Origin of the sequence: Aeromonas bestiarum (assembly GCF_028751155.1) — a bacterium.
Lineage (GTDB): Bacteria > Pseudomonadota > Gammaproteobacteria > Enterobacterales > Aeromonadaceae > Aeromonas > Aeromonas bestiarum.
This window is the reverse complement of the sequence record NZ_CP064746.1, coordinates 329,405-387,075: the sequence shown is the minus strand read 5'-3', so window position 1 is coordinate 387,075 and position 57,671 is coordinate 329,405. Positions and strand designations below refer to the sequence as shown.

General features: G+C 62.0%; 50 protein-coding genes and 1 riboswitch (2 of these 51 running past the window's edge). Of the genes, 14 read left to right on the top strand and 36 right to left on the bottom strand.

What is annotated here, in order from left to right:
* The 6 genes from IU367_RS01845 to IU367_RS01820 form a co-directional block, all read right to left on the bottom strand.
* Positions 1-204: the start of a HesA/MoeB/ThiF family protein gene (locus IU367_RS01845; protein ID WP_274453283.1), read on the bottom strand. The gene continues 570 nt to the left of window position 1, outside the view; only the first 204 of its 774 coding nucleotides appear in the window; it begins with the start codon at positions 202-204; the stop codon falls past the left edge of the window.
* A complete protein-coding gene (thiE, locus tag IU367_RS01840) occupies positions 194-1,768 on the bottom strand; it encodes a thiamine phosphate synthase (RefSeq protein ID WP_274453282.1) in 1,575 nt (524 codons plus the stop codon). Before thiE ends, IU367_RS01845 begins: the two co-directional genes overlap by 11 nt.
* Positions 1,765-3,798 (bottom strand): phosphomethylpyrimidine synthase ThiC, encoded by a 2,034-nt coding sequence (thiC, locus tag IU367_RS01835; protein WP_274453281.1) that lies wholly within the window; start codon positions 3,796-3,798, stop codon positions 1,765-1,767. Before thiC ends, thiE begins: the two co-directional genes overlap by 4 nt.
* Before the next feature lie 279 nt (positions 3,799-4,077).
* Positions 4,078-4,191, bottom strand: a riboswitch (TPP riboswitch).
* Between the two features lie 105 nt (positions 4,192-4,296).
* Positions 4,297-5,778, bottom strand: a complete 1,482-nt coding sequence (gene aerA / locus IU367_RS01830; RefSeq protein ID WP_274453280.1) for a beta-barrel pore-forming toxin aerolysin — start codon at positions 5,776-5,778, stop codon at positions 4,297-4,299.
* Between the two features lie 294 nt (positions 5,779-6,072).
* The gene (locus tag IU367_RS01825; RefSeq protein ID WP_241280162.1) at positions 6,073-6,552 is read right to left on the bottom strand and encodes a hypothetical protein; all 480 of its coding nucleotides are present in this window, start codon (positions 6,550-6,552) and stop codon (positions 6,073-6,075) included.
* 87 nt (positions 6,553-6,639) lie between these two features.
* Entirely contained in the window at positions 6,640-7,056 is a 417-nt protein-coding gene (locus tag IU367_RS01820; protein WP_043134934.1) for a hypothetical protein, read from the bottom strand.
* A 90-nt stretch (positions 7,057-7,146) separates the two neighbouring features.
* On the opposite strand from IU367_RS01820, the gene IU367_RS01815 reads away from it, so the two are divergent.
* Positions 7,147-7,815, top strand: a complete 669-nt coding sequence (locus IU367_RS01815) for a response regulator transcription factor (RefSeq protein WP_274453278.1) — start codon at positions 7,147-7,149, stop codon at positions 7,813-7,815.
* 41 nt (positions 7,816-7,856) lie between these two features.
* Positions 7,857-9,116 (top strand): sensor histidine kinase, encoded by a 1,260-nt coding sequence (locus tag IU367_RS01810; RefSeq protein ID WP_274454333.1) that lies wholly within the window; start codon positions 7,857-7,859, stop codon positions 9,114-9,116.
* A 74-nt stretch (positions 9,117-9,190) separates the two neighbouring features.
* On the opposite strand, the gene brnQ is transcribed toward IU367_RS01810, so the two are convergent.
* The 3 genes from brnQ to metH form a co-directional block, all read right to left on the bottom strand.
* The gene (brnQ, locus tag IU367_RS01805; RefSeq protein ID WP_274453277.1) at positions 9,191-10,525 is read right to left on the bottom strand and encodes a branched-chain amino acid transport system II carrier protein; all 1,335 of its coding nucleotides are present in this window, start codon (positions 10,523-10,525) and stop codon (positions 9,191-9,193) included.
* A 514-nt stretch (positions 10,526-11,039) separates the two neighbouring features.
* Positions 11,040-11,936, bottom strand: a complete 897-nt coding sequence (gene rimK / locus IU367_RS01800; protein WP_043134929.1) for a 30S ribosomal protein S6--L-glutamate ligase — start codon at positions 11,934-11,936, stop codon at positions 11,040-11,042.
* 238 nt (positions 11,937-12,174) lie between these two features.
* Entirely contained in the window at positions 12,175-15,870 is a 3,696-nt protein-coding gene (gene metH / locus IU367_RS01795; protein WP_274453276.1) for a methionine synthase, read from the bottom strand.
* Positions 15,871-16,073: 203 nt separating this feature from the next.
* On the opposite strand from metH, the gene IU367_RS01790 reads away from it, so the two are divergent.
* Positions 16,074-17,351, top strand: a complete 1,278-nt coding sequence (locus IU367_RS01790) for a cation:proton antiporter (protein ID WP_103471759.1) — start codon at positions 16,074-16,076, stop codon at positions 17,349-17,351.
* A 465-nt stretch (positions 17,352-17,816) separates the two neighbouring features.
* Entirely contained in the window at positions 17,817-17,993 is a 177-nt protein-coding gene (locus IU367_RS01785) for a hypothetical protein (RefSeq protein WP_098980954.1), read from the top strand.
* A 152-nt stretch (positions 17,994-18,145) separates the two neighbouring features.
* On the opposite strand, the gene IU367_RS01780 is transcribed toward IU367_RS01785, so the two are convergent.
* Together IU367_RS01780 and IU367_RS01775 are read right to left on the bottom strand one after the other, a co-directional pair.
* The gene (locus tag IU367_RS01780; protein ID WP_274453275.1) at positions 18,146-18,667 is read right to left on the bottom strand and encodes a GNAT family N-acetyltransferase; all 522 of its coding nucleotides are present in this window, start codon (positions 18,665-18,667) and stop codon (positions 18,146-18,148) included.
* A gap of 118 nt (positions 18,668-18,785) precedes the next feature.
* Complete coding sequence (locus IU367_RS01775) at positions 18,786-19,607, bottom strand: HDOD domain-containing protein (RefSeq protein WP_043134925.1); 822 nt, start codon at positions 19,605-19,607, stop codon at positions 18,786-18,788.
* A gap of 174 nt (positions 19,608-19,781) precedes the next feature.
* Between IU367_RS01775 and IU367_RS01770 the strand changes: the two genes are divergently transcribed.
* Together IU367_RS01770 and ypfJ are read left to right on the top strand one after the other, a co-directional pair.
* On the top strand, positions 19,782-20,045 hold the full coding sequence (locus IU367_RS01770) for a hypothetical protein (protein WP_043134924.1): 264 nt from the start codon (positions 19,782-19,784) through the stop codon (positions 20,043-20,045).
* A gap of 107 nt (positions 20,046-20,152) precedes the next feature.
* On the top strand, positions 20,153-20,998 hold the full coding sequence (gene ypfJ, locus IU367_RS01765) for a KPN_02809 family neutral zinc metallopeptidase (protein ID WP_274453274.1): 846 nt from the start codon (positions 20,153-20,155) through the stop codon (positions 20,996-20,998).
* 64 nt (positions 20,999-21,062) lie between these two features.
* Here the strand turns inward: ypfJ and aphA are convergent, their stop codons facing one another.
* Positions 21,063-21,773 (bottom strand): acid phosphatase AphA, encoded by a 711-nt coding sequence (gene aphA, locus IU367_RS01760; protein ID WP_098980961.1) that lies wholly within the window; start codon positions 21,771-21,773, stop codon positions 21,063-21,065.
* 293 nt (positions 21,774-22,066) lie between these two features.
* On the opposite strand from aphA, the gene IU367_RS01755 reads away from it, so the two are divergent.
* The 5 genes from IU367_RS01755 to IU367_RS01735 are packed head-to-tail and all read left to right on the top strand — an operon-like array spanning position 22,067 to position 28,555.
* The gene (locus IU367_RS01755) at positions 22,067-23,290 is read left to right on the top strand and encodes a PAS domain-containing protein (RefSeq protein WP_274453273.1); all 1,224 of its coding nucleotides are present in this window, start codon (positions 22,067-22,069) and stop codon (positions 23,288-23,290) included.
* 15 nt (positions 23,291-23,305) lie between these two features.
* Positions 23,306-23,677 (top strand): STAS domain-containing protein, encoded by a 372-nt coding sequence (locus IU367_RS01750; RefSeq protein ID WP_337999342.1) that lies wholly within the window; start codon positions 23,306-23,308, stop codon positions 23,675-23,677.
* A gap of 5 nt (positions 23,678-23,682) precedes the next feature.
* Entirely contained in the window at positions 23,683-24,747 is a 1,065-nt protein-coding gene (locus tag IU367_RS01745; RefSeq protein ID WP_274453271.1) for an ATP-binding SpoIIE family protein phosphatase, read from the top strand.
* Entirely contained in the window at positions 24,748-27,414 is a 2,667-nt protein-coding gene (locus IU367_RS01740; RefSeq protein WP_274453270.1) for a response regulator, read from the top strand. It begins immediately after the preceding gene.
* 10 nt (positions 27,415-27,424) lie between these two features.
* Positions 27,425-28,555, top strand: coding sequence for an HD-GYP domain-containing protein (locus IU367_RS01735; protein WP_043134915.1), 1,131 nt, complete (start codon positions 27,425-27,427; stop codon positions 28,553-28,555).
* On the opposite strand, the gene IU367_RS01730 is transcribed toward IU367_RS01735, so the two are convergent.
* Positions 28,552-29,232 carry an adenine nucleotide alpha hydrolase gene (locus tag IU367_RS01730; protein WP_274453268.1) on the bottom strand — a complete coding sequence of 227 codons (681 nt, stop codon included), beginning with the start codon at positions 29,230-29,232 and terminating at the stop codon, positions 28,552-28,554. The genes IU367_RS01735 and IU367_RS01730 overlap by 4 nt on opposite strands.
* A gap of 246 nt (positions 29,233-29,478) precedes the next feature.
* Here IU367_RS01730 and IU367_RS01725 point away from each other — a divergent pair, with 246 nt between their 5' ends.
* The 3 genes from IU367_RS01725 to IU367_RS01715 all read left to right on the top strand — a co-directional run bounded on the left by IU367_RS01725 (position 29,479) and on the right by IU367_RS01715 (position 32,012).
* Complete coding sequence (locus tag IU367_RS01725) at positions 29,479-30,795, top strand: MFS transporter (protein WP_274453267.1); 1,317 nt, start codon at positions 29,479-29,481, stop codon at positions 30,793-30,795.
* Positions 30,796-30,930: 135 nt separating this feature from the next.
* Entirely contained in the window at positions 30,931-31,647 is a 717-nt protein-coding gene (locus tag IU367_RS01720; protein WP_274453265.1) for a MarC family NAAT transporter, read from the top strand.
* A 161-nt stretch (positions 31,648-31,808) separates the two neighbouring features.
* Complete coding sequence (locus IU367_RS01715) at positions 31,809-32,012, top strand: hypothetical protein (protein WP_274453264.1); 204 nt, start codon at positions 31,809-31,811, stop codon at positions 32,010-32,012.
* A 145-nt stretch (positions 32,013-32,157) separates the two neighbouring features.
* Here IU367_RS01715 and tldD read toward each other — a convergent pair whose 3' ends face one another.
* From tldD to mshL, 23 genes are all read right to left on the bottom strand, one after another.
* Positions 32,158-33,606, bottom strand: a complete 1,449-nt coding sequence (gene tldD, locus IU367_RS01710; RefSeq protein ID WP_181003619.1) for a metalloprotease TldD — start codon at positions 33,604-33,606, stop codon at positions 32,158-32,160.
* Positions 33,607-33,877: 271 nt separating this feature from the next.
* Positions 33,878-34,684 (bottom strand): carbon-nitrogen hydrolase family protein, encoded by an 807-nt coding sequence (locus tag IU367_RS01705; RefSeq protein WP_274453262.1) that lies wholly within the window; start codon positions 34,682-34,684, stop codon positions 33,878-33,880.
* A 19-nt stretch (positions 34,685-34,703) separates the two neighbouring features.
* Positions 34,704-35,291: a nucleotidyltransferase domain-containing protein gene (locus tag IU367_RS01700; protein ID WP_139749525.1), complete on the bottom strand. Its 588-nt coding sequence runs from the start codon at positions 35,289-35,291 to the stop codon at positions 34,704-34,706.
* Positions 35,288-35,620 (bottom strand): Dabb family protein, encoded by a 333-nt coding sequence (locus IU367_RS01695; RefSeq protein WP_274453261.1) that lies wholly within the window; start codon positions 35,618-35,620, stop codon positions 35,288-35,290. Before IU367_RS01695 ends, IU367_RS01700 begins: the two co-directional genes overlap by 4 nt.
* A 37-nt stretch (positions 35,621-35,657) precedes the next feature.
* Positions 35,658-39,557 carry a YhdP family protein gene (locus IU367_RS01690; protein WP_274453260.1) on the bottom strand — a complete coding sequence of 1,300 codons (3,900 nt, stop codon included), beginning with the start codon at positions 39,555-39,557 and terminating at the stop codon, positions 35,658-35,660.
* Complete coding sequence (gene rng, locus IU367_RS01685) at positions 39,558-41,027, bottom strand: ribonuclease G (RefSeq protein WP_042868629.1); 1,470 nt, start codon at positions 41,025-41,027, stop codon at positions 39,558-39,560.
* A 194-nt stretch (positions 41,028-41,221) separates the two neighbouring features.
* Entirely contained in the window at positions 41,222-41,809 is a 588-nt protein-coding gene (locus IU367_RS01680; RefSeq protein ID WP_042868627.1) for a Maf family protein, read from the bottom strand.
* A 51-nt stretch (positions 41,810-41,860) separates the two neighbouring features.
* The gene (gene mreD / locus IU367_RS01675; RefSeq protein WP_042037959.1) at positions 41,861-42,346 is read right to left on the bottom strand and encodes a rod shape-determining protein MreD; all 486 of its coding nucleotides are present in this window, start codon (positions 42,344-42,346) and stop codon (positions 41,861-41,863) included.
* On the bottom strand, positions 42,346-43,251 hold the full coding sequence (mreC, locus tag IU367_RS01670; protein ID WP_042868624.1) for a rod shape-determining protein MreC: 906 nt from the start codon (positions 43,249-43,251) through the stop codon (positions 42,346-42,348). The genes mreD and mreC overlap by 1 nt, the downstream gene beginning before the upstream one ends.
* A gap of 42 nt (positions 43,252-43,293) precedes the next feature.
* Positions 43,294-44,334: a rod shape-determining protein gene (locus tag IU367_RS01665; RefSeq protein WP_005308111.1), complete on the bottom strand. Its 1,041-nt coding sequence runs from the start codon at positions 44,332-44,334 to the stop codon at positions 43,294-43,296.
* Between the two features lie 204 nt (positions 44,335-44,538).
* Positions 44,539-47,382, bottom strand: a complete 2,844-nt coding sequence (locus tag IU367_RS01660; protein WP_274453259.1) for a DUF6701 domain-containing protein — start codon at positions 47,380-47,382, stop codon at positions 44,539-44,541.
* The gene (locus IU367_RS01655; RefSeq protein ID WP_274453258.1) at positions 47,382-47,855 is read right to left on the bottom strand and encodes an MSHA biogenesis protein MshP; all 474 of its coding nucleotides are present in this window, start codon (positions 47,853-47,855) and stop codon (positions 47,382-47,384) included. The genes IU367_RS01660 and IU367_RS01655 overlap by 1 nt, the downstream gene beginning before the upstream one ends.
* Entirely contained in the window at positions 47,845-48,774 is a 930-nt protein-coding gene (locus IU367_RS01650; RefSeq protein WP_274453257.1) for a PilW family protein, read from the bottom strand. The genes IU367_RS01655 and IU367_RS01650 overlap by 11 nt, the downstream gene beginning before the upstream one ends.
* Positions 48,774-49,337, bottom strand: coding sequence for a type IV pilus modification PilV family protein (locus IU367_RS01645; RefSeq protein ID WP_274453256.1), 564 nt, complete (start codon positions 49,335-49,337; stop codon positions 48,774-48,776). Before IU367_RS01645 ends, IU367_RS01650 begins: the two co-directional genes overlap by 1 nt.
* Positions 49,324-49,812 carry a prepilin-type N-terminal cleavage/methylation domain-containing protein gene (locus IU367_RS01640; protein ID WP_274453255.1) on the bottom strand — a complete coding sequence of 163 codons (489 nt, stop codon included), beginning with the start codon at positions 49,810-49,812 and terminating at the stop codon, positions 49,324-49,326. The genes IU367_RS01645 and IU367_RS01640 overlap by 14 nt, the downstream gene beginning before the upstream one ends.
* Before the next feature lie 54 nt (positions 49,813-49,866).
* Entirely contained in the window at positions 49,867-50,310 is a 444-nt protein-coding gene (locus IU367_RS01635) for a prepilin-type N-terminal cleavage/methylation domain-containing protein (RefSeq protein WP_082969978.1), read from the bottom strand.
* Between the two features lie 14 nt (positions 50,311-50,324).
* On the bottom strand, positions 50,325-50,996 hold the full coding sequence (locus IU367_RS01630) for a type II secretion system protein (protein ID WP_274453253.1): 672 nt from the start codon (positions 50,994-50,996) through the stop codon (positions 50,325-50,327).
* Between the two features lie 77 nt (positions 50,997-51,073).
* The gene (locus tag IU367_RS01625) at positions 51,074-51,535 is read right to left on the bottom strand and encodes a hypothetical protein (RefSeq protein ID WP_274453252.1); all 462 of its coding nucleotides are present in this window, start codon (positions 51,533-51,535) and stop codon (positions 51,074-51,076) included.
* 63 nt (positions 51,536-51,598) lie between these two features.
* Positions 51,599-52,819, bottom strand: a complete 1,221-nt coding sequence (mshG, locus tag IU367_RS01620) for an MSHA fimbrial biogenesis protein MshG (protein WP_274453251.1) — start codon at positions 52,817-52,819, stop codon at positions 51,599-51,601.
* Between the two features lie 68 nt (positions 52,820-52,887).
* Entirely contained in the window at positions 52,888-54,597 is a 1,710-nt protein-coding gene (mshE, locus tag IU367_RS01615) for an MSHA fimbrial ATPase MshE (RefSeq protein ID WP_043139715.1), read from the bottom strand.
* A gap of 32 nt (positions 54,598-54,629) precedes the next feature.
* Positions 54,630-55,715, bottom strand: a complete 1,086-nt coding sequence (locus IU367_RS01610) for a tetratricopeptide repeat protein (RefSeq protein ID WP_274453250.1) — start codon at positions 55,713-55,715, stop codon at positions 54,630-54,632.
* 100 nt (positions 55,716-55,815) lie between these two features.
* On the bottom strand, positions 55,816-56,709 hold the full coding sequence (locus IU367_RS01605) for an ExeA family protein (protein ID WP_098980981.1): 894 nt from the start codon (positions 56,707-56,709) through the stop codon (positions 55,816-55,818).
* A gap of 83 nt (positions 56,710-56,792) precedes the next feature.
* Positions 56,793-57,671, bottom strand: partial view of a pilus (MSHA type) biogenesis protein MshL gene (gene mshL / locus IU367_RS01600; protein ID WP_274453249.1) — the 3' portion only. The gene runs 798 nt beyond the window's last position; the window shows 879 of its 1,677 coding nt (coding positions 799-1,677); its start codon lies off the right edge, out of view; the stop codon is at positions 56,793-56,795.

The window sequence follows — 57,671 nt, the reverse complement described above, 5'->3', positions numbered from 1 at the left end:
GTTGCTGGAATCCACCACGTCGCCGTCGGCGAGCCACAAGGTGCCCACCCCGGCTCCGGCCAGATAGAGCGCCAACGGCGAGCCGAGCCCACCGAGGCCGACGATCAGCACGGATGCCTCTTTCAGCCTCGCCTGCCCCGCCTCGCCGATTTCGCTCAGCATCAGCTGCCTGCCGTAGCGCAGGTATTCAGCATCAGAGAGCATGATCGGCCTCCTGCTGCGTGATGGCCTGATGGGTAAGCGCAGAGCAGGGCTCATCCCCCGCTCCCACGGCCGCCAGCAGCCGCTCGGTCGCCCCCTGCCAGTCGTCGCTGGCCGTGATGGCAGAGACCAGGGCAATGCTGCCCACCCCGCTTGCCTGCACCGCAGCCACCCTATCCTCGCCGATGCCGCCGATGGCGACCGTCGGCCAGTCGCACATGAGTGCCCGGTAGCGTTGCAGCCGCACCAGCCCCTGCGGGCGGGACGGCATCTGCTTGGTATTGGTGGGGAAGATATGACCCAGCGCTATATAGGAAGGGGCCAGCTCCCGGGCCCGCATCAGCTCGAAGTAGCCGTGGGTGGAGAGACCGAGGCGCAGGCCGGCGGCCTGGATGGCGGCGAGATCCGCCGTCTCCATGTCCTCCTGCCCCAGATGCACGCCCCAGGCACCGGCGGCTATGGCCTGCTGCCAATGGTCGTTGATAAAGAGCCTCGCACCAAAGCGGCGACCGAGCGCCACCGCCTCGGCTATCGCTGGCGCAACCTGGGCGGCGGGCAGGTTCTTGATGCGCAGCTGGATGGTCTTGACCCCGGCCCCCAGCAGGCGCCTGAGCCACTTGACCGAATCCACCACAGGATAGAGGCCGAGCCGATGTTCGGTTTGGGCGAAGGGGCCATCCGGCAGGCGAGCCTCGCTGGCGGGATAGAGACCAAAACGGCGATCCAGGCTCGACCCCGCCAATACGGCGCGGGGAAAGTGCGCGAGACTGGTCGGCCAGCCGAGATGGGCTATGGGGCCCGGGCCGGCCCCCACCCCTTGCGCCCCTGCCAAGCCTTGCTGCAGGTAGGCGCGCGCCAGCGTGATGGCGTCATCGACCGGGTGATCCTGCGCCACCACGGCGGCAATGGCGCTGGCATAACAACAACCGGTGCCGTGGCCGTGGCGGGTGTCGAGGCGTGGCGCCCCTAGCCAGAACTCGCGGTGCTCGTCCTGGTAGTAATCGAGGCAGAGCTCGTCGCTCCAGCCCAGATGGCCGCCCTTGACCAGCACGGCGCGGGCGCCGAGTTCCCGCAGTCGCGCCGCCCCCGCCCGCACCAGCTCAGGGCTGCTGGCGGGAATGCCGGTCAGCGCCTCCAGCTCGGGGCCATTGGGGGTGATGAGGGAGAGGCGCGGCAGCAGCTGCTCACGCACCGCCGCCAGCATATTGGCTTCGGCCATGGGGGTGCCCGTGCTGGCAATCGCCACCGGGTCGTAGACCACAAAAGGCGCTGCCAGAGTATCGAGCCGCCGGGCCAACACCTCCACATGGAGCCGGGTCGGCAGCAGGCCTATCTTGATGGCCGCCGCCGGCAGATCGACGCCGAGGGCGTCGATCTGGGCGCAGAAGGTCTGCATCAGCACTGGGTCGACCATCTTCACCGCCACCGAATTCTGGGCCGTGATGGCGGAGATGACGGAGCAGCCGTGTACACCCAGGCTGTGCAATGTGTGCAGATCGGCCTGAATACCGGCGCCGCCCCCCGAGTCGGAACCGGCTATGGTCCAGACTATGGGTCGGCTGTTCATGCCTCCTCCCGCGCCGGTTTGAGGGCCGCCGCCTGATGGTAGAGTTCGCTCCCCTTCTCCTTGAAGGTCTCAGCCATGCGACTCATGCCGCTTTCCACCTCGGCCACCACCCGCTCCTGCTGGCCATCCATGCCCACCAGCTTCACCTCGACCGCTTCCAGGCTGGCCGCATAGTCGCGCACGTCCTGGGTGATCTTCATGGAGCAGAACTTGGGGCCGCACATGGAGCAGAAGTGCGCCACCTTGCCGGACTCCTGGGGCAGAGTCTCGTCGTGGTAGGCGCGGGCGGTTTCGGGATCCAGCGCCAGATTGAACTGATCCTCCCAGCGGAACTCGAAGCGCGCCTTGGACATGGCGTTGTCGCGGATCTGGGCGCCCGGGTGACCCTTGGCGAGATCCGCGGCGTGGGCGGCGATCTTGTAGGTGATGAGGCCTTGCTTCACGTCCTCCTTGTTCGGCAGCCCCAGGTGCTCCTTGGGGGTAACGTAGCAGAGCATGGCGCAGCCGTACCAGCCGATCATGGCGGCGCCTATGCCGGAGGTGAAGTGATCGTAGCCGGGGGCTATGTCTGTGGTGAGCGGGCCCAACGTATAGAAGGGCGCCTCGTGGCAGTGTTCCAGCTGCTCCGTCATGTTGCGCTCTATCATGTGCATGGGCACATGGCCCGGCCCCTCGATCATCACCTGGACGTCGTACTCCCAGGCGATCTTGGTCAGCTCGCCCAGGGTGTACAGCTCGGCGAACTGGGCTTCGTCGTTGGCATCATAGACTGAGCCGGGACGCAGGCCGTCGCCGAGCGACAAGGCCACGTCATAGGCGGCGCACAGCTCGCAGATCTCGCGAAAATGCTGGTAGAGGAAGTTCTCCTTGTGGTGCGATAGGCACCACTTGGCCATGATGCTGCCGCCGCGTGAGACGATGCCGGTGAGGCGCTTGGCGGTCATGGGCACGTAGCGCAGCAAGACGCCGGCATGGATGGTGAAGTAATCCACCCCCTGCTCGGCCTGTTCGAGCAGGGTGTCGCGGAACAGCTCCCAGGTGAGGTCTTCGGCGATGCCGTTGGTCTTCTCCAAGGCCTGATAGATGGGCACGGTACCGATGGGGACCGGGCTGTTGCGCAGGATCCACTCGCGGGTCTCGTGGATGTTGCGACCGGTGGAGAGATCCATGACGGTGTCGGCGCCCCAGCGGGTCGACCACACCAGCTTCTCCACCTCCTCTTCGATGCTGGAGCTGACCGCCGAGTTGCCTATGTTGGCGTTGATCTTCACCAGGAAGTTGCGGCCTATGATCATGGGCTCGGTTTCCGGGTGGTTGACGTTGTTGGGGATGATGGCGCGGCCGGCAGCCACCTCATCGCGCACGAACTCGGGGGTGATGTTCTCGGGCAGGCGGGCGCCGAAACCCTGACCCGGATGCTGGCGCAGCAGCAGCTCGGATCGCACCCGCTCGCGGCCCATGTTCTCGCGGATGGCGATAAATTCCATCTCCGGGGTGACCAGCCCCTGGCGGGCATAGTGTAGCTGGGTCACCCGGCGGCCCGGCTTGGCGCGGCGGGGCTTGGGCAAGTTATCGAAACGCAGGTGATCCAGCCCCTCGTCGGCGAGGCGCTCCTGAGTGAAGGCGGAGCTGAGACCAGAGAGCTCTTCGGTATCTCCCCGCTCCAGCACCCAGCCTTGCCGCAGACGCGGCAGACCGAGACGCACGTCGATGACCGCATGCTCATCGCCATAGGCACCCGAGGTGTCATAGACGGGGACGGGCTCGTTGGCTTCGAACTGCGGGCTCTCCTTGCTGCCGCCGACCAGGGTGTCGGCCAGGGTGATTTCACGCAGCCCCACCCGGATATCGGGGCGAGAACCTTCGATGAAGATGCGGCTGGAGTTGGGGTGGGCCATCCCCTTGAGGTTGTCGATAAAGCGCTGGGCGCTGGCGCGCTGCTCGCGACGGCTGGGGGCTGGCTTGCGCTGTTCGGAAACAGCCTGCTCGGATACGGCCTGTTCAGTGGCGGATGATACGGAAGTAGACATAGCAAAACTCTCATTAACTGGTTGAAGTTATGGGTGTTTGCTTGTCTGGAGTTCGAGGAGAAGTGATGAACCTGTGGGTGAGTTGTGCCGCAAGAGGGAGCGAGCCCGGGATCTGTTCCTCCCTGCTCTGCTGTCCGGATCCCCCCTTGTCAGGTGGGTCGTACGGCGCCCTCCTGGGCAGACCGGACCGGACAGACTCCCTCTTGTGCGCTCTGACTCATCGAGGAATGGCTCCTCTTGATGAGCGGGAGAGGCTTGTCCCTCCCCCGGCGCGGCAACCCGCAAGTTACCCTTGTTTCCCTTCGCAGGTGCTAGCCTGATCAGGTTCCACGGATCCCGAATTAACGGTCTCAGCCTCGCGTCGTTCGACGGTTGGCACTCCGACAAGATGGCGCCAGTATAAGTGGGGAAATGGAAAGCACAAGCCTTTAACAAGCCCGACCAGTGCAAACAAAAACCGGGCCAGAGGCCCGGTTCCATCACTACAACGCGCTGCCGTTATTGATTGGCAGCAGGGGTCACGCTGAGGCTGACGTTGTTGAAGCCAAGCCCGGAGAGCTCTTGCGCATCGAGCGGGATCTCCAGCCTCAGGCCCTGACCAGCGCCGTCCACACTGCGAGCACGACGCACCTTGCTGTCAGCCGCGAGCGGCACGGGAGCACCGATCTCGATGTTGCCGGCAAACTGGCTCTCGGCACTGAAATCACCGGTGATCCCCGCCCGCACCGGGCGCAGCACTCTGGCCAGGTTGTTCTGCATGGTAGACAGACCGTTCTGCTGTATGGTCCAGTTCCAGTCCCACCACTTCACTTCACCCGGGATGTAACGCTTGTCCCACTGGTAGCGAATGCTGCTCGCCTTGTCCTTGTACGGGCCTATGACGAAGGTGTGGTTCCAGTTCGGACGGTTGTCCGGATGGGTATACCAGGCGTTGCCGCCCCAGCGCAGGAAGCCGCTCAGGGTCAGGTCATAGCTGACATCGGCCTTGAACTCATAGGGGTAGGAGATGTCGGCCTTGTAGAGCTCGATCTTCACCGGGATCTTGGAGCGGGCCGGCACAGTCGGTCGCACGGACTGAGACAGGGAGGTGGTGGTCGAGCCCCCGTTCTGGGACGCCCAGGACTGGTTGGCAGCAATCTCGATGGAGAGTTCGGTTTCCCCCACCAGTGGCCACTTGAACTTGTTCTTGGTGGTCACCTTCTCGCTCAGGCCATAGGTGTTGGTCTTGGACCAGTTGGTGGCTGTGTCGTAACGCAGGGTGACATCATAACCGGATTGGGGGGTGTCGCTGTCGTTGACTGCCCAGCCCACCACTGTCTTGACCAGCTGGCGGTCGGACTGGGTGACATCGCCATGCTTGAAGCTGTCGGGATCCAGGTTATAGGCGAAGTTGCTGACCTTGATGGCGGTCTTGTCACCACAGCGATAGCCGTCACAGCCGCCGTCATTGTTGCCACGGATCACCCAGCCATCGCCATCACGGGTCACATCCATGTCTTCACCGACATATTGGCTGTGATTGCCGCCCACCCAGGCATAACCGAGGTAATGGGCCAGATAGCTGGTTGGTTTGATGAAATTCGCACTGTCATGTACCAGTCGCCACTGCACATCGACTTCGTCACCATCTGGAATATCCAGGGCAGACAGCGTTGGTATTTCACCGGTAACAGGATTGGTCGGATAACACCAGGTATTGGACGCTGCCCCTGGTTTTATTTCACCGTTATAACCCGGCCCCATAATGACCCAACCGTTGGCCAGCCCGCTTATTTGCCATTGTCCCATCATGCCGACAATATTGCTTTTAACACTCTGGGCTTCTTCTCGATTGACGGGGCGATACTTGTCGCCACAGACCCCTTGGCCCAATGAAAACAAGCGAAGCTGGTCTGGATAGACGGGCTCAGCCGCTTGCGCCTGTGCCATCAGCAGGCCGGATATGATTAATGACAAGCCAGTTATTTTTAATTTTTGCATAGCAACCCCAATATATTGAACATTGACATGCATTCACCAACCTTATATATCAGCGGGTGGCATGTGAGTACGACAATATCAGTCATATTAATCTCAATATGCGATCCAACCCACATTTTAATATGCACAATATATTAACAAAATCATAAATTGAACTTCATTCGATATTGATTGATATAATATCAGAGTACTCACTCTATTATTTTATTCGTCACTTAATCATCTTTTGGAATATAGATAAAAAGATATTTCTAATTTAGCAAAATAAATATTAAGCGTTTGGCTGCATGATCCTTATTCCGGTTCATCCTCGGGGTTGGGGATCAGGATCTCGGTTACCCGACCCGTTTCATCGCGGCTCAGCACCAATTGGCGACCCGGTTGCAGATCGGCGGGACCGCCGTTGAGCCAGCGGGTGCCGGCATCGAAGGTGATTGTGCCCAACCCCTGCAATTGCAGCGAGTGACCGGCCACCGCAAGCAAGGGGGCCTGTGCCCGTCGCCAGTGAACGGCCGCAGCTGACTCGGGCGCGAGATCTGTGCGGCGAATATGCTCGGCGACCCCGTCACGACTGAGGATGGCGAGCCGCATGCCGGGTCTGAGCTCGCCTGTGTGGCGAACCCCGCTCAGGCGTGCACTGCCCAGTTCCAGTTCAGCGCCCTGAAATTGCAGGCGAATGCCGTCGTTGTGTTCCAGTTCCACCAGCCAGAGCTCGCCATCGGCGGCCAGGGTGCAGAGCGGCAGTGCCAGCAACAGAAGGGAGGTGCGCGTCATAGCAATAAGCCCATGGTCAAACTCGTGTTGAGGTTTAACTATGGATCTGGGCAGGCCATTTTGCCGGTAGACAAATGAAGCTTATATTCAGTCGTCCTCGCGGCAGCGGCTCAACCGCATGCCGTCAAACTTGCACTCCAGCTCCAGCCAGCGGCCTTCGAACGGGGCCAGGCTGTCATCCGAGGTGACATATCCCCAGATACGCCCCTGTGCGACCGGCCCTTCCAGCTCCATCTCATCGTCCTCCTCCAGCGCCTCCACTTCGCGGATCACCCTCAGCTCGCCCTCCATCACCCCTTCCAGATCGACCCAGGTGCCACCGAGATCGTCCTCGCTCAGCCCGTCCTTGAAGCGGGTCCCTTCATCGAGCACGAAGGGAATGCCGTTGACCATCAGCTGGCCCAGCTGCCAGGTGGTGCGGCCGGTCAACTTGAACTCGGCCGACTGCGCGGTACCAAGTGGCAACAAGATAAACAGCAAGAGCGCGCAGAGAGACTTCTTCATCGGGGATCCTCGGGGTTACACTGCCACACAGAATGGCTTGTCCGGTGTGAGACGAGCGTGAAATGCCGGTCAAAACCAGGAGATCAAAACATGAAAATACTGGTGGTGGAAGACAATCCCCAGGTAGCGGAAACCATCATGGATTACCTGGAGCTGGCCGGGCACAGGATGGACTGTGCCTATCACGGTCAGGCAGCGCTGCAACTGCTGGCGCAGCAGCGCTTCGACGTCATCATAATGGACGTCATGATGCCACGCCTGGATGGTCTGAGCACGGTAGAGCGGCTGAGAGCCGATGGGGTATCGACTCCAGTGCTGTTTCTCACCGCCCGCGACAGCCTGGATGACAAGCTGGCGGGCTTTCGGGCCGGTGGCGATGACTATCTGGTCAAGCCCTTCGCCATGGAGGAGCTGGAAGTGCGGCTGCAGGCGCTGGCCCTGCGCGGCCCCCGCTGCGACATGGGGGCGCTGTGCGTGGGCGAGCTGACGCTGGATCCGGCCAGTGGCCGCGCCACCCGCGCCGGGGTCGAGCTCAAGCTCGGCAAGATCCCGTTCCAGATCCTCACCCTGCTGGTGCGTCGCGCCCCCCATCTGGTGAGCCGTCAGGAGGTGCTCGACACCGTCTGGGGCGATGAAGAGCCCGACTCCGACGCCCTGCGCAGCCACATCTATGCCCTGCGCAACGCCCTCGACAAACCCTTTGCCACCCCCATGCTGGAAACCCTGCACGGTCAGGGCTATCGGCTGGTGACCCCATGACCAAACCCGGAGGCCATGAGCCATCCCCATCGGGTGACTCAATGGGCCAGCCTGCCGAAGGCCTTGACCAGACACGGCCAGATGCCCAGGACAGCCTGCCCAGCCTGCGCCGTCGCCTGATCCTGACCCTGAGCGGGGCTGGCATGCTGCTGCTGATCATCATCAGCCTGCTGATGGTGGTGGCCGAAGACAAGATGGAGGAGCTGAGCCTGCGTCACTGGCTGGAAGCCGAGGTGACCCGCTACAACGATGACTGGCTGCGGCTCGGCGTGGCGGCCCCCGCCCCCAGCCCGCGTCAGTTCTCCAGCTACTGGACCCAGGCTGGCCGGCTGCCCGCCTGGCTCAAGCCCTATCAGAGCCCGGGCTTCTACGAACATGTGCTGGGGGATGAAGACAAGCACTTCCTGGTGCGGCTCCATCCGTCCGGCGAGGGGCTGCTCTACCTGGTATTCAACGATGATGCCGACGACTACCTTGATCCCTATGAAGACCAGCTGCATCTGGCGACCCGGCTGATCGGGCTGGCCCTGCTGCTCGCCTGCATCGGCTTCGGCATCTGGCTGGTGCGCCACATCACGCGCCCCCTTGAGCGATTGCGTCAACGGGTGGCTCATCTCACGCCGGATCAGGCGGATTTCGTACCCGACGCCCCCTGGCAGGAGCTGCGAGACATAGAGCTGGCGCTGCTGACCGGCAAGCACGAGGTGGCCGCCGTGTTCGCCCGCGAACAGGAGTTCAGCCGCTTCGCCAGCCACGAGCTGCGCACCCCCAACATGGTGATCCAGGGGTCCGCCGCCCTGCTTGGCAAGGTGACTGACCTGCCGGCTCCAGCCGCCCGCGCCACCCTGCGCATTCGCGCCGCCGCCGACGAGATGGCACTGCTCACCGAGACCTTCCTGCTGCTGGGCCGCAAGGAGGCGGTGGAGCGTCCCCCACAACGGGTAGCCCCACTGATCCAGCAGGAGCTGGCGCGCCTGGCCCCTCTGTTGCAGCGGGAGACGCTGGACATCCGGCTGCATCTGGACGAGGAGAGCGAGGTGAACGCCCCCCTCTCATTGCTCGCCATCGCGCTCGGCAACCTGCTCAAGAACGCCCTCAGCTATGCCGAGGGACACATAGAGATCGAGCTGTGCGGGCCCCTGCTCACCATCAGCAACCCGACGGCGGCCGCGCCGGATCAGATCCTGGGCTATGGCTGCGGCCTCACCATCATCCAGCGCATCTGCGAGAAGCTGGGCTGGCAGATAGAGACCCGGCTGGAGGACGGCATCTTCAGCGCCAGACTGGCGATGATGGTGTGAAAACAACAAGGCGCCCGAGGGCGCCTTGTTCATTGTTTCCGCCACCAAAACCGGCCAAGAGGCCGGTTTTGCATTCAGGCCAGGCCCTTACTGACAGGCGCCACCTGTGGGCGACCCTGCAGGCGATCCCAGAGGGCCGCCAGCAGCAGGGCACACAGCGAGGGCGGCAGCCAGGCCAGCCCCTGCTCGTTCAGGGGCAGGGCCAGGCTCCAGGCCGGCAGCAGGTCGGCCAGGGCCGAGGCCTTGAGCCCGTCGATCAGGCCGAACAGCATGCTGATCAGCATGACAGGCCCCACCACCCGGGTGCCGTTGCCCCACCAGCGCAGGGTGAAACTCAGCACCACCAGCACTATGCAGGGGGGATAGATGGCGGTCAGTACCGGCACCGAGAGCTGGATCAGGTGGCTCAGCCCCAGGTTCGAGACCAGCATGGAGAAGCCCCCCAGCAGCAACACCAGGGTGCGGTAGGAGAGCGGCAGGTACTGGGCGAAGAACTCGGCGCAGGCGCAGGTCAGGCCGACGGCCGTCACCAGACAGGCGATGAAGATGAGCAGCGCCAGGAAGCCGCTGCCCATGCTGCCAAAGGTGTGCTGGACGTAGGCGTGCAGGATCTCGGCGCCATTCTGGGCATGGGGCACAAGTTCACCGCTCACCGAGCCCAAGCGGAACAGGCTGAGGTAGACCAGGGTCAAGCCCATCCCGGCGATGAGGCCGGCCAGTATGGTGTAACGGGTGAGCAACTTGGCGCTGCTCACCCCGCGCGAGCGGGCCGCATTGACGATGACGATGCCAAACACCATGGCCCCCAGTGTGTCCATGGTGAGGTAGCCATTGACGAAGCCGTTGGAGAAAGGCTGATGCTGGTAGCTCTCGATGGCAGGGATGGCAGAACCGGCAGGCCACAACAGAACGGCGAGGCCCAGCGCCGCCAGCGCCAGGATCTTGATCGGCGCCAGCACGTGGCCCACTGTGTCGAGCAGCCGGCCCGGGTAGAGGGAGATGCCGATCACCAGGCTGAAGTAGACCAGGCTGTAGATCAGCAAGGCCGAGCCATCATCGCCAAACAGGGGCGCCAGCCCCACCTCGTAGGAGACGGTCGCCGTACGCGGGGTGGCAAACAGCGGCCCCACGGCCAGATAGCAGACGGTGGCGAGCAGCAGCCCGGCCTTGCGGCCGATGGGCGCACTCAGGGCATCCACGCCGCCCCCCACCTTGGCCAGCGCCACCACTGTGAGCACCGGCAGACCGACCGCCGTCAGCAGGAAGCCGGCGGCGGCGCTCCACACCAGCTCACCAGCCTGCAATCCGACCATGGGCGGGAATATGATGTTGCCTGCGCCGACGAAGAGCGCGAAGGTCATGAAGCCCAGAGCTACTATGTCTCTGGATGTTAATTTTTGGTTATTCATGCTGCGTAGTCTGCCTATGACAAGGTAAAATCATGACGGAAGTCGGCGCGAATGGCGTATTCGTGCAAGAAATCCGCAGATAGTTTTATTAAATTTTTATGTTCCGCGACGTGCGAAGGGCGCCAAGTAGAGCGTTTGTGCCACCTGGAGGCAAGTGCGGCACCGCAATCCAGTCACTTCATCCAGAAAATAATTAAGCATTGGTGTTTGATCGTGAGGTGGTGCAATTTTGCAACAGATGATAACGCAAGCATGAGCGTCATTTGCAACCCTACCTTGCCGCTCGTTCCGCCGGCCAGGGCCTCCTGGAACCCTCCTTCTCGCGCAGCGCCATGACCTTCTCCACCCCCTCTTGCTCGACCCCTCGGCAACCTGATTGAGGGGGGTGTTGAGCTGCACCGACGGCCAGATCGGGCTCACCCTGGCGGCCCGGCCCCTCACCCGAGCGGCGAGCCAAAAAACGACGAGGCGCCCGAAGGCGCCTCGTCTGTTCCAACCATTCCGGTTGCTGCACTCATTCGGCAGGCTTGTTCTTGCGGCTCGCCTTGAGTTCGAGGAACTCGATGATCTTGCCCGCCACATCCTTGCCGGAGGCCGCTTCCACCCCCTGCAGGCCGGGGGAGGAGTTTACCTCCAGCACCAATGGGCCACGGGCACTGCGCAGAATATCCACCCCGGCCACATCCAGCCCCATGATCTTGGCGGCCTGCACCGCAGTCGCGCGCTCTTCCGGGCTTATCTTGATCGCCTCGGCGGTACCGCCACGGTGCAGGTTGGAGCGAAACTCCCCCGGCTGGGCCTGACGACGCATGGCCGCCACCACCTTGCCATTGACCACCAGACAACGAATGTCGGCGCCGTTGGCCTCGCGGATATACTCCTGCACCAGAATGTTGTTGTTGGTCTGGATAAAGGCCTCGATCACGCTCTCGGCGGCCTTCTGGGTCTCGCACAGCACAACGCCTATCCCCTGGGTTCCCTCCAGCAGCTTCACCACCAGCGGCGCGCCCCCCACCATGGTGATGAGATCCGGCACATCGTGGGTGCTGTGGGCATAACCCGTGATGGGCAGACCTATGCCGTGGCGCGACAGCAACTGCATGGCCCGCAGCTTGTCACGGGAACGGGAGATGGCCACCGAACTGTTGAGGGCCATGGTGTTCATCATCTCGAACTGGCGCAGCACGGCGGTGCCGTAAAAGGTGATGCTGGCGCCGATGCGCGGGATGACGGCGTCGTAACTCTCCAGCTCGCGTCCTTCGTAGTGAATGGAGGGGCTGTGGGAGGCAATATTCATGTAGCAGCGCAGGGTGTCGAGCACCTCTACCTGATGACCGCGCGCCTGTGCCACCTCGACCAGACGGCGGGTGGAATAGTTTCTGGGCTCACGGGATAAAATGGCGATCTTCATGAAAATTCCGCTAGAAGGCAGTGCCTGGGCAGGATGGGGCGGGAGAGTATAAGGTGCCACAGCGCCAAGACAACGCCAATTGTTTCTCCTGACAACAAGACAAACCACACAGAACTGCACACTGCAATCCCGTTGTCACCGATATGTCAAACGGCGGCCCTAAGCTGGTCTGTCCACCAGCCCAAGGATGCCGCCGTTTCTCGTCAAAGATCAACCCGTGTCACGGAGAGATCACCCTTCAGTTCAGGTTTGGCCCCAGCCAGCGCTCGGCTTCCACCAACGTCATGCCCTTGCGCACGGCATAGTCTTCCACCTGATCCTGCTGGATCTGCGCCACCGCGAAGTATTTGCTGTCGGGGTGGGAGAAGTACCAGCCCGACACGGCCGCGCCCGGCCACATGGCGTAGGACTCGGTGAGCTTCATGCCGATGGCCTGCTCCACCCCCAGCAGCTCCCAGATGCTGCCCTTCTCGGTGTGCTCGGGGCAAGCCGGATAACCCGGCGCCGGACGTATGCCGCGGTAGTTCTCGCGAATAAGCTCCTCATTGGACAGCGCCTCATCCTGGGCATAGCCCCAGTGCACTTTACGCACCTGCTCGTGCAGGTACTCGGCGAAGGCCTCAGCGAGACGATCGCACACTGCCTGGATGAGGATGGCGTTGTAGTCATCGTGATCGGCCTTGTAGGCCTGCGCTATGACCTCCTCACCGATGCCGCCGGTCACCGCGAAGGCACCGATCCAGTCCGGTTTGCCGCTCTCTTTCGGTGCCACATAGTCCGCCAGGCAGTAGTTCGGGAAGCCCTGCTTCTCGCTCTGCTGGCGCAGGTGGTGCAGCACCTTGCGCACCTGGGTGCGCGACTCGTCGGTGTAGACCTCTATGCTGTCCCCCACCCCGTTGGCGGGGAACAGGCCTATGATGCCGGCGCAGCGCACGCTTCCATCGCGCTCGAGCTTGTCCAGCATGGCGTTGGCATCGGCAAACAGCTTGGTCGCCTCCTCGCCTATGATCTCGTCTTCCAGGATGCGCGGATACTTGCCCGCCAGCTCCCAGCTGAGGAAAAACGGCGTCCAGTCGATGTAGGGGCGCAGCACCGAAACCGGCACGTCCTCGAAGGTCTGCACGCCGGGCTCCCGGGGCTTGGGCGGCTCATAGCCAACCCAGTCCAGCTGATGGCGGTTGGCGCGGGCGTGGGCCAGGCTGACCGGCTTGGATCTCGGCTGCTTGCGGGCATGCTGATCCCGGGCGACCTCGTACTCCTTGTCGATGCGGGCGACAAACGCAGGCTTGAGCTCAGGGTTCAACAGGCTCTGGGCCACCCCGACGGCGCGCGACGCGTTCGACACATAGACCACGGGCTCAGAGTAGTTCTGCTCTATCTTGACCGCTGTGTGTGCCTTGGAGGTGGTGGCCCCGCCGATCAGCAGCGGCAGCTTGAAGCCCTGGCGCTCCATCTCTTTCGCCACGTGCACCATCTCGTCCAAGGACGGAGTGATCAGGCCCGACAAGCCTATGATATCGGCATTCACCTCGCGGGCGGTCTTGAGAATGGTCTCGCAGGAGACCATGACCCCGAGATCCACTATCTCGTAGTTGTTGCACTGCAACACCACCCCGACGATGTTCTTGCCGATGTCGTGCACGTCGCCCTTGACGGTGGCGAGCACTATCTTGCCGTTGCTGTAACCGCCCTGTTTCTCGGCTTCGATGTAGGGTTGCAGATAGGCGACCGCCCGCTTCATCACTCGTGCCGACTTCACCACCTGGGGCAGGAACATCTTGCCCGCGCCAAACAGATCGCCGACCACATTCATGCCGTCCATCAAGGGCCCTTCGATGACGTGCAGCGGCTTCTCGGCGCCGGCCCGCGCCTCTTCGGTATCCTCCTCTATGAAGTCGGTGAGCCCCTTGACCAGGGCGTGTTCGAGCCGCTTGCCCACGGGCCAGCTGCGCCACTCCTGATCCCGTGGATCCTCCGCCTGGGCACCGGCGCCGCGATACTTCTCGGCGATGGCCAGCAGATCCTCGGTGGCGTTGTTGTTCAGGTTCAGCACCACGGCCTCGACCTTCGCCTTCAGCTCCGCCGGAATGTCTTCGTAGATGGCGAGCTGACCGGCGTTGACTATCCCCATGTCCATGCCGTTCTGGATGGCGTGATAGAGGAAGACGGCGTGGATCGCCTCGCGCACCGGCTCGTTGCCACGAAACGAGAAGGAGACGTTGGAAACGCCGCCGGAGATCATGGCGTAGGGCAGGTGCTGCTTGATGTCCTTCACCGCCTCGATGAAGTCCACCGCGTAGTTGTTGTGCTCGTCGATGCCGGTCGCCACCGCGAAGATGTTCGGGTCGAAGATGATGTCTTCCGGCGGGAAGCCCACCTGATCCACCAGGATCCGGTAGGCGCGCTGGCAGATCTCGAACTTGCGGGCGCGGGTGTCCGCCTGACCTACCTCGTCGAACGCCATGACAATGACGGCGGCGCCATAGCGACGCAGCAGCTTGGCCTGGGCGATGAATTTCTCCTCCCCCTCCTTCATGGAGATGGAGTTGACCACCGGCTTGCCCTGCACGCACTTGAGGCCGGCTTCCAGCACCTCCCACTTGGAGGAGTCGATCATCACGGGCACCCGGGCAATGTCCGGCTCGCCGGCGATCAGGTTCAGGAAGCGCACCATGGCCGCCTCGGCGTCCAGCATCCCCTCGTCCATGTTGATGTCGATGATCTGGGCGCCGCTCTCCACCTGTTGCTTGGCGACATCCAGGGCCTCGTCGTAGAGCCCCTCCTTGATCAGCCGCTTGAACTTGGCCGAACCGGTGACGTTGGTACGCTCCCCCACGTTCACGAACATGGACTCCGCCGTGATGATGAGCGGCTCCAGGCCCGACAGCCGGCAGGCGACCGGCAGCGTTGGCAAGACGCGAGGACGGATACCCGCCACCGCATCGCTCATGGCGCGGATGTGGGTCGGGGTGGTGCCGCAGCAGCCCCCCACCAGGTTGAGGAAGCCGCTCTGGGCCCACTCGCGGATGTGCTCCGCCATCTCGCCTGCGTCCAGATCGTACTCGCCGAACGCGTTGGGCAGGCCGGCGTTGGGGTGGGCGCTGACATGGGTTTCACTGATGCGCGACAGCTCTTCCACATACTGCCGCAGCTCGTCCGGGCCGAGCGCACAGTTGAGACCGAAGGAGATGGGTTTGACGTGGCGAAGCGAATGGTAGAAGGCTTCCGTGGTCTGACCGGAGAGGGTGCGGCCCGAGGCGTCGGTGATGGTGCCGGAGATCATCACCGGCAGGGCATAGCCCAGCTCCTCGAACACCAGATCCACCGCGAAGGCGGCGGCCTTGGCATTGAGGGTATCGAAGATGGTCTCGATCAGAATGATGTCGGCACCCCCTTCGATCAGGGCGTGGGTCGATTCGGTGTAGGCGGCCACCAGCTGGTCATAGGTGACGTTGCGCTTGCCGGGATCGTTCACATCCGGCGAGATGGAGCAGGTGCGGTTGGTGGGGCCCAAAACCCCTGCCACGAAGCGCGGCCTGGTGGGGTCCTTGGCCGTCCACTCGTCCGCCACGGCGCGGGCCAGACGGGCGGCCTCGCGGTTGATCTCGGCGGAGAAGGCTTCCATCTCGTAATCGGCCATGGCGATACGGGTAGCATTGAAGGTGTTGGTCTCGAGGATGTCGGCGCCGGCGGCGCAGTACTGATCGTGGATCTCGCGGATCACCCCGGGCCGGGTCAGCACCAGCAGATCGTTGTTGCCCTTGATGTCGGTGTGCCAGTCGGCAAAGCGCTCGCCCCGATAGTCCGCCTCACCCAGCTTGTAGCCCTGGATCATGGTGCCCATGGCACCGTCGATGATCAGGATCCGTTCCTTGAGACAGGATTCCAGCTTCTTCTTTATGTCCGACTTTTTATTCGACTCTATGCTCGACACCGCTCGTTCCTCTTACATCCATGCAACTGCGTGAACTTCATCCTAGCAGCAAACAAATCAAATGGAAATCTAGCCGTCTATCTGTCCGTAATTGCGATCTATATACTCATAAATGGGTAATGAGTAACATGTGACCCCAGAGTACCCTATGCCCGTCCTCAATAGGGATACGTGCTTGCTGTTTACTAAAGAGAAAAATAACTATGAGCGTCTACTACACACTCTGCTTCCTGGCAGCCTTGGCGATCTTCATCGCCTTTGCCAATCAGTATGTTGTGAAGATCCAGACCACCATCGCCATCACAGCCGGATCCATGCTGATCTCCGCGCTGCTGGTGTTGTTCGGTAAGCTGGGCTGGTTCAATCTCGAACCCCTGGCCGTCAAAACCATGGAGAGCATAGACTTCCAGAACTTCCTGCTGAAGGGGATCCTGGGCTTCCTGCTGTTCGCCGGTGGTCTCGGCATCAACCTGAAGGCATTGCGTAGCCAGAAGTGGGAGATCACCATTCTCTCCATAGTGGCGACCCTGCTCTCCACCTTCCTCATCGGCTACGGCTTCTGGTTCATCGCCAAGCTGCTGGGCTGGGAACTGCCGCTGGTCTACTGCATGTTGTTCGGGGCCCTGATCTCCCCCACCGATCCCATAGCCGTGCTGGCCATCGTCAAGAAGATGAAGGCGCCACCCCAGATCGCCATCCAGATCGAAGGGGAATCCCTGTTCAACGACGGTGTCGGTCTGGTGATCTTCGCCACCGTGTTCGCCGTCGCCTTTGGCGGAGTTGAACCCACCTTCGGCAGCGTGGCCGGCCTGTTCCTGCATGAAGCCCTCGGCGGCATCTTGTTCGGCGCCGTGCTGGGCCTCATCGCCCACGTGATGATCAGCGCCACCGACGACGGCTCCCTGGAGCTGCTGCTGACCCTCTGCATTCCCACCGCCGGCTTCGCCTTCGCCAACATGATCGGCGTCTCCGGCGCCCTGGCCATGGTGGTCACCGGCATCATGATCGGCAACTGGACCCGCCAGTCCGGCTTCTCCGAGCAGAGCAAGCACCACCTGGATCACTTCTGGGAGTTGATGGATCAGTTCCTCAACGCCCTGCTGTTCCTGTTGATCGGTCTGGCGCTGGTGTTGCTGGAGCTCGCCTGGCAAGACTGGATCCTGCTGGTCATCGCGGTTCCCCTCTGTCTGGCCGCCCGCTTCATCAGCGTGTCACTGCCCTACATGGCCTTCCGCCGCTATCGCAGCTACAACAAGTTCTCGGTGCGGATCCTCACCTGGGGCGGTCTGCGCGGCGGTCTGGCCATGGCCATGGCGCTGGCGTTGCCCTCCGGCGTCATGATGCTGCCGGAACACGGCGTCGATCTGCGGGAAGTGATCCTGGTGATGACCTACTCTGTGGTGATGTTCTCCATCGTGGTGCAGGGCATGACCATCACCCCCATGATCACCGCCGCCAAGAAGGCCACCGGCGACTATTGAGTCACCCGCTGACCCCGGTTGGCATCATGCAAAAGGGCTCCCGACGGGAGCCCTTTTTGTGGCTGGCGATACTGAAAAAACGGATTTGAGACAAAATCACCAAATAATTGTTTGCTTTTTATTCATATCGAGGAGAGAATGCGCACCGGCTAGTTAATCAGCCCTGTTTATGTTCGCAATGCTTCAACGTTAGATGAATCCTGCCAGTACCTACATAACCTTCCTCTGATTTACTCGCCTCGAGAACCGTCAGGCTGTCTGCCTGCGTTGCCCGGCTCTCACGGCGCAGACCCGTTCTGCCCACCCAATTTGATTTATGCACCAGCATATTCCTTGACAGTGCAGACGCCCGTGACTCGGGCTGGGTATTCCTGCGCGCTTGTCGACCCTGGCGGTTGACCGCGCCCATTAACCTGAAATTTGCAAAAACAAGGAGCAAACACTTAATTTATATAGAGAAATACCATGATGAAAGCCATACATACACACAAGCCCCTGCGTCGCAGCAAACCCATCAACCTGCCTCCACAAGAGCAGGATTCCGATGCGTTCCTGATCCAGTTCAGCACCCGCTTCAGCGGCGGTTTCGCCATCTCCTGTGATGGTATCGCTGGCGAGTTCTCCATCGAAGACCTCAACTGATCCTGCCTGCCAACCGGCAGCGCCCGATGCAGACAGGCCGCAACTCACGGCGGCCTCTTTGTTTCACCTCTTGAACTTAATTTCTCCTGCACCAGCGTTACTCACAGCGCCTTCCATCACAGACTGTCAGCCACGCCTCGCCGTTGCACGCTTCAGACCGGGCAGGTTTGAGTTCCGACCGCCTCCAGCAGCAGACACTCATCAGCATCCTCGCTCAGCTTGACCAGGCGACTGCGCACCAGCCCCAGCTTGGCCAGCAGTGCGACCGAGCGCTCGTTGCCCGGGGTGACGATGGCGATCACTCGCTCTATCCCCAGCCTCTCCCGACCATCTTGCAGCGCAGCCTGCGCCGCTTCTATACCGTAACCCTGACCCCGATAGGCGGGCAGGAAGGCGTAGCCTATGTCTTCGCACGGCAAGGTATCGCGCTTGATAAGGCCGCAGATGCCGAGCCTGGCCTCATCGCTCCTGCGCGCGACCAGATAGAGGCCGTGGCCATGGCGGGCATAGCTGACCGCAGGCCCCTGCTGGATGTAGTTTTCGGCGTCGAGCAGGGTGCGTATGCCGCGATCACCGATATAACGGTGAAAGTCGCTGTCGTTGAGCAGTTCGAGAATGAAGGGGGCATCGGCTGTGGTCAGTTCGCGCAGCAGCAGGCGCTCGGAGAGGATCATGGCAAGGACTCTTTTCAACAAAAACAGGCCCTCAAGACTGCCCCTGCTCCGCCTCATTGGCAAGGCAAAGCCCATGAAAAAGGGCCGCAGTGCGACCCTGATAACAGGATGAGCAGGCTCAGGCCGCCAGCAGACCCGCATAGCCATTGCCCTGCTCGCGCAAGGCCATGAACACGGCGGCACAATCCGGCCAGGCCAGGCCGAGTCGCTCGGCCACCTGGACGGGCCACTCGGGTGGTGCCTCCTCCCCCACATCCGACTGCGCCGCCAGCACTATGCCCAGGTGGATCAGCGCAGCCTCGGCAGAGAACTCCTTGGCCAGCAAGGGGTTGTAGTGATACTCCACCGCATGGCAGATGCTGAGGGGAAATTGCCAGCGCCTGGCCATCTCGGCCCCTGTCTGGGCATAGTTGAAGCCGACCACCAGCTCCTCGGCCTTGGCGCGTCCCTTGCTTGGCTCCAGATCCTTGATGTGGTTCACCATGTTCTCCGGCAGTCCCACATGCATGATGAGCCGCCCCATGTCATAGAGCAGGGCGCAGGTGAACACCTCCTCCCCCTTCATGCCCTTGAGCTTGGCGAGCCGCCTGGCCAGCTCGGCCACGTCGAACACCTTGCCCCAGAAGTGTTTGAGGTCGATGCCGGGCACCGCATTGATGGAGCCTGTCAAACCGCAGGCCAGCACCATGTTGCGCACCACATCGACCCCGAGTCGCACCACAGCCTCGTTGACGGTGGCGACCTGGCGACTGCCGCCAAACTTGGCGGAATTGGCCAGCCGCAGCAGCTTGGCCGAAATGACGGGATCCTTGTTGATCTTCTTGGCGATCAACAGGATATCCGGTTCCTTCTCACTGAAGGTCTGCACCAGATCGCGCATGACTTCGGGCACATTGGGCAGATTTTGGGGCTTGGATAACAGCGAGTCTATGGTGGGCATCTTGATATCCGTCCATGCAATTTTATGATGTCTTTCGTTTGCCGACAGCAAACCCTCAGTAAGTATGGGTAACAAAAAGCGGCCTCACAGGAATGTTTTTATCGACATATTTCAATGTGTTAATAGCATTGTGGCTATACTGGCACCCTTTATGATATGACGAGGAAGTTGAACATGAGCGAACCCACCGAGTTCTTTGACGAACAGACCCTGCTGGAGATGGTCGACAACCAGCTGATCGATGGTCACCCGTTGCAGGTCAAGGCGACCCTGATGCGGCTGGTGATGAAGGGCACCCCACGGGAAGAGGCGCTGCAATACATAGCCTGTGCCCTGGGCGCCGAACTGATGGCGATGGAGGCGGAACAGGGTCCCTTCAACCTCGAGCGTTACGCCCAGTTTCTGGACTCCCTGCCCGAGATGCCCTGGGCCGAATAAACGCGCTTGCCAGCCGATTGCGGCCCTGCCGCAGGCCTGGCCCCGTTAGGCAAGCCGCACCGCCAGCCATTATCATTACTGCCATTGCACATGAGGGGAGCAAGGCTATGCGCTGGCAGAATCGCCGTGAGAGCAACAATGTTGAAGACAGGCGCCAACAGGGCGGCGGTGGCGGGCTTCCCATCGGCGGCAAGGGTCGCCTGATCCTGCTGGTGGTAGTCATGGTGGCCGGCTACTACGGGGTGGACCTCTCCCCCCTGCTCAACGAGCCGACGACCCAGAGCCAGCCCCAGCGTCAGGAGGTGTCTCAGCCGGCCAAGGATCCCCTGGCCAAGTTTACCTCGGTGATGCTGGCCTCCACCGAAGATGCCTGGGGCGAGATCTTCCAGCAGAGCGGCAACCCCTATCAGGCCCCCAAACTGGTGCTCTATCGCGGCGCAACCCGTACCGGCTGCGGTCAGGGCCAGTCGGTGATGGGCCCCTTCTACTGCCCGGCGGATCGCACCGTCTACATAGACCTCTCCTTCTATCAGGAGATGCGTGACAAGCTGGGAGCCGACGGCGACTTCGCCCAGGGCTATGTGGTGGCGCACGAGGTGGGTCACCACGTGCAGAACCTGCTCGGCATAGAGCGCAAGATGCGCCAGCAACAGCAGGGGCTGAGCCGCGCCGAGCAGAACAAGCTGTCGGTCAAACTCGAACTGCAGGCCGACTGCTTCGCCGGTGTCTGGGGCCACTACATGGAGCGGGAACAGGTGCTGGAGCATGGCGATCTGGAAGAGGCGCTCAACGCTGCCCAGGCCATAGGTGACGACCGCCTGCAACAGCAGAGCCAGGGCCGGGTGATCCCGGACAGCTTCACCCACGGCAGCTCGGCCCAGCGTTACGCCTGGTTCAAACGCGGCTTTGACAGCGGCAAACCCGCCAGCTGCAATACCTTCGCCGCCCGCTAGACGCCAGGAAAAAAGGGCCGGCTCCTGACAGGAGCCGGCCCTTTTGCCAACTGCAAGACGGCGATCAGAACTGGGAGTCGACTATCACCTCTTCCCCCAAAGCGCCCGCCAGCGGCAGCGGCCGGTAGGTGGAGTTGGCTGCCCGCAGCAGGCGTATGCCGCGCACACCCACGGCCTGCGCCGCCTTGATATCCCCATCCGCGTCGCCGTAGAAGATCTTCATCTGTTTATCCTTGAGCCACTGCACCTTGGTGTTCTGACCCGGTTGATCGCCGGCGAAGATCACCGGATTGAGCCGATCGGCCGGGATCCCCATGGTCTGCTGCAGCGTCTGGCTCACCGTTTCGGTCCTGGTCGCCGAGCGACCCGTGACGAAATAGATGTGATCGCCGCGCTTGAGGTGCATGGCGATCAGCGCCTTGCCCACCTCTTTCGGCACACTGAACGCATCCCAGCCGTTGTTCATCTTCTCCCAGAAGGCGGGATTCTTGAGGTAGCTCTCGTCGTTGGGCGAGAACTCCTGCTTGCCGCGATAGAAACCCGGGCTGGAGAAGAGCAGGGTGTCGTCGATGTCGAAGCCCACCGCCATCGGCGGCAGGCCATCCAGACTGGCGGCAATCTGCGCCACCGACACCCAGTGAATGGGCGCCTGCTGGGCCAGAGTCACAGTCGTGACACCGGTCGGGCTGGTCACGGCCTGATCGGCCAGGGCGGGCAGGCTGAGGGTTGCGGCGAACAGGGAGGCTAGCAGGGCAAGACGGGGGAAAGCGGGCATGGTACGACTCGTGACGTGAATAAAACAGGGTGCCAATCCTGCCCCATGCTGTCGACCGAAACCGTGAAACCGGCCACAAAACGGAACCAGGTGACTCGCGCCAACCGGCATTTTCCACGCGGGATGAACGCCAGGCGCCGCGTGAATGTGGCCTCATCCGAGCGATCGTCACATCTGATCGCCACCAGCCCCTTTTGACCCTTAATTCAGGCCTAAAGAGCCCGCGTGAGCTATAACTGCTTAACACCCTTTATTGATATCAACATCAACGACATTCTCTCACTGGAGATGCCATGGACGCACACACCTCTGCCCATTCCACCAAGACCGGCTCAGCATCATCCCCTCACCAGGCCCAGATGGACGCCATCGACAAGATGCTGGCGCGGCTCGAACTCTCCCCCGACGGACAGATCCTGGACGCCAACCCGTGCTTTCTCGCCCTCATGAGCTATTCGCTGGACGAACTCAAGGGTCAACACCACGAGGTGCTGCTCTCACGGGATGAGGCGCAATCCCCATCCTATACCGCCTTCTGGGAGGCACTGCGCAGAGGTCAGCCACAGGAGGGGGAGTTCCACCGACTGGACAAGCAGGGGCGGGATGTGTGGACCCTGGGCACCTGCAGCCCGATGCTGGATGCACAGGGCAAGCTGATCCGGATCATCGAATACGCCATGGATCTGACCGAACAAAAGCAGCTCAACGCCAACTTCGAGGGCCAGATCAATGCCCTGAGCCGGGTCATGGGCAAGGTGGAGTTCTCGTTGGATGGCACCATTCTGGATGCCAACTCGCGTTTTCTCGACATAGTGGGCTACCAGCTGGAGGAGCTGAAGGGCCAGCACCACAGGTTGCTGGTCGACCCGGATTACGCCCAGTCGTCTGATTATCGCGCCTTCTGGGAGACATTGCGCCGCGGCGAGTACCTGGCTGGCGAGTTCTGCCGGCTCGGCAAGCAGGGCGAGGAGGTCTGGATCCAGGGCTCCTACAATCCGGTGCTGGATCTGAACGGCAAGCCCAGCAAGATCGTCAAGTTTGCCACCAACATCACGGCCCAGGTGGAGCAGCACCGTCAGCTCAAGCGGGCCATGGAGGAGGCGGAAGAGGCCGCCAGGGTACGCGAGGAGCTGCACAAGTCGTTGCAGGAGATGTCGACACCGGTCACCCCCATCTGGGACGGCATCCTGCTGTTGCCGCTGGTGGGAATCATAGACTCCATGCGCACCGCCGACGTGATGAACAAGTCGCTCACCAAGATTGCCGAGACCCGGGCCCGGGTCTTCGTGCTGGACATAGCCGGCGTTGCCACCGTGGATACCGGGGTCGCCAACCAGCTGATCAAGATCACCAAGGCGACCCAGTTCATGGGGTGCGAGGCCATCATTTCAGGGGTCTCTCCCGCCATCGCCCGCACCATGGTTGAGCTGGGGGTCTCGGTCGGCGATATCCGCACCACGGCGACCCTGAGGGATGCCTTCGAAATTGCCCTCAAGCGGGTCGGCTCCACCCTTTAGGAGACGAGCATGACCATGCAGCTCAACAACGATCTGGGCATAGCCGACGTGGCTGACTGCATCGTGGTCAGCATGCGTCCCGATCTCGGTGACGACGGCATGCAACTGCTGATGCAGACCCTCTCCCAACGGCTGGTACAGGGCCGTCAGCGCGCCGTGCTGCTCGACTTCTCCGGCGTCATGCTGCTCGATCACCACGAATTCAGACAGGTGTGCAAGCTGGCCGACGTGTGCCGCCTGCTCGGCGCCATCTGCCTGCTGGTCGGGTTGAATGCAGGGATCGCCGCCTTTCTGGCGCTGGCCGAGGCGCAGCCGGGACAGCTGCGCTGCTTCATCGACATGGACGATGCCTTCGCCCATGTCAATCGCCTCAAGGCCGAGGAGTAAATCCCATGCAACTGGAACAGACAGCGCAGGAAGCCAGGTATCCGTTGCGCCACAACATCGACCTGCACCTGACGGTGATGGCGGTGCGTCGCCTCCCCTTCATCGCCAGCCTGTCCGAGGTGGACCGCGCCATGCTCTCCACCGTGGTCTCCGAACTTGGCAGCAATATCCTGAAATACGCCGAGCAGGGGGAGATCACCCTGGCTCTCCATCACCCCAAGGGACGCCCCTGCATCGACATCATCGCCCGTGACAAGGGGCCCGGCATCCCGGATGTGCACCAGGCCATGCAGGATCACTACAGCACCTCGGGCACGCTTGGGCTGGGGCTGCCAAGCGTGCGGCGCATGATGTCCGAAGTCACCATCAGCACATCGCCCGAAGGGGGCACCTTGGTACAGGCCCGCAAGTGGCTCGGGGCAGCGCCCTTGATGACGCGCGTCACTCTGCCCACTACGGTGTCGAACACCCGCGCGCTGACTCTGGTGTGGGCAAGCGAGAACCGGCCCTGCTATCCGGAGCGGGTCTCGGGCGACTTGGCGTTTATTCGCCCCGGCCCCGACGGGGTTTCGTTGGTGCTGATCGATGTGAGCGGTCACGGCGTCTCGGCCAACAAGCTGGTGCAGACCCTGGAGGAGGCACTGCACAACAGCCAGGAGCAGGAGCCCGCCCGTCTGCTGCAACTGCTCCACCAGCACTGCATCGGCACCCGGGGAGCCGCCGCCGGCGTGGCGCTGATCAATGGCGAACGCGGCGAGCTGAGCTATGCCGGCATCGGCAATACCCGCATCTGCCTGCGTGGCCACGAGCCCTGGCGCGGCATCTCACGCGACGGCGTGCTGGGGGAGCGTTTCCCCACCCCCTTGCTGCAGCGTCAACCCATAGTGCCGGGGGATGTGGTGATGCTCTACTCGGATGGCATCAGCGAATCACTCAACCTGCGCGACGGCGCGCTGGATCTGGGGGCGGCTCCCGCGGCCCTGGCTCGCCAGGTCATAGCCCACAGCGGCCGCAGTACGGACGATGCGAGCTGCATAGTGTTGCGGGTAAAAACGGATGAGGAAGGCTAGATGCAACAGCTGATAGGCGACATCCGGCTCTCCGGCCCGACGGCGGCCCTCACCGCCAGACGCAAGGTGATCCAGGTACTCACCTGTATCGACAAGAGCCCCACCTTCGTGGCACCGCTGGCGGGGGCCACCTCGGAGCTGGTGCGCCAGCTGGCGGCGACGACCGGCTGGCTGCAACTGCGGTTGTGGCTGGAGAGCAAGACGCAGGAACTCTGGTTATCTCTGGCCGCCGATGAACCGCTGCAACCCGGTTCACCCGGTGCCACCCATGGCACCATACGGCTGGTATCTCACTCGGACAGTGCCATCGCCCTGGTCTGCCACCTGCCCCGCTGGCCGGATGACAGCATGCTGCAACAGATGCAGCAGCAATTCGCCGAGCCGACCCGGGAAGAGCTGTTCGCCGTGATGCAGACCAAGAATCAGGAGCTGGAACAAGCCTATGAACTGGCAGAGAGCGCGACCCGGGCCAAGAGCGACTTTCTCGCCAACATGAGCCACGAGATCCGCACCCCCATGAACGCCATCCTCGGCATGGCCCACCTCGCCCTGCAAACCCGGCTCGACCCGCAGCAGTTCGACTACGTGGGCAAGATCCAGCGCTCCGCCCAGCACCTGCTCGGCATCATCAACGACATCCTCGACTTCTCCAAGATCGAGGCCGGCAAGCTGGATCTGGAGCGGATCGAATTCGATCTCGACCATGTGCTGGAAAACCTGGCGACCCTGGTGGGGGAGAAGGCCGAAGCCAAGGGCATAGAGTTGCTGTTCGAGGTCGACCACCAGCTCGACACCCTGCTCTATGGCGATCCGCTGCGCCTCGGCCAGATCCTGATCAACTATGCCAACAACGCGGTCAAGTTCACTGAGCAGGGCGAGATCCTGGTCAAGGTCAGCTGCCTGGAGAAGCTGCCGCAGGAGGTGCTGCTGCACTGCTCTGTGCAGGACACGGGGATCGGCATGAGCCAGGAACAGCAGCAGCGGCTGTTCCAGTCCTTCCAGCAGGCGGACAGCTCCACCACCCGCAAGTACGGCGGCACCGGCCTCGGCCTCGCCATCTCCCGCAAGCTGGCGGAACTGATGGGGGGCGAGGTGGGGGTGCAGAGTGAACCGGGCCAGGGCAGCACCTTCTGGTTTACCGCCCGGCTTGGCCGGGGCAGGTACAGATCCCGCTACCTGCCCAGCCTGGATCTGCGCGGCCGCCGCATGCTGGTGGCCGACGACAGCGCCAGCGCCCGCACCATACTGGCCGCCCTGCTGAGCAGCATGAGCTTCGTGGTGGACACAGCAGAGTCTGGCCAGCAGGCGCTGCAGATGATCGCCAGCGCCGAGCAGGAGGGGAGACCCTATGAGGTGGTGCTGCTGGATTGGCACATGCCGGGGCTGGATGGCATAGAAACGGGTCGCCGCCTCATCGCCCGCGGCTTCACCCAACGCCCCTACCGGGTCATGGTGACGGGTTACGGACGGGAGGAGGTGTTTCGCGAGGCGGAGGCCGCCGGATTTGACCGGGTACTGGTCAAGCCGGTGTGCGCCTCAGTGCTGTTTGATACCGTCATAGGTCTGTTTGGCCAGCAAGCCACGCCGGTCGCCTTCAAGTCACAACAACCGACCCACAGCTACCGCTTCGACGGGCTCACCATACTGCTGGCGGAAGATAATGAGCTGAACCAGCAGGTGGCGCGGGAGCTGCTGCGAGCGGTCGGGGCCAAGGTCGACATAGCCGCCAATGGCGCCATCGCCCTGAAGATGGCGGAGCAAGCGCACTACGATCTGATCCTGATGGACATGCAGATGCCGGTAATGGACGGGCTGGCCGCTACCCGGCTACTGCGCCTGCAGGAGCGCGAGGGGCATCACATCCCGATCCTGGCGATGACGGCCAATGTCATGGCCGGCGATCGGGAGCGCTGCCTGGAGGCTGGCATGGATGACCACATCGCCAAACCCATAGATCCCGACAAGCTTTATGCCGCCCTGCAGCGCTGGGCGACCTCCTTCAGCCGTGAAACCGGGGGGCGGATCAAGTCCTCGGTGACCCAGCGCGAGGAGCCCTTGCAGGCGCAGTTGCAGGCGCTCGGGTTCAAGGCAGAGACAGCACTGCAGCGCCTGATGCACAACTGGGAGTGGTATCGGGACCTGCTGCGCCGCTTCGCCCAGCAGGGCGCTCAACCCATGCAGCATCTGATCGCCGCCCTGCAGAAAAACGATAGCGAAGAGGCGCATCGGCAAGCCCATACTCTCAAGGGCATAGCCGCCACCCTGGGCGCCGACCCGCTACGGGACATAGCGGCCCGGCTGGAGAGTGCCATCGCCCGGGGAGACGATGCCAGCAGCCTGTTACCCCTGGCCGAGCAGGGGTTGCAGATGCAGCAACAACTGACCGATGGCTTGCTCCCCCTGCTGCCCCCCCAGGCCTCCCCGGCTCGATCCGAGCTGGCGCAACCGGACATAGCGTCCGTACTGACACGGCTGACCCAGTTGCTGCTGGAGGATGATGCCGAGGCCTTCATCCTGTTCCAGCACCATCAGGCCAGGCTCGCCCCCTTGCTGGAGGAGGCCGCACCGGCCATGGCCAACGCCATGACCCGGTTCCGCTTCACCGACGCATTGGCACATCTGCAACAAGTCCGGGCCCTCAAGCCCGATCTGTTCAACCAAGAGTGAGGGCACCATCATGCTCAATTTGCTGGATCCCGACACCAAACCCACCCTGCTGGTGGTCGATGACACGCCGGAGAATCTCTCCCTGCTCAGCGCCTTGCTGAGCCCTCACTATAGAGTCAAGGTGGCCATCAGCGGCCGGCGGGCGCTGGAGATACTGTCGGCCGGCACCCGGGTGGATCTGATCCTGCTCGATGTGGTGATGCCCCTGATGGACGGTTACCAGGTGATGCAGGCGCTGCAGGAGATGCCGCAGACGCGGGACATTCCAGTGATCTTCCTGACCGCCAAGGTGGAGGAGAGCGCGGAGGCACACGGGCTGGCGCTGGGCGCTGTGGACTATATCCACAAGCCGATCACCCCCGCCATCGTGCTGGCCCGCGTCAGAAACCATCTGGAGCTGAAAGCCGCGCGGGACCTGCTGCACGACCAGAACGCCTATCTGGAGCAGGAGGTGGAACGGCGCACCCGGGAGAACGAGCTGATCCAGAACATCACCATCCACTCACTCGCCTCTCTGGCCGAGACCCGCGACAACGAGACCGGCAACCACATACTGCGCACCCAGCACTACGTGAAGCTGCTGGCGGAGACCCTGTGCGATCACCCCCGCTTTCGCGCCGAGCTGACCCCCAAGACCATAGAACTGCTGTTCAAGTCGGCGCCCCTGCACGACATCGGCAAGGTCGGCGTGCCGGACCGGATCCTGCTAAAACCCGGCAAGCTGGATGCAGACGAATTTGCCCAGATGAAGCATCACTCCATCCTCGGCAAGGAGGCCATAGTCCATGCCGAGGAGGCGCTGGGGGTGGAGGTCGAGTTTCTGCGCCTGGCCAAGGAGATCGCCTGTTACCACCATGAAAAGTGGGATGGCACCGGCTACCCCTATGGCCTGATGGGGGACGAGATCCCCCTCTCTGCCAGGCTGATGGCGCTGGCGGATGTGTACGATGCCTTGATCAGCAAGCGCTGCTACAAGGCCGCCATGTCCCACGATGAGGTGGTTCCCATCATATTGGCGGGGCGCAGCAGCCACTTCGACCCCGACATCACGGATACCTTCGCCCGCATCCACTCGCAGTTTCACGACATAGCCCTGCGCTACAACGACGACAAGGGCGAGCGGGAGACCAATACCGACTAGACGATAGGGAGATCGGCAGGCAGCAGGTCGGTGAAGACGAAGCCGTCCCGCTCCACCGTCTCCCCCACCCGGATGGCCAGCGGCCGCTGGAACATGGGGCCGTCCCAGGCCAGGGTATGAAACTCGCCGTTCTCGCCGCAGGGGTCCACCCCGGCGGGCAGGACCGCCAGCAAGGCCGCGTCAAACTCATGTCCGCCGAGGGTGGCAGGCAGCTTGTGCGGATCCAGGGTGCTGATCCTGGCCCTGAGCCCTGCTGCCATCATCTCGCCAGCCAGCTCGTCGGTCTTGCTGCCCCATAGCGGAAACAACGGCGTGATCCCCGTCCCCGCCAGCTGCCGCTCCCGATAGGCGCGCACATCCTCGAGGAAGAGATCGCCAAACGCCATGTGGCGGATCCCCTGCGCCACCATGTCCACGATGAAGTCGGTCATGATGCGGGCGTAATCTTCATTGCTGCAGGGCCAGGGCAGGTCGATGGTGGTCAGCGGCAAGCCCACGCACTCGGCCTGTGCCAGCAGCAACTGCTTGCGCACCCCGTGCATGGCCACCCGTTCGAACGCCTGGTTGAGGGTGGTGAACAGTCCCACCACCTCGATGGCCGGATCCTGCCGCAGTGCGTGCAGCGCCCAGGCGCTGTCCTTGCCGCTGCTCCAGGAGAGCAGCACCTTGGTCTTCATATGATTTCTCCAGCTATCTTGAGGTCGGAGCCGGCAAGGCGCCGGCCATCGTCCTGATTATTCGTCCGGGCGAGGAGCCCGGCGCTTGAGCGTGTCGCTCCGTCTCACTGCACCAAAAAGCTGCAAGACAGTGTTGCGAATTGTGCGATTTACATACCGGGATGCAAAAGCATACCCTCGGTCATGAGCGTGTCCCCTCAAAGGATGGGGAACAATAACTAAAAAAACGATGGGAAACATAAGGATATGACGACAGTCACGCAAGCTTACGACCACAGCCGTCCCCTCAACCGACAGGATTACAAGACCCTGAGCCTGGCCGCCCTCGGTGGCGCCCTCGAATTCTACGACTTTATCATCTTCGTCTTCTTCGCCGTGGTGATCGGCGAGCTGTTCTTCCCGGCCGACATTCCCGAGTGGTTGCGCCAGTTCCAGACCTTCGGCATCTTCGCCGCCGGTTACCTGGCGCGCCCCCTCGGCGGCATCATCATGGCTCACTTCGGCGATCTCATCGGCCGCAAGCGCATGTTCACCCTCAGCATATTGCTGATGGCGCTGCCGACCCTGCTGATCGGCCTGCTGCCCACCTACGCCACGCTCGGCATCGCCGCCCCCCTGCTGTTGCTGTTGCTGCGGATCCTGCAGGGAGCCGCCATCGGTGGCGAAGTGCCGGGTGCCTGGGTGTTCGTGGCAGAGCACGTGCCCGCCCGCCGGGTCGGCGTCGCCTGCGGCACCCTCACCGCGGGATTGACGGCTGGCATACTGCTTGGCTCCCTGGTGGCCACCGCCATCAACCGCGGCATGAGCCCGGCCGAGGTGAGCGACTGGGGTTGGCGTCTGGCCTTCGTACTCGGCGGAGCGTTTGGCATAGTCGCCATGTACCTGCGCCGCTGGCTGCACGAGACCCCTGTCTTCGCCGAGATGCAGGCCAACAAGGCGCTGGCGGAAGAGCTGCCGCTCAAGACTGTGCTGCGCAATCACAAGGGCAGCGTGCTGATCTCCATGCTGCTGACCTGGTTGCTCTCCGCCGGTATAGTCGTGGTGATCCTGATGACCCCCACCTACCTGCAGAAGGTGCATGGCATCAGCCCCGCCGATGCCCTGACCGCCAACTCCCTGGCCATCCTGGCCCTGACCCTGGGCTGCATCTTCTATGGCCGGCTGATCGATGCCCTCGGCAGCGGTCCCACCTTCATGCTGGGCTCCCTGTTGCTGGCTGGCGCCAGCTACGCCTTCTACCACGGCCTGGCGGCCGGCATGGATCAGCTGATCCCGCTCTACATGCTGGCGGGCTTCGCGGTCGGGATCGTCGGCGCCGTGCCCTACGTCATGGTCAACGCCTTCCCGGCAGTGGTGCGTTTCTCCGGGCTGTCGTTCTCCTACAACGTGGCCTACGCCATCTTCGGCGGCCTGACGCCCATGCTGGTGACCCTGTGGATGAAGAACGACGTGCTGGCCCCCTCCCACTATGTGGTGAGCCTGTCGGCACTGGGCTTTGCCATCGGCCTGCTGCTCTGGCTGCAACGGCGCAACCAGCGGCAGGCTGCACCGCAAATCGCCTGACCCCTCGCAAGCCCCGCTGAAATCGGGGCTTTTTTCATATGGCTGGTGTTCAGCCCGGCCGACATAAGATAGCCTCCCTCTCGGGCCTGTCGACGGCCCAGGACACTCCTCCACTCTAGTCATCCGAGGTTCATGATGTTCTTTCAGGTCGTATTTCTCGCCTTGCTTGCCCTGCTGCCCATGGTCAATCCACCCACCACGGCCACCCTGCTGCTGGGGCTGAGCAAGGGCATGTCGCGCGAGCACGTGCGCCGCCAGATCAATCTGGCCGCCATCTATCTGTTCTGCACCCTCTGCGTCAGCTTCTTCATCGGCTCCTCCATCCTGGATCTGTTCGGGATCTCCATTCCCGGCCTGCGCCTGGCCGGCGGTCTTATCATCGCCTTCATCGGCTTTCGCATGCTGTTTCCGGCCCCGAGCCAGGCGGCCGGGGTCGATATCAACCAGAGCATCGCCTTCGTGCCGCTGACCATGCCCAGCATGTGCGGGCCGGGTACCATGGCGCTGGTGATCAGCGGCGCCGCCCAGATAGCCGAGCTGCCCGACGAGTACAACCGCTTTACCATCTATGCCGCCATGGTGACCGCCTTCGCCCTGATGAGCGCACTCAGCTGGGGCGTGCTCAAGCTGGCGGATCCTGTCTGCAAGATCCTCGGCGCCACCGGCATAGATGCCATGACCAGGATCATGGGCTTCCTGCTGGTGTGCATGGGCATGCAGTTCTGCATCAACGGCATCAAGGAAGTGGCACAGGATCCCGTGTTCCACGGCGCCCCTGCGGTACAAACGGCACCTGCATTGCCACATGTATCCGGTGCACTCGAACAATTGGAAGAGGCCCGCCAGCCCTGACTGAAAACGGTGTCATAACCGCCGACAATCGTCACTGATCTTGCGCCTGATCATGTTGCTGACACATAAATGAGATAGTGTGTTTTTTGTACAGACTCGATTCAGAGTGTGCTTGATAGGTTTGTGGGTGGAGACACCCACTCACTGCAGGAGATGTGCAAATGGAAAAGATGCTGACCGAGATTGGAAGCTACAGCCTGTTTCATGAATATCTGAATGTGGTCGGTGCAGTCAGTCCCGCCCTGGCCAGGATAAAAACACGGTGGGAATACAAACAGAGCGATCGTCTGGTTGCCCAGATCAGGGTCGATCCACAAGGCAATGCACGCTTCTACATAGACGCCAGAGCCATATCGGTCAACTGACCCAGTCACCCCTATCCACCAGCCCCGGCCATGTACCGGGGCTTTTTGTTGGTTGCCATCTGCCTGAATGACAAAACCCCGGCAGGTGCCGGGGTTTGACTTTGCAGATGCCACGTCGGGTTATGCACGGCGCGGCCGACCCAACCTAGGAGGTGCCACCCACTGTGAGCTGGTCCAGCTTGAGGGTGGGCTGGCCGACCCCGACTGGAATGCTCTGCCCCTCCTTGCCGCAGACGCCGACTCCGCGATCGAGCGCCAGATCCCGACCCACCATGGAGACCTGGCTCATGGCCTCTGGGCCATTGCCTATCAGGGTCGCGCCCTTGATGGGGGTCGTTATCTTGCCATCCTCGATGAGGTAGGCCTCGGAGGCGGAGAAGACGAACTTGCCGGAGGTGATGTCCACCTGACCGCCGCCGAAGTTGGGGGCATAGATGCCCTTCTTCACCGAGGCGATGATCTCCGCCGGATCATACTGACCCGCCAGCATGTAGGTGTTGGTCATGCGCGGCATAGGCAGGGCGGCGTAGGATTCGCGGCGACCGTTGCCGGTGAGCGGCACCCCCATCAGGCGGGCGTTCTGCTTGTCCTGCAGATAGCCTTTCAGGATCCCGTTCTCAATCAAGACGTTGTAACCGCCCGGCGTCCCCTCATCATCTATGCTGACGGAGCCGCGCCGACCCGGCAGGGTGCCGTCATCGACTATGGTGCAGTGTTTGGAGGCGACCTGTTCACCAATGCGACCGGCGAAGGCGGACGAGCCCTTGCGGTTGAAGTCCCCCTCCAGACCGTGGCCCACGGCTTCGTGCAGCAGCACGCCGGGCCAGCCGGCACCGAGTACCACCGGCATGGTGCCAGCCGGGGCGTCTATGGCTTCGAGGTTGACCAGCGCCTGACGCACCGCCTCGCGCACATAGCCAAAGGCCCGGCTCTCCAGCCCGTCCAGCTCCAGGAAATAGTCGTAACCGCAGCGACCACCGCCACCCGCGCTGCCGCGCTCCCGGCGATCCCCCTTCTCGGCGATCACTGTCACCGACAAGCGTACCAGCGGGCGCACGTCGGCAGCGAGCGTGCCGTCGGTGGCGGCCACCAGTATCTCTTCATAGACGCCGCTGATGGAGGCCATCACCTGATTGATGGCCGGATCCAGGCTGCGGGCAAACTTGTCCATCTGCTCCAGCAGGGCGATCTTCTGGTGCTTGTCGAGGGTCTGCAGCGGATCCATGGCCGGATAGAGCAGGTTTGCTTCGGTGCGGGCCCAGGCTTTCACCTTGCCCTGCGCCCCGGCGGCGGCTATGCCACGGGCGGCGGTAACCGACTGTTGCAGCGCCAGCAGGCTCAGCTCATCGGAGTAGGCAAAGCCGGTCTTCTCGCCACTGACGGCGCGGACCCCGACGCCCTGGTCGATGTTGTAGCTGCCATCCTTGACGATGCCGTCTTCCAGCATCCAGGACTCGTGCCAGCTGCGCTGGAAATAGAGGTCGCCGAACTCCACCTGATGGCTCATCAGGCTGCCGAGCAGCTGTTGCAGGCGGCCTTCATCTAGGTCGTTCGGGGCCAACAGGGAGGCACTAACCTGGCTCAATAGACTCAATCTTCTTCTCCACTCTCGTAACGAGATGTTTTAACCGTTTGTCGACTCGCAGGGTCGATTGGCCGCATGGCGGCATCATCGAATGGCTGCGAATCCAATTGCATAGGGTCTGCATCACGGCCGATCAGACTTTGCCCAATCGACCCGACAACAGCCGGACCCGGCTTAGTAGCGGTCAGCGGCTGCGTTTCAATTTTTCATCACGCCATCAGAGCAGGCGGGCACAGCTCAGCACCGCCAACAGGCTGCATTTCAATTCACCACCATACCGTCAAAGCAGACGGGCATGGTTCAGCACCGGCATGGTGCGCTTCAATTCATCGACAAGCCCGGCATCCATCTTTGCCAGCACTGTGGCACGGCCCGCTGGCTGGCAGGCCAGCACCCGGCCCCAGGGGTCGATCACCATGCTGTGGCCCCAGGTCTGGCGCCCCGTCTCGTGGGTACCGCCCTGATTGGCGGCCACCAGATAGCACTGGTTCTCGATGGCGCGGGCCCGCAGCAGCGGCTCCCAGTGCGCCTCGCCGGTCACGGCGGTAAAGGCGGCAGGCACCAGCAGCACGCGGGCTCCGGCCCGGGCCAGCTGGCGGTAAAGCTCGGGAAAGCGCAGATCATAACAGATAGAGAGGCCGAGGGGACCAAAGGGGGAGTCCACCAGCACAGGCTGACTCCCCGGGCTGAAAGTCTCCGACTCCCGGTAGCGACCCTGATTGTCGGCCACGTCCACATCGAACAGATGGATCTTGTGGTAGTGCCCCTTGAGCTCGCCACTTGGGTCAAACACCAGCGAGCTGGTGTGGATATGCTCCGAACCGGCGATGGTGGTCGGCATGGCCCCCGCCACCAGCCAGATGCCATGAACACGGGCCCACTCGGCCAGCTGGGCCTGGATCGGTCCTGCACCGATTGCCTCGGCCCCGTCCAGATAACCCTGCCGCTCGCCAAACAGGGCGAAGTTCTCCGGCAGCAGCACCAGCAGCGGCCGCTCACTCGGCAGCAGGGCCAGCTCGGCGGCGATCTGCTCCCGGTTATCATGCCAGTTGCGGCCCGATACCAGCTGTATTGCGGCTAACCACATGGTTCTCTCCTTGTCCGCGTTACTCGCGATCCACAATATCCGGGTCTTTATCCATCTCTGCCAACAGTTTACGCAGATGATGCCTGACTAATCCCCGTTGACCCCGTTCCGCCCATTTGAGGCAATCGAACAGCTCCCACACCAGACCATTACCGTCCCCCATGTAGGCAGGGAAATCCCAATGGCTGGGCGCGGGCCCCGCGACCTCCAGCGCAGATAGCGAATGGGTTTTATCAAAAAGAGGCATGTAAGGCTTGGCAAGCGGGAAACCGGCATCGCGATCAAGGATATGGATCTCGATGCTGGACATATCCAGGAAGATATAGCGCCAGTAGGAACAGACATCTTCATGTCTTCCTTGCCAACAGTGGAACACCGCACGTTCACCGACAATGGAACGAACCAGCGCTTCCCCATGCTGATGAAAACCCGGCTCGGCCAGCAACAAGACATCGACATCAGAGACCCGGTCCGCCTTTCCTTTGGCAAGCGAACCAACCACCACCCCGGCACCAATGGCGGGATGGGCTTTGCCATGTTCCACCACGGCTCGCAACAACGTCAATTGCAGCGGTGGAATCTTGCCCCAGCGCTCATCCTCCATCATGACAGCGTCCCAACAGCAACCGCATCGCCGGCCTGCAGGGTGTAATCCAGCACTATGATACGTTCCAGCACCGGGCGGAAGATGGCCTTGAGGGCATCGTGATCCGGGTGGGGCAGATAGCGCTGGCGGGCAGCTTCATCGGCGAAGGTCATCAGCACGCTGTGGGTAAAGCCCTCGGCCCGTCCCTCCGGACTGTCATTTTGGCCCCACTCCACGGCCAGCACGCCGCTGACCTGGTGCGAGATGGCGAGAAAGGCCGCCCTGACGGCCGCGATAGCGTCGGGACTGGCCTCACCCTTGAAGGTGATCAGCAGAATATGTCGGATCATGGCTCACTCCTTGTGATGGCAAGACCCGCCACCAGCCTCAGCGCTGGGCGGGCCCCGCGTGTTTGGGGGTCAGCAGGAAGGGGGTCACCTCCTGCGCCGGCAGGTTGGGGGCAACCGCATCGACCGCCTCCTTCTGCTGCTGGTTGAGCTTGATGCGGGCCCGATCCCGTCCTGCCTCGATCAGCTTGGGATCGTCGAGCGGGCCCGAGACCCGAAAATCGATGCGGGTCACCACGTCCACTACCGGCTCCAGCAGCTTGGAGAGGGCCAGCACATAGAGGCCGGTGATCGGAGTCAGCGAGAAGGCCGCCACCACCGGCAATGTGCCGCCCAGGTTGGGGGAGAAGCTCAGCTCGTAGTCGAGTCGCCAGCGCACCAGGTCGGCGATGCCTTCGCCGCGCAGGTTGCCCGCCGCCCCCTTCATGTAGAAGTCCTGATTATCCACCACCCCTTGCTTGATCTTGGCGGAGGCGGACATGGATTCGAAATAGAAGCCCTTGTCGAACACATCGCGAAAATCGAGCCGCAGCTTGCGCAGCAGAGAATCCAGGCTGAGCAGGGAGAGCAGGCGCGCCCCCTTGTCGTTGACCTCGCGCAACGTGCCCCCCTCCAGCTGATAGTTGGCACTGCCGGCCAGGGTCGGCACATCCAGCCGATAGGGCACATCGTTCCAGTTCAGATCCAGCGCCATCTTGCCGGGCGCATCGCCGATGGGCGAGGTATAGCCGAGCCGCTTGAGCAGCAGCTCGCTGTTGTTGCTGCTGATGCTGGCACGGGCATGGGTCTGCATCCGGCCGGGCTGGGCCAGCCAGTCTACCGTGCCGGTCAGCTGGCTGCCCGCCAGCCGCATGTCCAGCCCCTTGAGGGTCAGCTTGTTGGCGCCGGGCACCAGCTCTCCCTTCACCTCCCCCAGCGGCAGGGCGCCGAAGCGGCAATCCACGCAGCTGAAGGTGAGCCAGGGAATGGCGTCCATGATGGCCCTGTCCTGTCTGGCATCGGGCTCGGGGCTCAGATCCGAACTCTTGCCGGACCAATAAATGCGGGCAAATTTCGCGTCTATGGGCTGACGCTCGGTCACCGGCAGGCGCACCACTCCCATCACGTCCGGGCTGTCGATCATCACCTCGGTGGCCTGCTTGACCGGCCCCACGGTGAAGTGCACCGCCTTGAGGTTGGCGCTGCCGATGTCGGCGCGGGCCAGCTGGCCATCCACCCACCACTCCTGGGGCAGGAAGGCGGGGCCGACCACAGCATTGCCGCCCGCCGCCGTGCTCGCCGGCAGCCATTGCTTGAGTCGGGCCAGCCAGCCGGCTACATCCGCCTGCTGCTGGTTGATGGCCAGCAGCATGGGCTTGTCGCGCAGCACCCGGGCCCCGGGCTGACCCACGTCCACCCGCACCCGGCTGAGGTAAGGCACCCCATCGCCATAGACCAGCCGGCTCTGCATATCCACATCGGCGCCCAACACGGCGCGAATGTCGGCGCTGCCGTCGCGGCCACGGGCTGTCACCTTGAGCGGCAAGCGGCTGTTGGCGTCCTTGGCCAGCGGCGAGGGCAGATCCAGCCCCATGCCCTGCAGGTTGGAGTCCAGCGCCAGCTGGAAGCTGAATGGCTTGTCGTTGGGCAGGGTCAGCCCCAGGGTACCGGCCCAGTTGCCACGCCCCTTGAGGATGTCGAGCACGGGCAGATCGCGGCGCTGGCGATTGCTGTCCCACAAGCCCTTGAACTTGAGGTCGACCTGATAGCGGTTCGGCTGCTGCCGACCCTGATAATCCAGGGTCAGCGGCTGGTTCCACAGGCTGGCCTTGAGGTTGCTGAAACGGGTCTGCTCGTTGTCATATTCGAGCCGCCCCTGCACCTGCTCCAGCGGCAGATCCAGACTGGCGACCCGCACCTTGTTGTTGCTGAACAGGGCGTCGCCGCTCGCCTTGACCTTGCTCTCGCCATCGAGGGGGATATCCAGCTTGACCGAGCCCTTGAGCGGGCCCCGGATCTCGATCTCCCGCAGCGCCTGACCGACGGAATCCCCCAGCGGAGAGTCCTGCAGGTAGTCGTTGATGGCCTTGCCCTCGCCCGCCACCTTGGCATCCACATAGAGGTGGGCGCCCGGGTAGAGATCCGGGATCCAGGCATGGACCGAGTCTGAGCTGGCCTTGCCAAGGTGGGTGGAACGGCTGTTCATGTCGAGGCTGGCGTTCTGGAACAAGAGATCGATCTGCAGCTCGGTGAGCGGTTGCCAACCGGGGAAGAACTGGAAGGTGGCCTGCTCCAATGGCACTGCCACCTGGAAGATGCCCTCGCCCTTGCTGTAGGGGAAATCCTTGAACTCGCCGTACCAGAGCAGATCCGCGCCCTTGGCCTGGCCGCCCTTGATGGCGCCGCTCAGGTAGTCCACCAGGCTCTTGCTCATCACCTGCAAGGGGTAGTAGCGATCCGCATTGCCCGCATTCTTGACGTCGATGCGACCGGTCAGGGCGAGGAAGGTGTGTTCGTACAGATCCATCCTGAAACGGCTGGCGAGGGTCAAATCCGGGTTGTCCAGCGCCACGTCCTGACCATAGAGCACCCAGCCCCTGGGATCCTGCCACCAGTCGAGCCGCGCCGAGAAGCTGTCGACCGGGATCGGCTCCTTGAAGTGGCGCGCCGGATCCACTTTGTCCTTGTGCAGCGCCAGCCGGGCGCTGCCGCCGGTCGGAGTCAGCCAGAACTCGCCGTTGAGATCCTGCACGCCGGGCACGTCCTGCCAGGCGGTGACCTTGATGTGGGAGAGCTGGCCGCTGAGGGAGAGCCCGCGCCAGTCGGCGTCGGCCTGCAGGACAAGATCCTGCAGCTGGCCCTTGGGCTGGGTGCGCTTGATGGTTTCGGTCAACTCTGGGTAGAGGCCGGAGACCAGCTGGCTCAGATTGGCGACCTGATCCAGATCGATGGCGGGCACATAACCCTGAATGCGGGAGCCAACCCGCTCGAGCTGCAACCGGCTCTGCAGCCAGGGCTTGCCGTCGAGCTTGAAGGTCACGTCATGGCTGGCAAGCTGCCACTCTTCGCCGTCCCGGCGCAGCTGGATCTTGCCCCCCTGCAGGCCGAGACGGTGCATGGCACCCTGCTTCTCATCCTGCCAGATCAGGTAGTTGTTGCCGAATGCCAGCAGGGATTCCCCCAGCTGACCGCTGGCAAAGGTGCTCCACAGCTGGAAATCGAGCTGGCCGGCCACCCGTGGCTCGCCGGCATGGATCCGTGCCAGCATGGGGCTGATGTCGAGCTGGCTGGCCCCCAGATAGAGCTGCCCCTTGAGCCGATCGAGCCGCGCCTCGGGGGCATCCACATCCAGGATGAGATCTATGGTGCTCTCGCCCACCCCGTTGATCAGATAGGCCTTGCCGACCCCCTGATGGCGCTTGCCGCGGTTCTGCCAGCGCAGCTGGGCGATGTCGAGGGCCCGCACCTCCCCCAGCGCCGTGGTCAGGCTGAGGCGGGTGTCGTGAATGTCGAAGGTGGAGAGCTGGGTCAGCAGGAAGCGCAGCAATGCCTGCTGCTGCTCGCGGCCGTCACTGGGCTCGGGGCCGGCCGGCTGGGCCAGATCCAGCGCTATGTCGCCATCGCTCAAGATGAGCTGGCCGAACACAGGCTTGAGTTCGTTGAGGGAGCGCCAGAAGTCGAGGTGCGCCCACACCTTGCCAAGACGCAGGGCGAAACGGCCGGAATCCGGCGCTATCACCAGCTGTTGCAGTTCGAGAGCCGGGCCGCGCCGGGTCCAGTCCAGGCCGATGCGATCGACGCTGGCTTCCAGCTTGCTGTCGGCCAGCAGGGTGTCGAGCAGTGCCTGCCTGTGCTGATTGAGCAAGGGGCCGCCAAAGCGCACCAGACTGACCAGGATGGCCAGCAGCACGAAGAAGACCCCGAGGGCTAACCAGCCCCGACTCAGCCAGCGATAGACCAATTACATCATCACCACATCGAATTGTTCCTGGCCGCAGAGTGGTTCACTCACCACCCGGACCTGCTTGCCGATGAACACCTCCAGCTCGGCGAGGCTGTGGGACTCTTCGCCCCGCAGGTAGTCGGCCACGGCAGGCGCGGCGTAGACGGTGAACTGATCCGCATCGTAGGCGCGATTGACCCGGATGATCTCCCGCAGGATCTCGAAGCAGACCGACTCCACCGTCTTGACCCGGCCGCGCCCCTTGCACTCGGGGCACTCGGAGCAGAGCACGTGCTCCAGGCTCTCGCGGGTACGCTTGCGGGTCATCTCCACCAGACCGAGCTGGGAGAAGCCGTTGACGTTGGTCTTGGCTCTGTCCTTGGAGAGCGCCTGCTCCAGGCTGTGCAGCACCCGCCGGCGATGATCCTCGGACTGCATGTCGATGAAATCGATGATGATGATGCCGCCGAGGTTGCGCAGGCGCAGGTGGCGGGCGATGGCCGCCGTCGCCTCGACGTTGGTGTTGAAGATGGTCTCTTCCAGATTGCGGTGGCCGACGAAGGCACCCGTGTTGATGTCCACCGTGGTCATGGCTTCGGTCTGGTCGATGATGAGGTAGCCGCCGGATTTGAGCTCTACCTTGCGATCCAGCGCACGCTGGATCTCGTTCTCCACATCGTAGAGATCGAAGATGGGCGACTCGCCGGAGTAATATTCCAGCTTGCCGGCCAGTTCGGGCACGTACTCCTCGGTGAAGCGCTTGAGCTGATCGAAGCTCTGGCGCGAGTCGACCCGGATCTTGTCGAGCTCGGCGCCGACGAAGTCGCGCACCACCCGGAAGGCCAGGCTGGGATCTTCGTACAGGATCTTGCAGGGCGGGTACTTCTGCTTGCGCTCCAGGATCTTGCGCCACAGCCGCTTGAGGAAGGCGGCGTCCTGCTCCAGCTCCTGCTCCCCCACCCCTTCGGCGGCGGTGCGAATGATGTAACCACCGAGATCATCCACATAGCTGGCCACGGTGCGCTTGAGGCGCTCGCGCTCCGCTTCGGACTCGATGCGCTGGGAAACCCCCACATGCGCACTGCCCGGCATGAACACCAGATAGCGGGACGGCAGCGTGATGTCGGTGGTGAGACGGGCGCCCTTGGTGCCCAGCGGATCTTTCACCACCTGCACCATTATGTCCTGCCCCTGGCGTACCAGCTCGGCTATGTTGCCGGCCTGGAACTGCTCCTTCTCCTTCACCGCCACGCACTCGGTGTGCGGCACTATGTCGGAAGCGTGCAGGAAGGCCGCCTTGTCCATGCCGATATCGACGAAAGCCGCCTGCATGCCGGGCAGCACCCGGCTGATCTTGCCTTTGTAGATGTTGCCCACTATGCCGCGCTTGGCCTGACGCTCTACGTGCACTTCCTGCAGCAGACCGTTTTCGACCAGGGCGACCCGGGTTTCGGAGGGGGTGACGTTCACCAGCAGTTCTACCGACATAAGTTACCTTGCCTTTCTAGTTTTAAATTCTGGCAGCCAAACCGGCGCGTGCCCGGTGAGTAACGCAGTAAGAAACAGCCGGCGAGTTTCACCGACCCATGCCTTGCCTGTGATGGCTTCAAATTCTGACCGCCATGTTCCGACCCTGTGCCTGCCCGCTGAACGGGCCTCGCAGAACACGGCTGACGGATAGATTACCGAGACTGTTCCAGATGATGCTTGATCAGCAGATCCGTTTCCAGCAGGGGCAGGCCGACCACGGCGCTGTAGCTTCCCTCGATGCGGCTGACAAACTTGCCGGCAATCCCTTGAATCGCATAGGCACCCGCCTTGTCACAGGGCTCACCCGTGCGCCAGTAGGCTTCGATCTCGGCCTCGTCCAGCTTGCGAAACGCCACGTTGGTGGTGACCAGGCGCACATCGCAGCGCTCCGGGGTCGCCAGCGCGACCGCCGTCATCACCTGATGCACCTTGCCGGAGAGCGCCTCCAGCATGTCTTTGGCATCGAGCAGATCGGACGGCTTCTCCAGCACCCGATCACCCAGCACCACTATGGTGTCGGCGCCCAGCACCGGCAGTGCCGTCGGGGCGGCTGCCACGCCGGCCATCGCCTTGTCGCGGGCGAGGCGGCAGACGTAATCCTGCGCCTTTTCACCCTCTTCCCGCCGTTCCGGCACATCCAGTCTGAGCACCTCGAAGCGGTACCCCAGCTGGGCAAGCAGTTCATGACGGCGGGGCGAGCCCGAGGCGAGATACAGTTGCAGTTCGTTGTGCTTGTTCATATTCACTTAATGAGATGAGGTAAAGTTACAATGCATTGTTTTTGCTCATATTCACTTGATATTGAAGCGGCGGCGCACCTTGCGCAAGACCAGAAACACCCAGGGCCATATTAGCATCGTGCTCAGGGTCGACCAAAAGTAGGCAAGATTGAGGCTGGCACGGCTGAACAGGTGTTCGGCCCAGAAGATGGTCACCTTGCCCACCAGCGAGAGACAGCCGATGATCAGCGCCTGTTGCCAGAGGGAGAAGTTGCGGATCTTCTGGAACTGGAAGGCCGCCAGATAGGTGGTGATGGCCATGGCCATGGCCCGCACGCCGAGGGTGCTGCCCAGCAGCACGTCCAGCAGCAGGCCCGCCACCCAGGCGGAACCGACGTTGGTCCTGTGCGGCAACGCCAGCGCCCAGTAGATGAGCACCATGGCGAGCCAGTCCGGACGGAAGGGTTCAAATTGAAAGGGAAGCGGCAGGATCGACAGGCACAGAGCCAGCAGGATCGAGATCCAGATCCAGATCCTGCCGCTGGCGGGTTGCAACATCAGCGCGTCGCTCCCGCAGCCGAGGCTGCCGCTACCGGCGCAGCCGCCGGGGTCGGCGCCTCTTCATCATCGTGCACGTCCGGCTTCTTGTCGGTCCACAGCAGCAGCAGGTAACGCAATCTGTCCAGTGCCACCAGCGGCTTGGCCTCGACCTGGGCGAAGGGCTTGCCCTCCACATAGTCGGAGCGGGTCACGGTCGCCACCGGATACCCTTCCGGGAAGCGGCCGCCAAGACCGGAGGTGACCAGCAGGTCGCCAACCTGAACATCGGTGTTGCGCGGCAGGTTGCGCAGCTCCAGCTTGTCCAGCTCGCCGCTGCCGGAGGCAATGGCGCGCAGGTCGTTGCGCAGCACCCGCACCGGGATGCCGTGGCTGGAGTCGGTGATGAGCAGGACACGGCTGGTGGTGGAACCCACGTGCAGCACCTGACCTATCACCCCCTGATCGTTGATCACCGGCTGGCCGTTGTAGACGCCGTCCAGCGCCCCCTTGTTGATCAGCACCTGATGGCTGAAGGGGTCGGAATCCACCGACAGCAGCTCGGCCACCATCTTGCGGGACTCCTTGTGCACCGGAGAACCGAGCAGCTCACGCAGACGCTGGTTCTCGTGCTCCAGATGATCCATCTTGAGCAGGCGCGAACGCAGGGTGAACAGCTGTTGTTCCTGCTGCTTGGTCTGCTCGATGAGGCCGGCCCGGGTCTGCACCTGGGTCGACATGGTATCGAGCATGATACCTGGCGCATTGGCCATGTATTGCAGCGGGCTGACGAGCGAACTGAGGTAGACGCGGACATGGGTAAACACACCGAAGCGAGAGTCCGCTACGATGGCAGCAATGGAGATGATGACGGCGAGAAACAACCGTAACTGAAGCGAAGGGCCTCTACCAAAAATGGGTTTCATGAGTCGTCAAAAAAGAGCCGGCGCGCTGGCCGGCTTTGGGTCTTATTCGTAGTGGAACAGGTCGCCACCGTGCATGTCGATCAGCTCCAGCGCCTTGCCGCCGCCACGGGCCACACAGGTGAGGGGATCTTCGGCAACCACTACCGGTATGCCGGTCTCTTCCATCAGCAGACGGTCGATATCCTTCAGCAGTGCACCACCACCGGTCAGCACCATGCCGCGCTCGGAGATGTCGGACGCCAGTTCCGGCGGAGACTGCTCCAGCGCCACCATCACGGCGGAGACGATACCGGACAGCGGCTCTTGCAGCGCTTCCAGGATCTCGTTGGAGTTGAGGGTGAAGCTGCGCGGCACACCCTCGGCCAGGTTGCGACCACGAACTTCGATCTCGCGCACCTCTTCGCCCGGATAGGCGGAGCCGATTTCGTGCTTGATGCGCTCGGCGGTGGCTTCCCCGATCAGGCTGCCATAGTTGCGACGCACGTAGCTGATGATGGCTTCATCAAACTTGTCGCCACCGATCCGCACGGATTGGGAGTAAACCACGCCGTTCAGGGAGATGATGGCCACTTCGGTGGTACCACCACCGATGTCGACCACCATGGAACCGGTCGCTTCGGAGACCGGCAAGCCGGCACCGATGGCGGCAGCCATGGGTTCGTCGATCAGGTAAACCTCACGGGCGCCAGCGCCCAGTGCGGATTCCTTGATGGCACGGCGTTCCACCTGGGTGGAGCCACACGGCACACATACCAGCACACGGGGGCTGGGGCGGAAATAGTTGTTGTCGTGAACCTGCTTGATGAAGTGCTGCAGCATCTTCTCGGTCACGTAGAAGTCGGCGATGACGCCGTCTTTCATCGGACGGATGGCGGAGATGTTGCCTGGGGTACGACCCAGCATCTGCTTGGCGGCATGACCGACGGCAGCGACCGATTTGGCGTTCCCGCGCTCTTGGCGAATGGCGACAACTGAGGGTTCGTTAAGGACGATCCCTTGATCTTTTACGTAGATCAGGGTGTTGGCAGTTCCCAAGTCGATCGACAGATCGTTGGAAAAGACGCCTCTGAGCTTTTTGAACATGGCTACGGGAAATCCTAAGAATTTGGAGGTGCAGAAAACCGGCTAACTTTACCAATGCCCACCCCAATGGGCAAGCGCTCAAACTGTCGCCAACCCATCAGGCGCGACAAAAATGCGAGTCATCACTCACCCGCACAGGCTGACAAACGCTAATAAACAAGAAGATAGGGGGGAAGATCGCGAAGATCCGCCGCCCCGCCTCCATTACGGCATCACTTCGCGCCGATAAATAATTCTGTCATTACCCCGGCTGGAGCCAAAAATGGCCTCGCCTTGCAAGGTAACAGGGTCAGACAACCAGAGCGGCCGTGATGGCTGTTTCGACAAATCGACCTTGTAGGGGATCCGTACCGAGATATCCGGCTTGGCGAACTGGAACAGGATCTCCCCATCCCTGGCTACCGCCGATATGCCGCCCGGCAGCGAGCTGCCCAGCCCCAGCTTTATCTTGCGGTTCCCCCCCAGGTTGAGCTCCCTGCTGGTCGCATCAAAGGTCTGGCCCGGATTGAGGAAACTGAACCCCTGATTGGCCAGAGAGAGCTGGGTACATTGGTCCAGCTTGTTCAACTGCCAGTTGCCCGCCTCGTAATATTGCATCTGCAAGGGAACGGCCAGCGGCGCAGAGGCAAGACCAGCCCCCGTGCCCGCCAGCAATCGACCGAAATAGACCTGCATGGCCACACTGTCGATCAGCCGGGCATTGCAACCAGCTCCGCTGCAATTGCCGGCCACGGCATCGTTGAAGTCGGGGCTGGCAATCAGGGTACGTTCGCCATCGTTGTCTTTCATATAGAGACCAAACAGCAAAGACTGGTAAGGGCCATCCTGTTGGGTGTCGGAGAGGCGAACAAACTCGCTATTACCGGTAAACGCCGACCGCCCATTCACCCAGGGCAGCGCAGACAGGCTGCGCAACCGGGCCGACAGGGACTTGCCATCCTTGTTGTTGGCAACGGAGAGATAGGCGTCTCCCTTGGCAAACAGCCCCGTATAGTTCTGGGTCTGGCCACCCGACAGGTTGCGGGCCAGCACATCCAGCGCAACCCCAAAGGGCTGCCCCATATAGGAGAAGGCATTGCAGGCAGGCACTATGTCGCCGCTGACCAGATTGAAATCGGCGGGGATAAAACGACCGATAGGATCACTCCAACGCAGCACAGTCTCAAGTTGGGGGGATTCATCCTGATAAGAGGGATAAGGCACAAAGTTGCTGACCCCTAACCGGATCACCCCCACCTCCGACCAATTCGCTGTCACGGTTGCCATCCCGTTCGCCAGCGTGATCGCCGTTGGCGAAAAAACGCCTGCGTCACCAGATGCAGGCGCCAGCAGTGACCAAGAGAGCATCTTATTACTGGTCGCAAAGCCTGGGGTTAGCTGATCCTGCTCATTGAGCGCGCGAGCCTGCAGCGTAAAAGTCTCGCCCGCTTTGCGATAGACAGGGCAGACAGCAAATGTACTGTCGCTACTCCCCGAACAGCCACTCTGTCCTTGTGCCTGGAGTGCGATCGCTTTGGGGATCACCGCAAACGTGTCGCTCCCCGTGAGCCTGAGCGTTCCGGTTGCATCGCTTTTCTGGAAAGTGGCATCCAGCCGCAACACTCCCGCATCCGGGTATTGCACCGTCAGTTGACCCACTCCATCACTATTAAACGCCACGTTAACGTTTCCTGGTGGCGTGATAGCTGTGTTATTGACCGTCGGTACAGCATTGCTGGTCTCAGAGACGACCTTGCTCGATACAAATTGGAGGGTCTGATTACCGGTCAGCAAGGGCACGCACACCTTGGTCGCCCCCGTATCGTTTGATTTGATAGCGCGGATCGAGGTGACACCCGACGCACCGGCATAAAAGGTCGACACATTGAAACGCAGTGCGGCATCAACAAATGCGAGTGAACAAGTGGCATCTACCACACCATCCTTGAAACAGCGCAGCGGTGCCGACGGTGCTGCTGTCACTATCGACAGGGGCAGAGTACCAGCCTGATAACGCTGCAAATTCAACGCGGCACTACCAGAGGTATCGAAAATGACCGGATTGCTGCTCCACCCTTGTGCGGGAGACAGGGTCACTGTCGCGCCGCGATCAAACAATGTGGAACAATCACTGTTGGCACAGGCTTTCAGTTGCAGATTAGCGCGCTCACAGGTGAGCGTTTGTGAGGGATAGTAGAGTTCGTAATGATCGATGGCGCTACCAAAATCGCGCTTGTCATTGATGCGGCTGCTGGTCGTCATCTCAAGATCTCGACTAGTAACCCGCCCATTTATCTGCGATGTCCCATTGAGGGTAACTTTTTTATCAGAATAGACATAACCACTGACCCGACTGGTACCATTCAGCTGAATAGCATCGTAGCCAAATAGCAACATAGAATAGGACGCATCGTCATTGAGCAGGGCGTCATTGATGCCGAGAGATTGGCTTACAAAAATCCTGACATTTCCGCTCAATACCAGTTGCCCACCCTGATTTAGCTCCAAACGATTAATCCAGTAATCCCCTGCGGGCAGTATCACCTTGGCCCCCCCCCCAATAGCGAGCTTATTGAGGCGATATTCCTTGCGAGCATTGGAAAATGTCAGGGTGCAGGCACTGTAGAGACTGACTGCACCAAACTGATATTGGCTAGCGCTGCCTAGAGTCAACTGCTGCCCAGCACTACAGCTCCCTATATCGCCGTCACTCCCTGAGCTGGTTTGAAAAGTATTGCCACTCCCTTGGGTAACAGGTATTCCTCGGATAGTCGTCCTGCTGATTTGGCACTGAACTCGCCCCCCGGCAGCCGTATCGCAACCATCGGATGGCAAACCACTCCCCGCATTGGAGCTGCAATAGGAGAGTGCCACCCCGCCAGTGCCAAATATTTTGGCGCTATTGTTCTGGATAAAACTGCTGGTGTCCTGTCCGGTACAGGAGGCATTGTTATCCCCCCTATGCCCCTGTACCACTGCAGGGAAATAGGTAGGCAGATCGACCACCTGAAACGCGGCAGCTGAGCCACTCAATAGCCAGATAGCCGCGACGAACCATAGGTTGCGCATCAGGGCATTCCTCCATCATAAGCTTCAACCATCAGGGTTCTGCTCACGGCAAAATCAGGGCTGGCACTGCTGAGGTCCGAGATCCCACAGATGCCGACACTCTCGAGACGATAGCCATTGGTCACAGATCCGTTATAGGTCACCGGCACCATGGCGCAGCGAACCACAGCCTGACAGTTGGTCAATCCGGGATTGCTGGCAAAGTTCAGTGTGCTGGTTGCCGGGCACACCGCTGGTGGCGTCGGTTGGGCAAGAGTGCGTGTGGGGAACAACCGATAGAGCGCCACTTCCAGCCCGCTCTGGGCTGCCAGCAGGGCACGCACACTGCGCACCTCCACCGTGTTTTTCTCGCTGCTGTCGGTCAGAAAGCGGCCCATGGCGGCCGCCAGCAGTGCCATCACCACTATGACAAACAGGGCTATCATCAGGGCGCTGCCCCCCGCCCGTCTCGGTTGCCTGGCATCAGGGCACATTGAGCACCCCTATCTTGTGATTGAAGGTAACGGATTCACCTTTGCGCTCAAACACCAGCCGCATGCCAAACTCCCCTTGTGCGTTGAAGGCCGAGGTTTCCCGATAGAAAGCGCCAGTACGAAGGGACTCCGCCATCAGCACTCCCGTGGCAGGTAACACGGCAGCGATGGCAGCGCTGGCGCGGGTGAGCCTGTTCCCTGCCACGCAGTAGCGCACCTGCTGGCTGGCAAAGTAGACCCGGCTGCCGGGAGAGAGGCCAGCCAGGTTCTCGGTGCTGGCATAGCGGATGGTTTGCGCCCCTGAGACGGGAGTCAGCACATCCGTAACCTTGGCCACGCAGCGGCCATAATCGCAGCCTGCCGTGAGCGAACCGGCATTTTTGTCCGGCACAGGGAATACGATCAGCTGATCATCTTTTTTGACGGCGGTGGCATCCACATCCAGTGGATTGGCAGCAGAGGCCGGGGTTGCCATCACCAGCTCAAGGGTGGCAGTGCTCCCCGACATGGCGCGGTTAAGCGCCAGATAACGACTGGAGGTGCTGATGGGCCAGAACCGCAAACAGGCGCCCGAGTCGACCCATGCCCCGCCGGTCGTCTCGATCCGCTCCGATCCCGGCACAGCATCACGCAGCTCGCGATTGAGCCGCTCCATGGCGAAACGGGCATCGCTCATCAACTGCTCGCGGCTGCTGGCATCGCCATAGATCTGGGTGCCGATACCGATAAACTGGCTGGTAAAGGTCGCCATGATCCCGAGCAGCAGGATCACCATTACCAGCTCAACCAGGGTAAAACCGCTGTTACCCCGAGGTTTGCGGTAGGTTCGATTGGCCGGTAGGCGTAATCGGACGTCGAAAGTGGCTGCAGGAGCGGGCATTCGGACAGGCAGGCAACACCCGACAACTGAGCGATCCATCAGTAGCTCCCCCGATAGAAGGAGAAGTCGAGCAGGCTCTCATCCGGCAGCTTCACTTGCAGATCGATGCGTTTGCCCATCGAACAGTGATCGCTACAACTATCGAAGCTGCCATCAGCGTTAAAAACAACAGCACTCACCGCAATTTTCACCTGATAGTTGCGATACTCATCACTGCCGATACCTGACGAGGTCTGGGTAAACCAGCTGGCATCCCGCCAGTTTCCCGCAGTATCGAAGTCATCCACATCGTTATAGGCGTAGGGGGCGGGCTCTCCATCTGGGCCATAACTGCCGGAGCAGGGAGAGATGGTCACCCCCGCAACCTGCTCACCACAACGATAACGGCCACCGTTATGGTCCGAATTTTCATCAAACGACTTTTGCAGGATCTCGCCGGAGAGGCGCTGGGCCAGCTGGGCAGCGCGCACCTGCTGCACCGGATCCACTGCCTGCGGCGCCTGATTGATAAGTAACCCCAAAATACCGGTCAGCGCCACCGCCAGCAGCACTATGCCGACGATCAGCTCAATCAGGGTAAAGCCGCGCTCAGGGGATCTCATGGATATATCCCTCCGATTCAATCTTGATACGGCTGGTTTCGCGACCATCACTCACTTGCAGTGTGCATCCAGTTACTGTGGAGCAATTCCCGAATGGTCGCCCCAGCTGATCAAAGCGGATCACGAAGCTGTTGTTGCTATTCAGGGAAATAGATATTCCCCCAGAGACGGTCACCAGCCGACCACGGGTGCGCAGATTTTCGGTCCAGCCACTGCTCAGATCATCGCTGGCGGGACATGCAGCATAAGTACGGTGGGCAAAACGGGGAGAGGCGACCACCAGCTGGGTACAGCGGTTGGCAGGCTCATGCATATTGACGGTCTGTACCAACCGCAGCCGGGTCAGCAACTCGTCACGCACGGTTTGAGTTTCAAAGCCACCTTTGCCCAGCCATTTGGGCACGGCAAAGGCGGCCAGAATCCCGAGTAACAGGATCACCAGTACCAGTTCAATCAGGGTAAAGCCTTTTTGCATCGACTCACTCTCGATAGAAAAAGCGGGGCTTTAGCCCCGCTTTCATAGAACCGGTTAGCAACCAGACTTAGCTGTAGATGCAGCACCACTGGCATTCGCTTCGGTGTAGACCACAGTGCAAGTAGAACCTGAAGTCTGATACACATAGGTAGAGCCAGAGCCACTAACACTACCAACCCAAAGAGGGTCGATAGTCGCAGCTTTACCAATACCACCAGAAGTCGCTGTCGGATATCCGTATTTGATAGTAACGGTAGAGTTATCAGCAAGCTTCACCGTCTTAGTACCAGTGTCATCTTTTTCACTACCATCCAGTACTGCTCGGCTATAGACCAGTTGGGATGCACTTGCTACTGCACCTTTTACGCCATCAGCAGCTGCTTTCTTAGCATCATCCTGCAGATTCAGGAACTTGGGCGCAGCTGTCACTGCCAGAATGCCCAGAATGATGATCACTATGACCAGCTCGATCAGGGTAAAACCCGCCTGTTTTTTCATTTTACTTTCCTCTGTCAATTGATATTGGTGGTCACCTGACCGGAAGCCGGACGGTAACTGAAACTCATGAATGCATCAGTACTGCCTTGCGGATCCTGATACTTGCCATCACTACCCTTACTCAAACTATTGACCAGATAGTAGCGGCAGACTGAGTCCAGGCCGTTATTGGTCACACTGACATAGTATTTCAGGTCATTGCCGCTACCGCGCACCTCGTTAAAGCTGGCAGTAGCCTTGGGCGGGTTCTGCAACAGACCCTCCCAAATCTTGAGACAGCGCGGGGCCATCAGGTTGGCCGGGTCCACATCGATGCCGCCACCCGCCGAGGTATCCATGGGATAACCGGGGGAGAGCTCGCCATTGCTGACCTGGGTCTCGGTCGGCGTGGTCAGATAGAAGCGGGAACCGTCATACAGCACGGTATTGAGGCTGTCCTGCTTGGCACGTCCCTCCGCCTCCCACTGGGCCCGCACCAGAGAAACACCGGTGGCAAAGCCGCCGGAAACCCCTTCCACGCTGGCCTTCTTGGCCTCGTCGGTCACATCGAGGAAGCGAGGCAAGGCGGTCACCGCCAGGATCCCCAGAATAACGATGACGATCACCAGTTCGATCAACGAGAAACCCGCCGCCCGAGACGTCATCACCAACCCGGGATGTGTTGGTGCCATTCGATTTGTTGCCATGGTCCCTCCGTAATAACCCGCATTATTTCATGCAGATATAAAAAAATCATTTAACTGAGCCACACAATCGGCCTCATTCAAGGCTTTTGCTGCACTCTGCCATCAGAAAATTGATAAATCAGCCAATTATCTTCCCAACCGAACTCGCATCCCCCGCCATCGCGGCTCGCCAGCGCTTGCAGCGGCGGCAGATCCTGGCTCTGTGTGCCTATGATCGACAACCAGAGCTGGCGGCAATTTTCCGAGGGCGCCAGCAGGGATCCGGCCCCTATCGGCCAGCCCCTGTCATCGAACTGCCAGGCCAGACCATCGGCAAACAGACTCGCGGGACGGCGCTGATCCAGCCAGAGCCCGTGCAACCTTTGTGCCCGCTCGGCAAACTGTTCCCCCAGCAGGGCCAGGCTGAGGGCCAGCGCCTCCGCTCTGTGGGTGCGATAGCTCTGGGCCAGGGTCGCCACTATGATCAGCAGCAAGATCAGCACGGCCATCCGTCTATATCCCCCCAGCCAGCGATCATCCTGTTGTGACTGTCTGCTCACCCGTTTCGCTCCACATCTTGCCGCTCATCCACTCCCCGCATCACTGACGGTAAAGCTGCCTGTTTACTTGCCACGCACGGCCCGCATCATGTCCCACATGGGTGTGAAGATACCGAGCGCCAGCACCAGCACCATGACAGCCACGATCCCGATCAGGATGGGCTCGATACGGGCGGTCAGGCTCTTGAGGTCATAGTCCACCTCCCGCTCGTAATACTCGGCCGCCTCGTGCAACAGATCGTCGACCTGGCCCGTCTCTTCCCCCACCGCGATCATCTGCATTACCAGGGGGGTAAACAGGCCGCTGCTGCCAGCGGTACGCAGCAGGCTTTCACCCCGTTCGATACCGGCCCGCATATCGCGGATCTGGCCCGCCATCCAGGCGTTGTCCACCGCATCGGCCACCAGAGTCAGCGCCGTATTGAGCGGCACCCCGGCCTTGAGCATCATGGAGAAGCTGCGGGCGAAGCGGGCCAGCAGGGAGCGCTCTATGATGGTGCCGACGATGGGCAGCCTGAGTTGCCATCTGTGCCAGGTCAGCTTGCCCTTGACCGTGCTCACCCAGCGGCGCCAGCCAAACACCATGGCCAGCAGTGTGCCGACCAGCAGCCACCAGTAGTGGACGAAGAAGTGGGAGGTGGCGAGCAGGATCCGGGTCGCCAGCGGCAACTCGACGCCGAACTTGGCAAACATGCCGGCGAAGACCGGGATCACCATGATATTGAGGATCACCATGGCGATGCCGATGGCCGCCAGCACGAAACTGGGGTAGCGCATGGCGGTCTTGATCCGCTTGCGGGTCTCCAGCTCCAGATCGAAATAGTTGGCGAGCTGCAAGAAAGCCTCTTCCAGCTGACCCGTGTTCTCGCCCACGTGAATGATGGCGACGAACAGGCTGCCAAATACCTTGGGGTGGGCCTGCATCGAGCTGGACAGCGGCCGGCCGTTGCCAAGATCCTCCCCCAGCGCGTGCAGCGCTCGCTTGAGCGGCTTGCTGTGGGCGCTCTCCTCCAGCCCGGCGATGGCACGCAGGATCGGGATCCCCGCCCGGGTCAGGGCGTACATCTGGCGGCTGAACACCACCAGCTCGTCCAGCTTGACGCCCCCTTCCAGCAACAGCGACCAGTCGATGGCAGCGGATTTCGCCTTGCCCGGCTTGAGTTCGGTTGGCATCACGCCGCGGCGCATCAGCTGCTCGGCCGCCGCCATCTCGTTGGCGGCGTCCACCACGCCGCTGACGGCATTGCCCTGGCTGTCGCGCCCCTTGTAGGCAAAGGTACTCATGAGGAGTACCCCTGACCGACAGCGTCATGGCAACCAGCACGGGGGTTGGCGTTGAAGTGAGTCATGGCTTACCCCAGATCCTCGGCCAACCGCAGCACCTCGTCCACCGAGGTGATCCCCTGACGGGCGTAGTCAAGGGCGGTGAGGGCCAGCGGCCGATAGTGTTCATGCTGGCGCGCCGCCTTGGCGAAGCCTTCGGCATCGTTGCGGCGTAGGGCATCCATCATGGGTTGATCCAGCTCCAGCAGCTCGTAGACCCCGATCCGGCCGGAGTAACCGGTGAAGTTGCAGCTCTGGCAGCCACGCCCCTTGTGATAGGCATGCTGACCGGGCGCCTCGCCGGAGAGCACGGTGAGCCAGGTGGCCTGCCCCTCGTCAGGCGCCCTCTCCTCGACGCAGTGCTCGCACACCCGGCGCACCAGCCGCTGGGCCACCACGGCCCGCAGCGCACTCGCCACCAGATAGCCGGGCGCGCCCATGTCGATGAGGCGCAGGGCGCTGGTGACCGCATCGTTGGTGTGCAACGTGGTCAACACCAGATGGCCTGTGATGGCGCCGCGCAGGCCTATCTCCACCGTCTCGTTGTCCCGCATCTCGCCCACCAGCAGTATGTCCGGATCCTGGCGCAGGGTGGAACGCAGCACGTGGGAGAAGGTGAGGCCAATCTTGGGGTTCACCTGCACCTGATTGACCCTGGGCAGCCGGTATTCCACCGGATCCTCCACCGTGATGATCTTGTGGCTGGCCTGATTGAGCTCTGAGAGGGCGCCGTAGAGGGTGGTGGTCTTGCCGCTCCCGGTCGGGCCCGTCACCAAAATCATGCCGTGGGGGCGTTTGAGCTGACGGCGGAAACGGGTCAGGATCTCCGGCGGCATGCCGGTCTCGCTCAGCGACAGTATGCCGGAGGATTGATCCAGCAGACGCATCACCACCGACTCGCCGTACTGCACCGGCATGGTGGACATACGCACATCCACGTCCCGGCCGCGCACCTTCATGTTGAAACGGCCATCCTGGGGCAGCCGCTTCTCCGAGATGTCGAGCCCTGCCACCAGTTTCAGGCGCAGCACCAGCGCCTGGGCGATGCGCACCTCGCTGAGGATATTCTCGTGCAGTATGCCGTCGATCCGCTGGCGAATGCGCAGCACCTTCTCGTCCGGCTCTATGTGGATATCGGAGGCCCCCACCTGCACAGCGTCCTCGAACAGGGAGCGCAGCAGCTTGGCCACCGTCGCCTCCCCCTCGTCGTTGGCCCCCAGGTTGCTGGACCCCAGCTCGAAGCCGGTATCCTGATACTCTTCATGCAGCTGTTCGGCGAAGCTCTCTATTTCGCGGGTTCGGCGATAGAGGCGGTCGAAATACTCCAGCAGCTGGCCTTCCCGCGCCACCGCCAGCACCATCTCCCGCGGGCGCAGCAGCGCCGCGATGGCGTCGAGGGCGCTCAAGTCCGCCGGATCCGACATGGCCACGGTCACCCGGTTGTCGGTGAGGTTGACCGCCAGCGCGCGATAGCGACGCGCCTGCACCTCGGGCAACAGCGGCACCGCCGAGGCGTCTATGGTGAGGTTGTTGAGATCGAAGAAGGGCACGTCCAGCTGGCGGGCAAGAAACTGCAGCAGCTGTACCTCGCTGATGAAGCCGAGATCGATCAGTGTGGTGCCCAGCTTGCGGCCGGTCTGACGCTGCTGCTGCAGGGCGAGCTGCAGCTGATCATCCGAGATGATCTGCTCTTGCACCAGCAGGTCGCCGAGGCGCATTTTCAGTCTGGGTTGTGCCATGCAAACTCCAAAAAAGTGAACCAGCCCGCCCGTCAGGGGGCAAGCTGGGCAATTCGCTGTTCAATCCAGCTGGTCGAGGCCTCGCCGAGGTTGCCGTGCAACTGGGCGTTGCGATAGGCATCGAGCGCTCGCTGGCTGTGGCCCTGGCCATCTTCGGCCACGCCGAGCCCGAGCCACCAGCGGCCCTGATCCGGCTGCTGGCGCAGCAAGGTCACATAGATCTCGGCCGCCTCGGCGTTGCGGCCCAGCTCCTGGGTCAGGCCGGCCCAGGTGGCGTAATAATCCAGATTGCTGGCCAGATCCGGTTGATAACCCGTCAACCAGCCGAGCGCCTTGAGCTGATCGCCGCCGCTGATGGCGAGCCGCGCCAGCAACAGCCGAAAATCCGCCTGCGCGGGATCGAGCCGGATCCCCTCTTCCAGCAGCTGGGTGGCCTCGCTCAGCCGCCCTTCGCCATAGAGCAGGCCCGCCAGTTGTTCGCGGGCGCCCTGATTGTGCGGGTCGTGGGCCAGCACCTGATAGTAGTTGTCCTGGGCATCGCGCAGTTGCCCCCTGGCCATGGCGGTGGTGGCCTTGCGCTCGGCCAGGGTCGCCAGCTCGGCCTCGGAGAGGTTCACCGTCTCTATCTTCAGCACGCCCGGTTTGCGCGGCGGCGGGGCCACAGCCTCTTGTTCCGCTTCCAGCTCGGCATAGAGGTCTGGCTGCAGCGCCTCATCGCTCGGGGGCACAGCGTCATAACCGGTTTCGTCCTGATCTTCCGCCGCCGGCTCGGGGTCGGCGGCAGCGTGGGGCTCGGGCCTGGCGCCCGGGGTGGGCAAGGCCACCACCAGATCCACCGGCTCCTGCTCCTCCTCCGTCGGCGTGACGGGCACGGCGCGGGCAACCGCATCAGGCCCGGGCTCGCTGGCCGCCTGCGCCAAACTCTGCGGTGCGACCCGCTGGCTCTGCTGCCAGTAGATCCAGGTCCGCCAGCCGAGAATGCCGAGGGCCAGGCCGCAGATCAGGGTCAGCACCAGCATCCACCAGCCCTGCTGCCGCACGGGAGGCACATAGACGGCCCCCTCGCCCCCCTGCTGACGCTGTTCCAGATCCTTGAGCATCTGGTTGATCACGCTCATGGCCAGACTCCATGGGCCAGCATAGGTATCCGCCAGACCCATGTTGACGCACAACGCAGCTGGGGCGCTCTCATATCCCCGAGCATCTGGTTGATCTCGTTCATGATGGCCAGACTCCATAGGCCAGGGCACACCCCAGCAGTAGTAACAGTGGCCACCAGCGCCCCCGACCGGGGCGGCTGGCATCGTCGGTATCGCGAATGGCGAGGTGCACCAAACCGGCATCGATCTGGCGCTCACCCCGGCCATAGGCCAGCATCAGGCACTTCTGCGCCAATATGTTGATGAGTCGCGGTATGCCACGGGAGGCGCGCCACAGCAGGCGCATGGCGCGGCCACCGAACAGCGGGGCCCCGCGATAACCCGAGACCTGCAATCTGTGCTCCAGATAGGCGCGGGTCTCGTCAAAGCGCAGCGGCCGCAGGCAGTAGGAGAAACCGATCCGCTGGCGCAACTGCCGCAGGTGGGGTTTGGCCAGCCTGGTGTCCAGCTCGGGCTGACCGAACAGCACTATCTGCAACAGCTTGCTCGACTCCGTCTCCAGGTTGCCGAACAGCCGGATCGCCTCCAGGGTCTCGTCCGGCAGGGCCTGCGCCTCGTCGATCAGCACCACCACCCGGCTGCCCTGCTGATGCAGGCCTATGAGGTGGCGATGAATGCGATCCGTCAGATCCAGCTCGTTGCCTTCGCGCACCGACAACCCCAGCTCCAGGGCCAGCGCGGTGCGCAGTTCGGCCGGGCTGAGGTGCGGGTTGGGCAGCCAGGCCAGACGCACAGGACAGGCCTCCGAGCCCAGCTCGCTCAGCAGCTTGCGACAGAGCAGCGTCTTGCCGGTGCCGACCTCGCCGGTCACCTTGATAAAGCCCTCCCCCTGCATCAAGGCCCAATTAAGAACCTGCAACGCCTCCTCATGGGGAGGCAACCCGTAGTAGAAACCCGTGTTGGGAGTGAGGCCGAATGGCGCCTCCTGCAAACCGAAGTGGTTCAGGTACATGAGTCGTCACCGGCCAGGGGACCTGTCGTGGCACAGAGCCACAGGCCGCATGGAACAAGGCCAACCGCGTGCTGTGTCATGGCTTAGCCCTTGGGCGGATACCACTTGTCGAGCAGATCGGAGGAGCGCTGCAGTTCGTTTTGCCAGGTGTCCTTCTCCACCACGGTCGGTTTGAGCAGGATCACCAGCTCCACCTTCTTGGTGCTCTCGCGGCGGTTGGTGAAGGCCTCGCCGACCCAGGGAATGTCCCCCAGCAGCGGCACCTTGCTGACGATCTCCTGCTTGTCGGTCTTCATCAGGCCGCCGATGACTATGATGTCGCCGTTGTTGGCCTGCACCACTGTATCGGACTCTCGAATCGAGCTCTTGGCGAGCGGCAGGATCAAGGGGGCCGCAGTGCCGACATCTATGGTTTTCTTCTGTTCTTCGGTGTCGATGACGGAGGGGTGGATATGCAGCAACACCTTGCCCTCTTCGTCTATCTGGGGTGTCACGTCCAGCGAAATACCGGAGAAGAAAGGAGTCAACTCTACATTGGGCGTGATTATCGGTGCCGATGTACCTGAGGTTGTGGTCGTGGTGGAGGCATTGGTGACGAAGTACTCGTCCGTCCCCACCTTGATCACCGCCTTCTGGTTGTTGGTCGCCGTCACCCGCGGGCTGGAGAGGGTGTTTACATCCCCCTGGGTCTTGAGCAGGTTGACCGCCACGTTGAAGTTGCCGTCGGAGATCTTGAAGCCGGCCCCGCCCCCCAGTGCACTGAAGATCTGGTTCGGGGTGTTGGCAATCGTGCTCGGCGTCAACGAGCCGCCGCCAGTGATCCCTTTGTTGCCATCCCAGCTGGCGGAGAGGCCGCTCCAGTCCACCCCCTGTTCGTAACCCTCGTTGAGGGCCACTTCCAGAATGCGCGCCTCCAGCACCACCTGGCGCTTGAGGTGGGTCTCGGACTGGCTGAGGAATTC

Excerpts from the sequence above, each read along its gene's own strand:
- rng (WP_042868629.1), bottom strand. The coding sequence starts at position 41,027 with ATGTCGGTAGAACTGCTGGTGAACGTCACCCCCTCCGAAACCCGGGTC.
- IU367_RS01630 (WP_274453253.1), bottom strand. The coding sequence starts at position 50,996 with ATGGCAACAAATCGAATGGCACCAACACATCCCGGGTTGGTGATGACG.
- rimK (WP_043134929.1), bottom strand. The coding sequence starts at position 11,936 with ATGAAGATCGCCATTTTATCCCGTGAGCCCAGAAACTATTCCACCCGC.
- IU367_RS01810 (WP_274454333.1), top strand. The coding sequence starts at position 7,857 with ATGGGCCAGCCTGCCGAAGGCCTTGACCAGACACGGCCAGATGCCCAG.
- mshE (WP_043139715.1), bottom strand. The coding sequence starts at position 54,597 with ATGGCACAACCCAGACTGAAAATGCGCCTCGGCGACCTGCTGGTGCAA.
- IU367_RS01705 (WP_274453262.1), bottom strand. The coding sequence starts at position 34,684 with ATGTGGTTAGCCGCAATACAGCTGGTATCGGGCCGCAACTGGCATGAT.
- IU367_RS01605 (WP_098980981.1), bottom strand. The coding sequence starts at position 56,709 with ATGTACCTGAACCACTTCGGTTTGCAGGAGGCGCCATTCGGCCTCACT.
- mreD (WP_042037959.1), bottom strand. The coding sequence starts at position 42,346 with ATGTTGCAACCCGCCAGCGGCAGGATCTGGATCTGGATCTCGATCCTG.
- mreC (WP_042868624.1), bottom strand. The coding sequence starts at position 43,251 with ATGAAACCCATTTTTGGTAGAGGCCCTTCGCTTCAGTTACGGTTGTTT.
- IU367_RS01665 (WP_005308111.1), bottom strand. The coding sequence starts at position 44,334 with ATGTTCAAAAAGCTCAGAGGCGTCTTTTCCAACGATCTGTCGATCGAC.
- IU367_RS01785 (WP_098980954.1), top strand. The coding sequence starts at position 17,817 with ATGATGAAAGCCATACATACACACAAGCCCCTGCGTCGCAGCAAACCC.
- IU367_RS01640 (WP_274453255.1), bottom strand. The coding sequence starts at position 49,812 with ATGCAAAAAGGCTTTACCCTGATTGAACTGGTACTGGTGATCCTGTTA.
- mshG (WP_274453251.1), bottom strand. The coding sequence starts at position 52,819 with ATGAGTACCTTTGCCTACAAGGGGCGCGACAGCCAGGGCAATGCCGTC.
- IU367_RS01770 (WP_043134924.1), top strand. The coding sequence starts at position 19,782 with ATGAGCGAACCCACCGAGTTCTTTGACGAACAGACCCTGCTGGAGATG.
- thiE (WP_274453282.1), bottom strand. The coding sequence starts at position 1,768 with ATGAACAGCCGACCCATAGTCTGGACCATAGCCGGTTCCGACTCGGGG.
- IU367_RS01645 (WP_274453256.1), bottom strand. The coding sequence starts at position 49,337 with ATGAGATCCCCTGAGCGCGGCTTTACCCTGATTGAGCTGATCGTCGGC.
- ypfJ (WP_274453274.1), top strand. The coding sequence starts at position 20,153 with ATGCGCTGGCAGAATCGCCGTGAGAGCAACAATGTTGAAGACAGGCGC.
- IU367_RS01700 (WP_139749525.1), bottom strand. The coding sequence starts at position 35,291 with ATGATGGAGGATGAGCGCTGGGGCAAGATTCCACCGCTGCAATTGACG.
- IU367_RS01730 (WP_274453268.1), bottom strand. The coding sequence starts at position 29,232 with ATGAAGACCAAGGTGCTGCTCTCCTGGAGCAGCGGCAAGGACAGCGCC.
- IU367_RS01780 (WP_274453275.1), bottom strand. The coding sequence starts at position 18,667 with ATGATCCTCTCCGAGCGCCTGCTGCTGCGCGAACTGACCACAGCCGAT.
- IU367_RS01750 (WP_337999342.1), top strand. The coding sequence starts at position 23,306 with ATGCAGCTCAACAACGATCTGGGCATAGCCGACGTGGCTGACTGCATC.
- IU367_RS01660 (WP_274453259.1), bottom strand. The coding sequence starts at position 47,382 with ATGCGCAACCTATGGTTCGTCGCGGCTATCTGGCTATTGAGTGGCTCA.
- IU367_RS01720 (WP_274453265.1), top strand. The coding sequence starts at position 30,931 with ATGTTCTTTCAGGTCGTATTTCTCGCCTTGCTTGCCCTGCTGCCCATG.
- IU367_RS01745 (WP_274453271.1), top strand. The coding sequence starts at position 23,683 with ATGCAACTGGAACAGACAGCGCAGGAAGCCAGGTATCCGTTGCGCCAC.
- IU367_RS01740 (WP_274453270.1), top strand. The coding sequence starts at position 24,748 with ATGCAACAGCTGATAGGCGACATCCGGCTCTCCGGCCCGACGGCGGCC.
- brnQ (WP_274453277.1), bottom strand. The coding sequence starts at position 10,525 with ATGAATAACCAAAAATTAACATCCAGAGACATAGTAGCTCTGGGCTTC.
- IU367_RS01635 (WP_082969978.1), bottom strand. The coding sequence starts at position 50,310 with ATGAAAAAACAGGCGGGTTTTACCCTGATCGAGCTGGTCATAGTGATC.
- IU367_RS01655 (WP_274453258.1), bottom strand. The coding sequence starts at position 47,855 with ATGTGCCCTGATGCCAGGCAACCGAGACGGGCGGGGGGCAGCGCCCTG.
- IU367_RS01650 (WP_274453257.1), bottom strand. The coding sequence starts at position 48,774 with ATGGATCGCTCAGTTGTCGGGTGTTGCCTGCCTGTCCGAATGCCCGCT.
- IU367_RS01825 (WP_241280162.1), bottom strand. The coding sequence starts at position 6,552 with ATGACGCGCACCTCCCTTCTGTTGCTGGCACTGCCGCTCTGCACCCTG.
- IU367_RS01775 (WP_043134925.1), bottom strand. The coding sequence starts at position 19,607 with ATGCCCACCATAGACTCGCTGTTATCCAAGCCCCAAAATCTGCCCAAT.
- IU367_RS01735 (WP_043134915.1), top strand. The coding sequence starts at position 27,425 with ATGCTCAATTTGCTGGATCCCGACACCAAACCCACCCTGCTGGTGGTC.
- aerA (WP_274453280.1), bottom strand. The coding sequence starts at position 5,778 with ATGCAAAAATTAAAAATAACTGGCTTGTCATTAATCATATCCGGCCTG.
- aphA (WP_098980961.1), bottom strand. The coding sequence starts at position 21,773 with ATGCCCGCTTTCCCCCGTCTTGCCCTGCTAGCCTCCCTGTTCGCCGCA.
- IU367_RS01820 (WP_043134934.1), bottom strand. The coding sequence starts at position 7,056 with ATGAAGAAGTCTCTCTGCGCGCTCTTGCTGTTTATCTTGTTGCCACTT.
- IU367_RS01695 (WP_274453261.1), bottom strand. The coding sequence starts at position 35,620 with ATGATCCGACATATTCTGCTGATCACCTTCAAGGGTGAGGCCAGTCCC.
- IU367_RS01755 (WP_274453273.1), top strand. The coding sequence starts at position 22,067 with ATGGACGCACACACCTCTGCCCATTCCACCAAGACCGGCTCAGCATCA.
- IU367_RS01790 (WP_103471759.1), top strand. The coding sequence starts at position 16,074 with ATGAGCGTCTACTACACACTCTGCTTCCTGGCAGCCTTGGCGATCTTC.
- IU367_RS01680 (WP_042868627.1), bottom strand. The coding sequence starts at position 41,809 with ATGAACAAGCACAACGAACTGCAACTGTATCTCGCCTCGGGCTCGCCC.
- IU367_RS01610 (WP_274453250.1), bottom strand. The coding sequence starts at position 55,715 with ATGAGCGTGATCAACCAGATGCTCAAGGATCTGGAACAGCGTCAGCAG.
- IU367_RS01715 (WP_274453264.1), top strand. The coding sequence starts at position 31,809 with ATGGAAAAGATGCTGACCGAGATTGGAAGCTACAGCCTGTTTCATGAA.
- thiC (WP_274453281.1), bottom strand. The coding sequence starts at position 3,798 with ATGTCTACTTCCGTATCATCCGCCACTGAACAGGCCGTATCCGAGCAG.
- IU367_RS01725 (WP_274453267.1), top strand. The coding sequence starts at position 29,479 with ATGACGACAGTCACGCAAGCTTACGACCACAGCCGTCCCCTCAACCGA.
- IU367_RS01815 (WP_274453278.1), top strand. The coding sequence starts at position 7,147 with ATGAAAATACTGGTGGTGGAAGACAATCCCCAGGTAGCGGAAACCATC.